Annotated in this window: 53 protein-coding genes and 1 pseudogene (1 of these 54 only partly in view); 36 read left to right on the plus strand and 18 right to left on the minus strand. The window is 44.1% G+C overall.

Annotation, left to right across the window (positions count from 1 at the left end; all coding sequences use genetic code 11):
* Nucleotides 1–29 precede the first annotated feature (29 nt).
* The 3 genes from QWZ13_RS09375 to QWZ13_RS09385 are packed head-to-tail and all read right to left on the minus strand — an operon-like array spanning nucleotide 30 to nucleotide 3,632.
* A complete protein-coding gene (locus QWZ13_RS09375; protein WP_215999241.1) occupies nucleotides 30–1,697 on the minus strand; it encodes an ATP-binding protein in 1,668 nt (555 codons plus the stop codon).
* 1 nt (nucleotide 1,698) lies between these two features.
* The gene (locus QWZ13_RS09380; RefSeq protein ID WP_290281545.1) at nucleotides 1,699–2,598 is read right to left on the minus strand and encodes a ketopantoate reductase family protein; all 900 of its coding nucleotides are present in this window, start codon (nucleotides 2,596–2,598) and stop codon (nucleotides 1,699–1,701) included.
* Nucleotides 2,599–2,657: 59 nt separating this feature from the next.
* Nucleotides 2,658–3,632, minus strand: coding sequence for a GGDEF domain-containing response regulator (locus tag QWZ13_RS09385; protein WP_290281546.1), 975 nt, complete (start codon nucleotides 3,630–3,632; stop codon nucleotides 2,658–2,660).
* 310 nt (nucleotides 3,633–3,942) lie between these two features.
* Between QWZ13_RS09385 and groES the strand changes: the two genes are divergently transcribed.
* The 7 genes from groES to adk all read left to right on the plus strand — a co-directional run bounded on the left by groES (nucleotide 3,943) and on the right by adk (nucleotide 13,441).
* Nucleotides 3,943–4,230: a co-chaperone GroES gene (gene groES, locus QWZ13_RS09390; protein ID WP_215999244.1), complete on the plus strand. Its 288-nt coding sequence runs from the start codon at nucleotides 3,943–3,945 to the stop codon at nucleotides 4,228–4,230.
* Nucleotides 4,231–4,271: 41 nt separating this feature from the next.
* On the plus strand, nucleotides 4,272–5,915 hold the full coding sequence (gene groL, locus QWZ13_RS09395; RefSeq protein ID WP_290281547.1) for a chaperonin GroEL: 1,644 nt from the start codon (nucleotides 4,272–4,274) through the stop codon (nucleotides 5,913–5,915).
* Nucleotides 5,916–6,144: 229 nt separating this feature from the next.
* Nucleotides 6,145–6,882 (plus strand): type II secretion system protein N, encoded by a 738-nt coding sequence (gene gspN, locus QWZ13_RS09400; protein WP_290281548.1) that lies wholly within the window; start codon nucleotides 6,145–6,147, stop codon nucleotides 6,880–6,882.
* Entirely contained in the window at nucleotides 6,882–7,799 is a 918-nt protein-coding gene (locus QWZ13_RS09405) for a type II secretion system protein N (RefSeq protein WP_290281549.1), read from the plus strand. The genes gspN and QWZ13_RS09405 overlap by 1 nt, the downstream gene beginning before the upstream one ends.
* 15 nt (nucleotides 7,800–7,814) lie before the next feature.
* Nucleotides 7,815–9,743, plus strand: a complete 1,929-nt coding sequence (gspD, locus tag QWZ13_RS09410; protein ID WP_290281550.1) for a type II secretion system secretin GspD — start codon at nucleotides 7,815–7,817, stop codon at nucleotides 9,741–9,743.
* A gap of 266 nt (nucleotides 9,744–10,009) precedes the next feature.
* A complete protein-coding gene (gene ppc / locus QWZ13_RS09415; protein ID WP_290281551.1) occupies nucleotides 10,010–12,622 on the plus strand; it encodes a phosphoenolpyruvate carboxylase in 2,613 nt (870 codons plus the stop codon).
* Between the two features lie 168 nt (nucleotides 12,623–12,790).
* Nucleotides 12,791–13,441: an adenylate kinase gene (gene adk, locus QWZ13_RS09420; RefSeq protein WP_290283325.1), complete on the plus strand. Its 651-nt coding sequence runs from the start codon at nucleotides 12,791–12,793 to the stop codon at nucleotides 13,439–13,441.
* An 84-nt stretch (nucleotides 13,442–13,525) separates the two neighbouring features.
* Here the strand turns inward: adk and QWZ13_RS09425 are convergent, their stop codons facing one another.
* A complete protein-coding gene (locus tag QWZ13_RS09425) occupies nucleotides 13,526–15,352 on the minus strand; it encodes a methyl-accepting chemotaxis protein (protein WP_290281553.1) in 1,827 nt (608 codons plus the stop codon).
* Between the two features lie 166 nt (nucleotides 15,353–15,518).
* Here QWZ13_RS09425 and QWZ13_RS09430 point away from each other — a divergent pair, with 166 nt between their 5' ends.
* From QWZ13_RS09430 to QWZ13_RS09445, 4 genes are all read left to right on the plus strand, one after another.
* A complete protein-coding gene (locus tag QWZ13_RS09430; protein ID WP_215999251.1) occupies nucleotides 15,519–15,836 on the plus strand; it encodes a DUF3301 domain-containing protein in 318 nt (105 codons plus the stop codon).
* 63 nt (nucleotides 15,837–15,899) lie between these two features.
* Entirely contained in the window at nucleotides 15,900–16,670 is a 771-nt protein-coding gene (locus tag QWZ13_RS09435) for a phosphatase (protein ID WP_290283326.1), read from the plus strand.
* 64 nt (nucleotides 16,671–16,734) lie between these two features.
* Complete coding sequence (locus tag QWZ13_RS09440; protein WP_290281554.1) at nucleotides 16,735–17,880, plus strand: exonuclease SbcCD subunit D; 1,146 nt, start codon at nucleotides 16,735–16,737, stop codon at nucleotides 17,878–17,880.
* Nucleotides 17,877–20,972, plus strand: coding sequence for an AAA family ATPase (locus QWZ13_RS09445; protein ID WP_290281555.1), 3,096 nt, complete (start codon nucleotides 17,877–17,879; stop codon nucleotides 20,970–20,972). The genes QWZ13_RS09440 and QWZ13_RS09445 overlap by 4 nt, the downstream gene beginning before the upstream one ends.
* A gap of 4 nt (nucleotides 20,973–20,976) precedes the next feature.
* Here QWZ13_RS09445 and trxC read toward each other — a convergent pair whose 3' ends face one another.
* Together trxC and QWZ13_RS09455 are read right to left on the minus strand one after the other, a co-directional pair.
* Complete coding sequence (gene trxC, locus QWZ13_RS09450) at nucleotides 20,977–21,411, minus strand: thioredoxin TrxC (RefSeq protein ID WP_290281556.1); 435 nt, start codon at nucleotides 21,409–21,411, stop codon at nucleotides 20,977–20,979.
* An 83-nt stretch (nucleotides 21,412–21,494) separates the two neighbouring features.
* A complete protein-coding gene (locus QWZ13_RS09455; protein ID WP_215999255.1) occupies nucleotides 21,495–23,126 on the minus strand; it encodes a M28 family metallopeptidase in 1,632 nt (543 codons plus the stop codon).
* Nucleotides 23,127–23,548: 422 nt separating this feature from the next.
* Between QWZ13_RS09455 and QWZ13_RS09460 the strand changes: the two genes are divergently transcribed.
* Nucleotides 23,549–24,934, plus strand: coding sequence for a TldD/PmbA family protein (locus tag QWZ13_RS09460; RefSeq protein WP_290281557.1), 1,386 nt, complete (start codon nucleotides 23,549–23,551; stop codon nucleotides 24,932–24,934).
* A complete protein-coding gene (locus QWZ13_RS09465; RefSeq protein WP_290281558.1) occupies nucleotides 24,934–26,262 on the plus strand; it encodes a TldD/PmbA family protein in 1,329 nt (442 codons plus the stop codon). Before QWZ13_RS09460 ends, QWZ13_RS09465 begins: the two co-directional genes overlap by 1 nt.
* 46 nt (nucleotides 26,263–26,308) lie before the next feature.
* On the opposite strand, the gene QWZ13_RS09470 is transcribed toward QWZ13_RS09465, so the two are convergent.
* Both QWZ13_RS09470 and QWZ13_RS09475 read right to left on the minus strand, forming a co-directional pair.
* The gene (locus tag QWZ13_RS09470; RefSeq protein WP_215999258.1) at nucleotides 26,309–27,346 is read right to left on the minus strand and encodes a T6SS phospholipase effector Tle1-like catalytic domain-containing protein; all 1,038 of its coding nucleotides are present in this window, start codon (nucleotides 27,344–27,346) and stop codon (nucleotides 26,309–26,311) included.
* Nucleotides 27,347–27,440: 94 nt separating this feature from the next.
* Complete coding sequence (locus QWZ13_RS09475) at nucleotides 27,441–27,860, minus strand: DUF3147 family protein (RefSeq protein ID WP_290281559.1); 420 nt, start codon at nucleotides 27,858–27,860, stop codon at nucleotides 27,441–27,443.
* 156 nt (nucleotides 27,861–28,016) lie between these two features.
* Here QWZ13_RS09475 and QWZ13_RS09480 point away from each other — a divergent pair, with 156 nt between their 5' ends.
* The 3 genes from QWZ13_RS09480 to QWZ13_RS09490 all read left to right on the plus strand — a co-directional run bounded on the left by QWZ13_RS09480 (nucleotide 28,017) and on the right by QWZ13_RS09490 (nucleotide 33,319).
* Nucleotides 28,017–30,584 (plus strand): FG-GAP repeat domain-containing protein, encoded by a 2,568-nt coding sequence (locus tag QWZ13_RS09480; protein WP_290281560.1) that lies wholly within the window; start codon nucleotides 28,017–28,019, stop codon nucleotides 30,582–30,584.
* A gap of 29 nt (nucleotides 30,585–30,613) precedes the next feature.
* Nucleotides 30,614–32,536, plus strand: a complete 1,923-nt coding sequence (locus QWZ13_RS09485) for a PKD domain-containing protein (protein WP_290281561.1) — start codon at nucleotides 30,614–30,616, stop codon at nucleotides 32,534–32,536.
* A 105-nt stretch (nucleotides 32,537–32,641) separates the two neighbouring features.
* A complete protein-coding gene (locus QWZ13_RS09490) occupies nucleotides 32,642–33,319 on the plus strand; it encodes a Crp/Fnr family transcriptional regulator (RefSeq protein WP_290281562.1) in 678 nt (225 codons plus the stop codon).
* Nucleotides 33,320–33,333: 14 nt separating this feature from the next.
* Here the strand turns inward: QWZ13_RS09490 and QWZ13_RS09495 are convergent, their stop codons facing one another.
* From QWZ13_RS09495 to QWZ13_RS09505, 3 genes are read right to left on the minus strand one after another with little or no spacing between them, the layout of a single operon-like run.
* A complete protein-coding gene (locus QWZ13_RS09495; RefSeq protein WP_290281563.1) occupies nucleotides 33,334–34,125 on the minus strand; it encodes an adenylate/guanylate cyclase domain-containing protein in 792 nt (263 codons plus the stop codon).
* 25 nt (nucleotides 34,126–34,150) lie between these two features.
* Nucleotides 34,151–35,224 (minus strand): hypothetical protein, encoded by a 1,074-nt coding sequence (locus tag QWZ13_RS09500; protein WP_290281564.1) that lies wholly within the window; start codon nucleotides 35,222–35,224, stop codon nucleotides 34,151–34,153.
* A gap of 16 nt (nucleotides 35,225–35,240) precedes the next feature.
* Entirely contained in the window at nucleotides 35,241–37,469 is a 2,229-nt protein-coding gene (locus QWZ13_RS09505) for a pyridoxal phosphate-dependent decarboxylase family protein (protein ID WP_290281565.1), read from the minus strand.
* Between QWZ13_RS09505 and QWZ13_RS09510 the strand changes: the two genes are divergently transcribed.
* The 5 genes from QWZ13_RS09510 to QWZ13_RS09530 all read left to right on the plus strand — a co-directional run bounded on the left by QWZ13_RS09510 (nucleotide 37,444) and on the right by QWZ13_RS09530 (nucleotide 43,719).
* On the plus strand, nucleotides 37,444–37,587 hold the full coding sequence (locus QWZ13_RS09510) for a hypothetical protein (RefSeq protein WP_290281566.1): 144 nt from the start codon (nucleotides 37,444–37,446) through the stop codon (nucleotides 37,585–37,587). The two genes, QWZ13_RS09505 and QWZ13_RS09510, sit on opposite strands and share 26 nt — an antisense overlap.
* Nucleotides 37,588–37,645: 58 nt before the next feature.
* A complete protein-coding gene (locus QWZ13_RS09515; RefSeq protein ID WP_290281567.1) occupies nucleotides 37,646–41,239 on the plus strand; it encodes an RHS repeat-associated core domain-containing protein in 3,594 nt (1,197 codons plus the stop codon).
* A 282-nt stretch (nucleotides 41,240–41,521) separates the two neighbouring features.
* The gene (locus QWZ13_RS09520; RefSeq protein ID WP_290281568.1) at nucleotides 41,522–41,731 is read left to right on the plus strand and encodes a hypothetical protein; all 210 of its coding nucleotides are present in this window, start codon (nucleotides 41,522–41,524) and stop codon (nucleotides 41,729–41,731) included.
* Between the two features lie 138 nt (nucleotides 41,732–41,869).
* Nucleotides 41,870–43,261, plus strand: a complete 1,392-nt coding sequence (locus QWZ13_RS09525; RefSeq protein ID WP_290281569.1) for an RHS repeat-associated core domain-containing protein — start codon at nucleotides 41,870–41,872, stop codon at nucleotides 43,259–43,261.
* Between the two features lie 47 nt (nucleotides 43,262–43,308).
* Nucleotides 43,309–43,719, plus strand: a complete 411-nt coding sequence (locus QWZ13_RS09530; protein WP_290283327.1) for an immunity 26/phosphotriesterase HocA family protein — start codon at nucleotides 43,309–43,311, stop codon at nucleotides 43,717–43,719.
* A gap of 27 nt (nucleotides 43,720–43,746) precedes the next feature.
* Here the strand turns inward: QWZ13_RS09530 and QWZ13_RS09535 are convergent, their stop codons facing one another.
* Together QWZ13_RS09535 and QWZ13_RS09540 are read right to left on the minus strand one after the other, a co-directional pair.
* A complete protein-coding gene (locus QWZ13_RS09535) occupies nucleotides 43,747–44,028 on the minus strand; it encodes a helix-turn-helix domain-containing protein (protein ID WP_290281570.1) in 282 nt (93 codons plus the stop codon).
* A gap of 11 nt (nucleotides 44,029–44,039) precedes the next feature.
* Nucleotides 44,040–44,189, minus strand: coding sequence for a hypothetical protein (locus QWZ13_RS09540; RefSeq protein ID WP_290281571.1), 150 nt, complete (start codon nucleotides 44,187–44,189; stop codon nucleotides 44,040–44,042).
* A gap of 37 nt (nucleotides 44,190–44,226) precedes the next feature.
* Between QWZ13_RS09540 and QWZ13_RS09545 the strand changes: the two genes are divergently transcribed.
* Nucleotides 44,227–44,403, plus strand: a complete 177-nt coding sequence (locus tag QWZ13_RS09545) for a CHC2 zinc finger domain-containing protein (protein WP_290281572.1) — start codon at nucleotides 44,227–44,229, stop codon at nucleotides 44,401–44,403.
* Between the two features lie 87 nt (nucleotides 44,404–44,490).
* Here QWZ13_RS09545 and QWZ13_RS09550 read toward each other — a convergent pair whose 3' ends face one another.
* Complete coding sequence (locus QWZ13_RS09550; protein WP_290281573.1) at nucleotides 44,491–44,625, minus strand: hypothetical protein; 135 nt, start codon at nucleotides 44,623–44,625, stop codon at nucleotides 44,491–44,493.
* Between QWZ13_RS09550 and QWZ13_RS19915 the strand changes: the two are divergent.
* From QWZ13_RS19915 to QWZ13_RS09575, 6 genes and pseudogenes are all read left to right on the plus strand, one after another.
* Nucleotides 44,585–44,737 (plus strand): annotated as a pseudogene (locus QWZ13_RS19915) (hypothetical protein); the annotation flags it as partial. The gene QWZ13_RS09550 and the pseudogene QWZ13_RS19915 sit on opposite strands and share 41 nt — an antisense overlap.
* A 22-nt stretch (nucleotides 44,738–44,759) precedes the next feature.
* Nucleotides 44,760–44,954 carry a hypothetical protein gene (locus QWZ13_RS09555; RefSeq protein ID WP_290281574.1) on the plus strand — a complete coding sequence of 65 codons (195 nt, stop codon included), beginning with the start codon at nucleotides 44,760–44,762 and terminating at the stop codon, nucleotides 44,952–44,954.
* A gap of 41 nt (nucleotides 44,955–44,995) precedes the next feature.
* Nucleotides 44,996–45,373: a hypothetical protein gene (locus QWZ13_RS09560; RefSeq protein ID WP_290281575.1), complete on the plus strand. Its 378-nt coding sequence runs from the start codon at nucleotides 44,996–44,998 to the stop codon at nucleotides 45,371–45,373.
* A complete protein-coding gene (locus QWZ13_RS09565; RefSeq protein ID WP_215999267.1) occupies nucleotides 45,364–46,095 on the plus strand; it encodes a hypothetical protein in 732 nt (243 codons plus the stop codon). The genes QWZ13_RS09560 and QWZ13_RS09565 overlap by 10 nt, the downstream gene beginning before the upstream one ends.
* A 241-nt stretch (nucleotides 46,096–46,336) precedes the next feature.
* The gene (locus QWZ13_RS09570) at nucleotides 46,337–47,605 is read left to right on the plus strand and encodes an RHS repeat-associated core domain-containing protein (RefSeq protein WP_290281576.1); all 1,269 of its coding nucleotides are present in this window, start codon (nucleotides 46,337–46,339) and stop codon (nucleotides 47,603–47,605) included.
* On the plus strand, nucleotides 47,589–48,221 hold the full coding sequence (locus QWZ13_RS09575) for a hypothetical protein (protein ID WP_290281577.1): 633 nt from the start codon (nucleotides 47,589–47,591) through the stop codon (nucleotides 48,219–48,221). Before QWZ13_RS09570 ends, QWZ13_RS09575 begins: the two co-directional genes overlap by 17 nt.
* A gap of 79 nt (nucleotides 48,222–48,300) precedes the next feature.
* Here QWZ13_RS09575 and QWZ13_RS09580 read toward each other — a convergent pair whose 3' ends face one another.
* Nucleotides 48,301–48,477 (minus strand): hypothetical protein, encoded by a 177-nt coding sequence (locus tag QWZ13_RS09580; RefSeq protein ID WP_290281578.1) that lies wholly within the window; start codon nucleotides 48,475–48,477, stop codon nucleotides 48,301–48,303.
* A gap of 102 nt (nucleotides 48,478–48,579) precedes the next feature.
* Between QWZ13_RS09580 and QWZ13_RS09585 the strand changes: the two genes are divergently transcribed.
* From QWZ13_RS09585 to QWZ13_RS09610, 6 genes are all read left to right on the plus strand, one after another.
* Nucleotides 48,580–50,343, plus strand: coding sequence for an RHS repeat-associated core domain-containing protein (locus tag QWZ13_RS09585; RefSeq protein WP_290281579.1), 1,764 nt, complete (start codon nucleotides 48,580–48,582; stop codon nucleotides 50,341–50,343).
* A 369-nt stretch (nucleotides 50,344–50,712) separates the two neighbouring features.
* The gene (locus tag QWZ13_RS09590; protein ID WP_290281580.1) at nucleotides 50,713–50,886 is read left to right on the plus strand and encodes a hypothetical protein; all 174 of its coding nucleotides are present in this window, start codon (nucleotides 50,713–50,715) and stop codon (nucleotides 50,884–50,886) included.
* Between the two features lie 145 nt (nucleotides 50,887–51,031).
* Nucleotides 51,032–52,306 (plus strand): RHS repeat-associated core domain-containing protein, encoded by a 1,275-nt coding sequence (locus QWZ13_RS09595; RefSeq protein ID WP_290281581.1) that lies wholly within the window; start codon nucleotides 51,032–51,034, stop codon nucleotides 52,304–52,306.
* 13 nt (nucleotides 52,307–52,319) lie between these two features.
* Entirely contained in the window at nucleotides 52,320–52,625 is a 306-nt protein-coding gene (locus QWZ13_RS09600; RefSeq protein WP_290281582.1) for a hypothetical protein, read from the plus strand.
* A gap of 105 nt (nucleotides 52,626–52,730) precedes the next feature.
* The gene (locus tag QWZ13_RS09605) at nucleotides 52,731–53,261 is read left to right on the plus strand and encodes an RHS repeat-associated core domain-containing protein (protein WP_290281583.1); all 531 of its coding nucleotides are present in this window, start codon (nucleotides 52,731–52,733) and stop codon (nucleotides 53,259–53,261) included.
* Between the two features lie 40 nt (nucleotides 53,262–53,301).
* The gene (locus QWZ13_RS09610) at nucleotides 53,302–54,237 is read left to right on the plus strand and encodes an RHS repeat-associated core domain-containing protein (protein WP_290281584.1); all 936 of its coding nucleotides are present in this window, start codon (nucleotides 53,302–53,304) and stop codon (nucleotides 54,235–54,237) included.
* A gap of 495 nt (nucleotides 54,238–54,732) precedes the next feature.
* Here the strand turns inward: QWZ13_RS09610 and QWZ13_RS09615 are convergent, their stop codons facing one another.
* From QWZ13_RS09615 to QWZ13_RS09625, 3 genes are all read right to left on the minus strand, one after another.
* Nucleotides 54,733–54,951 carry a hypothetical protein gene (locus tag QWZ13_RS09615; protein ID WP_290281585.1) on the minus strand — a complete coding sequence of 73 codons (219 nt, stop codon included), beginning with the start codon at nucleotides 54,949–54,951 and terminating at the stop codon, nucleotides 54,733–54,735.
* Nucleotides 54,942–55,064 carry a hypothetical protein gene (locus QWZ13_RS09620; protein WP_290281586.1) on the minus strand — a complete coding sequence of 41 codons (123 nt, stop codon included), beginning with the start codon at nucleotides 55,062–55,064 and terminating at the stop codon, nucleotides 54,942–54,944. Before QWZ13_RS09620 ends, QWZ13_RS09615 begins: the two co-directional genes overlap by 10 nt.
* Nucleotides 55,065–55,295: 231 nt before the next feature.
* The gene (locus tag QWZ13_RS09625; protein ID WP_290281587.1) at nucleotides 55,296–56,357 is read right to left on the minus strand and encodes a transposase; all 1,062 of its coding nucleotides are present in this window, start codon (nucleotides 56,355–56,357) and stop codon (nucleotides 55,296–55,298) included.
* A gap of 97 nt (nucleotides 56,358–56,454) precedes the next feature.
* Between QWZ13_RS09625 and QWZ13_RS09630 the strand changes: the two genes are divergently transcribed.
* Together QWZ13_RS09630 and QWZ13_RS09635 are read left to right on the plus strand one after the other, a co-directional pair.
* The gene (locus QWZ13_RS09630; protein WP_290281588.1) at nucleotides 56,455–57,084 is read left to right on the plus strand and encodes a hypothetical protein; all 630 of its coding nucleotides are present in this window, start codon (nucleotides 56,455–56,457) and stop codon (nucleotides 57,082–57,084) included.
* A gap of 375 nt (nucleotides 57,085–57,459) precedes the next feature.
* On the plus strand, nucleotides 57,460–57,671 hold the beginning of the coding sequence (locus QWZ13_RS09635; protein WP_215999273.1) for a hypothetical protein. 238 nt of this gene lie beyond the right edge of the window; only the first 212 of its 450 coding nucleotides appear in the window; it begins with the start codon at nucleotides 57,460–57,462; the stop codon falls past the right edge of the window.

The raw sequence follows: 57,671 nt of genomic DNA on the forward strand, positions 1-57,671 counted from the left end.
GTTAGGTTTGGTTTAATAAAAACCTGTGATCAAGCACCCAATTCCGTATTTTTTTCAGGTCGTTCATGGCAAATGGGTAGGCGAATCTCAAAAACACTGCCTAACCCAAATTCTGACTCAACGCTTAACTGTCCAGAATGGTGAGTACTGATGATGAAATAACACACCGATAAGCCTAAACCGGTACCCACGCCCACTTCTTTGGTGGTAAAGAAGGGTTCAAATACCTTTTTCCGGGTATTGGGCGTCATGCCGATGCCATTATCGCTAATGCTTATCAAGCAGTAGTCGTTCTCGATGCTTTGATGAATATTAATAACCCCTTCATCAATATCATTTAAGGTTTGTTTGCGCTCGGCAATGGCGTGAGAGGCATTTTTGATGAGATTTAAAATAACTTGTTCAAGTTCAGTGAAAACACCCGAAACCCAAACTTCAGGCGCTAAGAAATCTTGATCTATGTTCATTTCAAAATTGCCTTTAATGCTATATAGCTTGTCATCGGTAAGGGCGATGTTTATAGCATTCTCGAGAATGTCGATGATCATACAAGGAGACAGGCTAACATCATTGCTACGGCTAAACTGAAGCATATTAGTGACAAGTTTAGACGCACGTACACCCGACTCCGTAATGTTATTTAAAAAAGCGGTGACTTTTCGCTTTTTCAGATACTCATGCATTCGATTTAAGTCGAGATCATTTTCTTTGGCTTGTTTTTGATTGGCCTCCAAATTTGGGTCAATGCGTCGGGCAATATTTTGAGCGTTTTGTACGATCGCCGAAAGCGGATTGTTAATTTCATGAGCCATACCCGATGCCATTCCACCTAAAGACATCACCTTGTCGCTGTGGATCATGATTTCTTCCATGCGGAACTTCTCCGTCACGTCATCAATGCGTATTACCGCATCGTTGCTGTTTGATTGCTGAAGTGGGTAAACGACAATGTCGAGCAAATAAGTTTTATGGTTTTTCACATACTCCACATTGCGCAGCGTTTTGGTCCGTTTAGTGACAATAGATTCTTGCAACCAATCGATGTGGCTTTCCATATAGGGAAAGGCTGCGACTAAATGTTCGCCCTTTGCATCACTGCTAGAAGTTGCCGTTAAGTGAGTAGCCTCAACGTTCCATTGGGTCACGATCAACGATTGGTCGATGGCGATTATGGCTGAGGGCATGGAATTAATGATGCTGTTTAAAAATTGTTGAAACTCAGTTAGTTTGGTTTCGATACGTTTTCTAACTTGCACTTCGAGTTCCAGTTTTCGATTGCTGGATCTCATTTCTGCAGCGTAGGCATTGGCTTGCTGGTGGGCTAAAGCCGAACGGTCTCGTTCAGCAATAATTATTTCTTTTCGGCTTTGTATGCCATCGATTAAATCATTCAGTGCATTAACTAAATCACCCAGTTCGTCATCTTGTGTGCGTTTCGCTCGTACCGGTGAGCCAGTGGTTTGCGTGAGCTCTTTTGTCACGGCAATGAGGTGTCGAATGGGTTTTAAAACCAACCAACGAAAATAATAATGCAACCCAAATATCACACAAATAATCATGACCCATTGCAAGGTCACCTGAGCGGTAGGTGACATCCATTGGTTGGTGTGAATGAGCGCTGTTATCGTCGAAACCAATAGAATCACTATGACATAGCTAATCATTAACTTGTGGCTTAGCGAGCGAATAGGGCGCATGTTAGTCCTCCGAGCACTGCATTTGCAGTGCGTCTATTTTTTGGTACCAATACTCTATTGTTGGTATTTCTATAGCGTGCTTCTGGGCTCGGTTAAGTAAAAAGCCTAGTATAAATTCAAGTTCGGTGGTCCGTTTGTAGTGGAAATCACGGTTCATTGAAGAATAGTTTTGAGCCGTCAGCTCTATGACTTCATTCACAGTGTTTATCAAAGGAGTCGGTAAGCTTTGCCTCTCTTTTAGAGCGACTTGCTCAATTTCCTTACACATTTTGTTGATAGTAGATTGGTATTGACTTTTTAATAATTCGCCATTTTTAATTTGGTAAAAGGCGGTTAACGGATTGACGATGGCATTTATCGCGAGCTTTTTCCAAAGCGCAGATTCGATATTGGCTACTTTGTAAAACGAAAGGTTACCGGGCCAAGAGGTAATGGTTTCTAGCCAAGCTGCTGATTGAGGCGCAACCTGATGTGGATACCCTAAAAACGTTTGACCAAAAGCTGTCTGCTGGAACAAACCATTCGACGCTTTAAACGCTGCGTTGGTTGTCATGCCGTAAATGATTCGGCCCGGAAATTTCTTGTTCAAGGCTTGCTGAGGACCTAAACCGTTATGTAGCAAAATAGCCTGCGCATTGTTGTGTAAGGTTAAAAGTTTGGAGGCAGTTTGCTCGCTATGGTTAGCTTTACTGCACACCCAGATCAGGTCAATGGGTTGTTGGGGGTTGTCTAACAGTTGCCAATTTAGCGGAACGGACTCTTTTGATAAGACTTCATTGGCCAAAGACATCGCAGGTTTATGAGGGTGGACCCAAACCGTCGAGTGGGCTTGAATATGCGCGCACAATAGGCTGCCAATGGCGCCAGGCCCAACAATTAAACTGTGAATGGTTTGTTTCATAACGATGCAATGACAAATAATATCAGAGCATCGTACCGAAATTTACGCTCGTGCAATAGTTAGGCGTACGATATTTCGTCATCTTCCCAGAAAAATACCGAATGGCCTTCAACGAGATTGTTCAATCTATCGAGAGCTTGCGCTAAAAAGCTGCTGGCATCGGCCGGTGTCGCTGTAGATGAATCAACAATATCGTATTGTAGGGTGCCTTTTAGGTGATGAAAATCGCCACCAACCGGATAAGCCTTCACAAAAAGGCTGTCCTGTACTCTACGAACGAGTGCTTGGGTAATAAACGAAGGCTCATGACCATATAGCGCAATTGCAAAGGTAGATTCATTAATACGGGCGACATCATCTAGGGGTCTAGCCACATCTTGTAGGCGTTTACCAATCAGTTTTAGTAGATGGTTTGAATCTTTACGGTCTTTAAGCTTTCGAATCGACTCAAAGTTATCGATACGGCATAAAAGTAACCCTAAATGCCCGGAACGACCTTTGTGCTGCTTTAAATAGCGAGAAAGCTGATGTTCTAGGAACTTTAAGTTTCCGACGCCGGTTGTTGGGTCTGTTCTATTGAGTATCGATAACTTTTTATATTGTTCTTTAATTTTACGCTCGCGTTGCAGCAGGCTGTTTTGCACCTGCGAAATACGTTGAGCGGCATAAATTCTAGGTAAAAGCTGATTTTTAAGTGATGTTTTACCAATAAAATCATCGACGCCGCTGGCAAACGCTTCTTTTAAATCAGTCGTTTCTTCTTTGGCTGTCAGTAACATAATGTAGGTGAATTCGTTTTTACGGCGATTAAGCTCGCGTACTAGCTGGGTAAGGGCAAGCCCATCCATGCCAGGCATAAGCCAGTCGGCCAATAAAATATCGGCATTACGTTCTTTTAACATAGAAATGGCATCGATTGCGTTATCGGCAATACGAATGTCGGTGAAACCGGTTGCGTCGAGATACTTCTTAACTACTGCGCTGCTAAATTTAGTATCATCAACGATCATGATTGACGCTGTTAATGCTTGCATATCCTTTGCCCGCTATAAGAGTAGAATCGTTGAATGAGTATAAATTGATCGAGCGAATGTCACAATCTTATGGTCGCATTTAATAGGCTAGTGAGTCTATTTGAGAAATTACCTACACGATTTGATCAAAAAACAATCAATTATCGCCGCTTCGGGAAGTTTTTTTCATAATTTATAAAAAATTTTAACCGCAGGCGTTGAAATGATAACCCATACCCCCATTTATCGTTTGCATCTGATGTAACACTCATATTTAGAGTATTACTTTTAACAATAACACTCCCAACATTGTAATTTAGGAGATCTATAGATGAATATTCGTCCTTTGCATGATCGCGTCGTGGTACGTCGCAAGGAAGAAGAGCAACAAACTGCGGGCGGTATCCTTTTGCCAGGTTCTGCTAAAGAAAAGCCTTCTCAAGGCGAAGTATTGGCAGTAGGTAATGGTCGAGTTCTAGATAATGGCGACGTTCGCGCGTTAGACGTTAAAGTCGGCGATACAGTAGTTTTTGGCCAATATTCTGGCAATGCTGTAAAGGTTGATGGCGAAGAGCTATTGATCATGAACGAAAACGATATTTTCGGTGTTATCGAATAAGTCATTCATTCATCCAATTGATTTTTTAAAGGTAAGTTATTATGGCTGCTAAAGAAGTACAATTTGGCCTATCGGCTCGAGATAAAATGCAAAATGGCGTTAACCTATTGGCTGACGCTGTAAAAGTAACATTAGGCCCTAAAGGACGTAATGTTGTTCTAGATAAATCTTTTGGTGCACCGGTTGTGACCAAAGATGGTGTGTCTGTAGCGAAAGAGATCGAACTTGAAGATAAGTTCGAGAACATGGGCGCACAGATGGTTAAAGAAGTTGCCTCTAAAGCAAACGATGAAGCAGGTGACGGAACCACAACGGCTACTGTTCTTGCTCAAGCATTCGTAAACGAAGGCTTAAAGTCTGTTGCTGCGGGCATGAACCCAATGGATCTTAAACGCGGCATCGATAAAGCAGCTGCGGCAGTCGTGGAAGAGTTAGCTAAGCTTTCTATCCCATGCACCGATGCAAAATCTGTTGCTCAAGTAGGTACTATTTCTGCAAACTCAGATGCCACCATTGGTAAGTTAATTGCCGACGCTATGGAGCGAGTAGGCAAAGAAGGCGTGATTACTGTTGAAGAAGGCAGTGGTTTTGTCGATGAGTTAGAAGTGGTTGAAGGTATGCAGTTTGATCGCGGTTACCTATCTCCATACTTCGTAACAAACCAAGACACTATGACGGCAGAGCAAGAAAACCCATACATCTTGTTGGTCGACAAAAAAATCTCAAACATTCGTGATTTGATTCCAATTTTAGAAGCTGTTTCTAAGTCGGGTCGTCCATTGTTCATCATTGCTGAAGACATCGAAGGCGAAGCCTTAGCTACTTTGGTTGTGAACAATATGCGCGGTACGGTTAAAGTTGCCGGTGCTAAAGCGCCTGGTTTTGGCGATCGTCGTAAAGCGATGCTACAAGACTTAGCTATCTTAACGGGTGGTACGGTTATTTCTGAAGAAATCGGCCTAAGCCTAGAAACAACCACTCTTGAGCACCTTGGTTCTGCTAAGCGTGTTACTTCTACTAAAGAAGTGACCGTTGTTGTTGATGGTGCTGGAGAAGAAGCTGACATTCAAGCACGTGTTGATCAGATCCGTTCAGAAATCGAGCAATCTACTTCTGAGTACGACAAAGAAAAACTTCAAGAGCGTGTTGCTAAATTAGCAGGCGGGGTAGCTGTACTTAAAGTAGGTGCTGCTACTGAAGTTGAAATGAAAGAGAAGAAAGCTCGTGTAGACGACGCGCTTCATGCTACTCGCGCAGCGGTTGAAGAAGGTGTTGTAGCCGGTGGTGGTGTTGCTTTGGTTCGTGCATTAAGCAACATTGGAAACCTAACGGGCGACAACGAAGACCAAAACGTAGGTATCGCTCTAGCGCTACGTGCAATGGAAGCGCCGCTTCGTCAAATCGTTCGTAACGCCGGTGAAGAAGCTTCTGTTGTATTGAACGAAGTGAAAAAAGGTTCTGGTAACTTTGGTTACAACGCAGCAACAGGCGAGTACCTAGACATGATTGAAGCAGGTATTATCGACCCAACTAAAGTAACGCGTACAGCGCTACAAGCTGCGGCATCGGTTGCTGGCTTAATGATCACGACAGAAGCCATGATTGCTGATAAGCCATCTGACGGTGCAGGCGCACCAGCTATGCCTGATATGGGCGGCATGGGTGGTATGGGCGGCATGATGTAAGCGAAAAGTCGCTGACATTGTCTTCCTAGACAGACATAACCCGCAAACGTAAAGTTTGCGGGTTTTTTTATGCCATATTTTTAAGCGAACACCATTCCAATATAAAATCAAGTTTGTACTTTTAAGCTCAAATGCCCACGTATGCGGCATGTAAAACGTTTGTTTACAGAAAAGCGGTCGGTTAGACTGATGCTAATAACAATTAATATTAGGCGCTTACCGTCGGTTCATGAAATACCTTAATTTTAAATATATTCTACTTTTCGTTGTTGCTTATATTATTGCGCTGGCGGCTTTGTTTCCTGTCCGATGGGTCATCCCTTCTATTTCGCCTATGTTGGCTTCTGTTGGTTTAACGGTCAATCAGGTCGATGGCAGTATTTGGCAAGGAAAGGCGTTTGTTAAGCATAAGCAGTTAGGTGACATCAACGTGCAATGGCAAGCAAAGCCGTTGCATTTGTTCCGTTTGGCTTTGCCTATGCAGATTGAAACTACTGGGCGATATTTTGATGTGAAAGCGCTAGTTGCCCCTTCGGTGTTTGGTATAAGAGCCAGTGATGTTACCGGTTATGTTGATGAGCAAGCGGTGCAGCCATTTTTACAGCCTCATCGGGTAACGTTGCAAGGTCGTTTACAACTAGATGGCATCGCTGCCGAAAGTTCATGGAAATATGAGCTCGGAGAAGCTTCGGGCCAACTGACCTATTCGGGTGGGCCTATTCGTATTCCGGTTGGACGATCGATAGAAACCTACGAAGTACCGACCATGCTTGGCGAACTTAGCAGTAATGAAAAGCAATGGCAGTTGCAAATAAACAGTACCGATCAACAAACTTTTATTGAAGTAAATTTAGAGCGATCTGGCCTAGCCACATTATCGGTTAAGCGTACCTTGGCTGAAGTGATGGATATTCCTCTGCCTGCCGGTGGGCGATCGCTCTTTGATGTCTCTCAGCAGGTGTTTTAATGGATATCCTCAATCAAGCGCTCTCAATTTGGCTAAAGTTACAGCGATATGTCATTGCGCTTTTAGTTGTACTGAGTGCTGTATGGTCTGCCCAAATCACGTGGCTTTTACTAGAGCCAAATATTCAAATATCCGCCCCTAGAGTGCTGCCCGCAGTGAACGCTAATGATAATTCAAGTGGTGTTAATTGGGCGGAAATAGGGGATCAAGCCGCCAGTAGAGAGTTTTTCGGCGAAGTTGTTATCGAAGAGACCACAGAGGTAGAAGAACTAGACGCACCTGAAACGAGTTTAGACCTAACTTTGCACGCCGTGATGGCTCAAGGCGATGGTAAAGGGTTTGCGATTATAGGCCAGCGCAATGGTTCTGGCGAAGTGTTCAGCGTCGAAGAAGATATTTTTGGGCAGGCGAAACTGACTAAGGTTTTTGCCGATAGAGTAATTCTAGATCGAAACGGGCGCTTAGAAACCCTTCGCTACGAGCAAATAGCTTCCGAGGGCTTACTGCAACCTGTTTCGTCTATTGCGAAAAGCAGCGGAACGGCCGATAGTTTTCAAGAAGCTTTACAGCAAGCGAATCAAGCGGTAGCAACAGGTGGCGATTTGCAAAGCCAAGTTCAAGGAATGGTGGCTTATGTGGCTCAGCGTGCAAATACCGACCCAGAAGCGTTCATTAATGAAATGGGTTTACAGCCAACCGAAGGTGGATACCAAGTCACTCGGCAAGCCAGACAGTTGCAAATGGTTGGCTTGCGCCCAGGCGATATTGTAACCGCGGTGAACGATTCACCTGTTGGCAACATCCAAAACGATCAAGTGCTTCTGAATCAATTTTTACAGACTGGCGGTGAATTGAAAATTCAAATTCGTCGTGGTTCTCGTTCTTTTACCATTTACCAGTCGATACCGACTTTTTAATTAAGGAAACAACGGATGAATGTGTTGAATCAACTTCGTCATGTGATTGCGCTTTTAATGATAAGCGCAGCGGTGTTTGCCTACAGTGCAGATGACGCCAAATTTACCCTCAGTATGCAAGATGCTGAAATAAAAGAGGTGATTGATCTTGTTGCAAAGGTGACAGGAAAAGTCTTCATTATTGATCCGCGAGTTCGTGGCAAAGTAACGGTTATCTCTGAAAAACAGATGACAGAAGACCAAATTTACGAAGTATTCCTGGCGACATTAGAAGTGTATGGCTTTTCTGCTGTCGATACTGGTGATGTGATTAAAATTATCGGCCAAGCTGATATTAAATCGGCAGGAATAGAAGTAGTAACACAAGAGGGGGAAACCGGCGAAAAAATCATTACGCGAGTGTTCCCAATTCAAAATGCTTCTGCCATGGAATTGGTTCCAATTTTGCGCCCAATGGTGGCAAACTATGGTCATTTGGCCGGAGTGCCTTCTGCTAATGTTTTAATAGTAGCCGACCGAGCCACCAATATTGAGCGAATGGCTGAGATAGTTAAGCTGCTGGATAAAGCTGGAAGCGAAGAGATTGAAGTTGTCAATCTAGAGCATGCATGGGTGGGCGGTATGATCACCTTATTAGAACGCATTTCCCCGTCAGCCGTGGCCGGTGGAGCACAAGGCAGAGCCACTTCTTCACGAGAAGTGCAGCTTGTGGGGGATGAGCGCAGCAATCGAATAATAGTTAAAGGTGAAACCGAAGCGAGGGCACAAATTGTCGAGCTGATTAAAAAACTTGATACTCCCGCACAAGACAACGCCTCTTTCAAAGTAATCTTTTTAAATAATGCCGATGCAAAAAAAATGGCTGAAATTCTCAAAGGTGTTTCAGCGGCTTCGGCAACGGGCAGCAGTCCAGATGCGCCACCTTCTCAGCCTGTATCGATCTTGGCCGATGAAGAACAAAATGCCTTGATTGTTCGAGCTGAACCGTCAGAGTTAGTTGAATTAGAGCAATTAATTTCACAGTTGGATATTCCGCGCGAACAGGTATTAATTGAAGCTGCGATTGTTGAGATTACAGGAAACAATTCTGACGCATTGGGCGTTCAGTGGGCGACAAACCCAGAGCTAGCGGACGACGGCGTGCCCTTTATTTCGTCTTCGTTTTCAGAGGCGGGCGCAACATTAGGTCAGGTAGCTGGCAGTGTCGCAACTGGGGGGGTAGGAGCGGTCACAAACATACCTTCGGGGGCGTTTGTAGGCATTGCGGATCCATTTGGAGACCCAGCTTCGTTTGGTGCGATCATTCAAGCAATAGAGTCGCAAAGTAATACCAACTTGCTGTCAACACCCAGTGTTATGACCCTTGATAACAGTGAAGCCTTTATCACTGTAGGTAGTTCGGTGCCGTTTAAAACCGGTGGCGAATCGGCGGATAGTCCATTTTCAATAAACCGGCAAGATGTGGGTACCACACTCTCGGTGGTGCCTCACATACAGCAAAATGGTGCCATTCGTTTAGAGGTAGATCAAACGGTTGAGTCGGTGAATGAAGATAACAGTTTTGGTGCGGTAGATGTTGTAACCAATAAACGGCAGGTGCAAACCGAAGTGCTTGTTAATGATGGCTCAACCATTGTATTAGGAGGTTTAATTTCTGATCGTGTAACCGAATCTGAAAGCCGTGTTCCTATTTTGGGTAAAATACCGATATTAGGTGTGTTGTTTAAATCAAAATCAACGAAGAAAGAAAAAACAAACTTGCTCATTATTTTGCGTCCAACCATAGTATCAAACAATACCGACGCGCTACGGGAAAGCCGCTTAAATGGTATATGGGAGCTACGGATTCAAACTATGGACGGTCAAAAAGATCTTGTAGAGCCAAGTTTGGAGGACATTTTCGACGGCAACTACTTTGAAGGAGCGCCTCAAGAAAGTAATTAACGTAATTTAATGTTTACAAATATGTCGGTTTTGCGAAATAGAGTTTCTAGAGGAGTGATGTTTACACCTCTCCGAAAAAGACTATCATAGCGCCCGATTTTGACTCTCTTGCATTAAATTGCTTGGCTCCACACTGTTTTGGTTGTGGAGCTTTTTTTTGCCCAAAATAAATCAAACTTCGCAACAATCTCCTGCAAATATTATAGTTTCTACCGCTTCTAGGCTGTGGTACAACTATGTTCAGTGAATTCTAAAAGGGCGATTGAATGACTGTAATACCAGAATCTCTGCGAGAAAATGTTCGTTTACTGGGTGAGCTGCTAGGCAATACTCTACAAGCCTATAATGGTGATGATATTTATCAAAAGGTCGAAGAGATTCGGCAAAAAGGCAAGGAGCTCACGGAAGAATCTGGGGATGCAAGTGGATTAATCAAAGTGTTGTCTGAATTAAAAGACGAGGAGATTTTGCCCATAGTTCGGTCGTTTAATCAGTTTCTTAACCTGGCCAATATTGCCGAGCAGCAGTATTTTTCTTCTTCAGAAGCCGTTCGAAGCGATGTTTTAGAAGAAACAATCAATAATTTAACTTCAAAACAATCAAAAGCCTCCATTGTTGAAGCGCTAAAAGCGCTCGATATAGAGCTAGTTCTCACTGCTCATCCAACCGAAGTTACCCGCCGTACGCTTATACGAAAATATGAACGTATTTCTAAGGTACTGCGTGAGCGCAACCGAAATGATCTTTTTAATTACGAAAAAGATCAATTAAACAGTCAATTAAAGCGCACCATTGACGAAATTTGGCATACCAATGAGGTTCGAGACGAACGCCCCACCGCAGTAGATGAAGCGAAGTGGGGGTTTGCGGTGATTGAAAACTCTTTATGGAGTGCCGTACCCGATTTTCTGCGTGAATTGGATGCTATTACCCTTCGAGCAACGGGTGAGAGCATAGGCATTGATCATTGCCCTTTCCATTTTTTCTCTTGGATGGGTGGGGATCGCGATGGCAACCCTAACGTAACGCACTCAGTGACTCGTGAGGTAATTCTTTTAGGGCGATGGATGGCCGCCGATTTATACCTACGCGATATAACTGAGCTGCGAGCTCGTTTGAGTATGGAAGTGGCCAGCGAGCACTTCAATGAACATTGGGGTGAGCAAGCTAAAACGCCTTACCGTACTTGCATGAAGCGATTGCAAGATAATCTGCAAAGCACTCGAGACTGGGCCGAGCAGACATTAGCCGGCGAAATTGTTACTACAGTGCGCCCCTTAAGCACTAAGCAAGAGCTATTAGCGCCTCTCATGGCCTGTTATGAATCTCTATGTGCAGTAGGGCTGGAACGCATCGCTAATGGCGAGCTATTAGACACCATAAGGCGAGTGCATTGTTTTGGTATAAGTTTGGTACCGTTGGATGTTCGCCAAGACAGCGAACGCCATTTACTTGCGATAGACGAAATTACTCAATACATCGGTTTAGGGTCTTATGCACAATGGAGTGAGCCTGAAAAACAAACCTTTTTAGTGCAGCAACTCGACAGTAAGCGCCCGCTGGTTCCACGTAAGTGGCAACCTTCGGCGGATACCCGTGAGGTACTAGATACTTGTTTTGAAATTGCTCGCCAACCCAAAGAGACACTGTCTCACTACATAATTTCGATGGCAAAACAGCCCTCCGATGTATTGGCTGTTGCGCTGTTGCTCCGAGAGTGCGGTGTTGAATGGAATGTACCAATAGTTCCGCTTTTCGAAACGCTCGATGATCTAGACCGAGCGCCTAAAGTTATGTCGCAGCTTTGGCAAAACCAGTGGTATCGGCATTATATAAACCAACAACAAACCGTCATGATTGGTTATTCCGATTCTGCCAAAGACGCCGGAAAAATAACTGCAACGTGGGCTCAATATAAAGCCCAAGAAACATTGGTTCAGTTGGCACAAGATAATGACGTCACGCTTATGCTTTTCCACGGGCGAGGTGGCACCATCGGTCGAGGCGGTGGCCCGGTTGAAAAGGCCATGGCATCGCAGCCTCCAGGCTCTGTTCCTGGTCGCATTCGGGTGACCGAACAAGGTGAAATGATTCGTTATAAGTTCGGCCTACCGAGAGTAGCTATTCGGTCGCTGGCGGTCTACGTTGCTGCAACGTTAAGAGCAACACTAGACCCTCATGCAGCGCCAAAGCCAGAGTGGCGTGAGCTAATAGAACAAATGTCATCTGAAAGTTTGCAGCGCTACCGCGCCGTCGTGCGTGAAGACGAGCGATTTGTTCCATATTTTAGATCGCTCACACCCGAACAAGAGTTAGGAAAGCTAGCACTCGGAAGTCGGCCTGCGAAGCGCAAAGCTTCCGGTGGCATCGAAAGCCTGCGAGCCATTCCATGGGTATTTGCTTGGATGCAGGTTCGCTTAAACCTTCCGGCTTGGCTGGGCGCACCGCAAGCTTTAGAGTTCGCGTCGAAAGAACACCCAGCCGTTCTTAAGGAGATGGTTGAGCAGTGGCCATTTTTTACCAGCTATCTAGATTTATTAGAAATGGTCATTGGTAAAGCCGATACCGCAATAGCGGCCTATTACGAGCAACAATTGGTGAGTGAAGAAAATCGCAGCCTTGGAGAAGTATTAAGAGCCGACTTAAAGCGCTGTGAATCAATCCTAAACAGCATTAAAGGGCAGTCTTCCATATTAGAGTCGGATCCACTGTTAAAGCAGTCGATCGACGTAAGAAGCCCCTACACTGCGCCTTTAAATTATTTACAGGCCGAACTACTTAAGCGGGATAGAAACGCCACAAACCTTAGCCCAGAGTTAGAGCAAGCTTTAAAGGTAACTATGGCGGGCATATCAGCGGGAATGCGTAATACAGGCTAGCTACGACTAAAATATGCTGTAGTTATAGCCAGCTATTCACCAATTGATGGTTGTATATCGCTATATCCAAGGGTAGAGTAGCGGATCGAAATTTATAGTCAGTGTACATCCTATAATTAGGGCGTTTTTTGTACACTAAACATTAGTGATTATAGGAGTACGTGATTGATGCGTATTATTTTGCTCGGAGCACCGGGTGCCGGTAAGGGTACACAAGCTCAGTTTATTTGTGAAAAGTATGATATTCCACAAATTTCAACAGGCGACATGCTGCGTGCTGCGGTGAAAGCGGGTACACCTTTAGGCGTTCAAGCTAAAGAAATTATGGATCAAGGCGGCTTGGTATCTGACGATATCATCATCGGCCTGATCAAAGAGCGAATCAAAGATGCCGACTGCGCAAATGGTTGCTTGTTCGATGGCTTCCCACGTACGATTCCTCAAGCCGATGCTTTAAAAACGCAGGGTATCGATATCGATGCCGTCATTAACTTCGATGTTGCAGACGCTGAAATTATTGCTCGTTTAAGCGGTCGTCGAGTGCACCCTGCATCTGGCCGTGTATATCATGTAAAGCATAATCCGCCTGCTAAAGACGGTGTGGATGACGAAACCGGTGAAGCACTTGTTCAGCGTGAAGATGATAAAGAAGAAACGGTTAAGAAGCGCTTAGAGATATACCATGAGCAAACGAAACCACTAGTCGATTATTACAGCAAATGGGCACAAGAAAGCCCTGAATCAGCGCCTAAATATGTTTATATTGAAGGAGTTGGTAGCGTAGATGATATTAAAGCTAAGGTAATTGCTGCGCTTTAAGCTATTGCCAAGCTAAAATTGGAAGGCATTGAATATTGTATTCAATGCCTTTTTTTATGCGTTTAATTCAGCCTGAAAAACCCATTAAGATTTAAATTGTTGCGATTGGTCTTCTAAAGCCAAGGTAGATTGATTTAAGCGAACCATCGCCTCAGCCGTCAAGTTGGCCTTATCAGCAATATCGACTAATAACATGGAAATTTTTGAAACCGATGCATCAATTGCACTGGTTGCATCTGTTTGTTCTTGAGTGGATTGAGATATTTGTTCGTTCATTTGCTGAATATCAACCATAGAATGGTGCAAGCTATCGATAGATGAACGTGCAGAATCTGAAAACGATCTCGCAGCTTCAGCAGAGCTACTGGCATTATTGACGGCCTCGACAGTGGTTTGAACTTCTTTTGTGAACTCCTCAACCATGACCTTAATTTCAGCCGTACTTTGGTCGGTGCGTTGCGCCAGTGTTCTCACTTCATCGGCCACTACGGCAAAACCGCGACCTTGTTCACCAGCACGGGCCGCTTCAATCGCGGCGTTCAAAGCCAATAAATTGGTCTGTTCAGAAATGCCCTGAATTGCATCCACAACACTGTAAATTTGTTCCGTTTTAGTGGCTAACTCAGACAATCGGCGGCTGGCCTGTGTGAGTTGATCATTTAAAGCCATAACTTGTTCGCTGCTGTGTTGAACTTGTTGTTCACTGGACTCACACAGTGCGTTCCCTTCACTAGCGGCACTTGCGGCACTTGAGGTGATGCTATTAATACCGCTGACAGATGCCGTCATCTCGTTAATGGCGGTAGCAACGGAATCTACTTCAACATTGAGATTGGCTAAGGCATCTCGCACTTCTTGATTATTGTGCGTTTGCGTGTCGGTTTCGGAGGCAATGGAACTGGCGCTTGTACGAACACTATCGACCATGTCGCGGAAACTCTCTAGCATGCTATTGATGCTGTGAGATATTATGCCTATGTCGTCACGACGGCTTTCGTCCATCACTATGGTTAAATCGGCGTGTTGGCTAATGGCTTCAATTTTACCACGCAATTGATTAAGCGGGTTGATAATCGAGCGGCTCAGTAATACCCCAACCAAAATCGATAAAACAGTAATAACCAGCAGAATAATCATTACTTGGCTTTCCCGAGACTGAACTTCTGCAACGGTATCTCTATTGCTTTGTACCACTTGATTCACAGAGTCGGCAATGTCACGGCCAGATTGCTCAACAGCCGCGACAGAGGTTTCTAAAGCACCTAAACTCTCATTGACCACGGCCTGTGCTTCTTCTACAACTTCATTGGCAATGTAAATAGACACCTCCAATACCGATGTCATCGTAATGACCTGGTTTTGGCTTGCAGAAACAATGCTGCGCCCGTATCTATTCTCCTCATTCCTAAACGCTTCAATGGCTCTGGTCACGCTGTCATTGAAATCGCTTAAATCGAGTAAAAATAAATCAATAGATTCACCCAGCTCTTCATCCACTTCTTGAATTACTTTTACGGCCTCAATAAGTTCTTTTTCAGCGGCATCACCATTTTTAATATCATCATTGGAAAGCGATGACGTCGAGGCTAAGCGCCAAAATAGGAATTTCGGGTATACTTGATAGACTTGCAACACGGCGCTTTGAAGGTCAAGCGCGGCCTGTTGGGTTTTAATGGCATTTTGCTGGTTGGTTAATTCTACTCGTTGCTCTTGGAAGCGTTGATTTTGTTCAGATAGGGTAACTTGCTGTTGGTCGACAATCGTTTTTTGGTTATCCATTAAATCTGAAATGTAACTTAACCCTGAAAGCAGTGCGGCAAAACCAAGCAGGGTAAGCCCTACCTGAAACAGCACCATAAATTGAGTACGCCAGCGAACGGACCAGTGTTTCATATTTAACGATTGCAACATGTATAATTACTCCAAAGTTACTGCGAGTGAAGGTTGGCTATTGGGTGAATGCCCAGTTATCATATCGGCACAGAAACATTAAACTGAATCAAAAATTTAAAAAGGTGCAATACGACAAGTGTAGGTCGCATTGCTGATTTACGCGAATGAACACTAAGGTTGTTTTTTGATCACAATTACCGATATTTTATGGTTGAGTATTTTAATAACCGTTGTGGCTGTTTGGTGGCAAGGCCAGGGTGTTAAATCATTTGCGTTACGTCAGGTAAAAAAGTATTGCGATGAAAACAATATTCAGTTGTTAGACGAATCACTCATCATTAAACGGTTGTGGCTTGCCCGAGGGGCTACCGGTTCGGTGCAGCTCAAGCGCACCTTTCAGTTTGAATTCACCTCAACCGGTGAACATCGGTATTTGGGCTTTATAGTGCTTATTGGTTGGAAGGTAGTACAGTTGGAAAGTCAGCCGCATCATATTTCTTGATCCAGCAAAAGCTGTGTTTAATAACACGATCCTTACATCAGAGGAGTATTTGTCATTAATTTCATCGCTTGCGACACGCACTCACACACGGTAGCCAGTACTCACGCCTACAGCACTTTGCATGATTATATTGCCAGCGCTAAAGACGTAGGGCTGTCGCTTTTATCCATTACCGATCATGGCCCAGAAATGCCCGACTCTCCCCACATGTGGCATTTTGGAAACATGAAGGTTTGGCCGCGATTAGTCGATAATATTGGTATTCTTCGAGGGATAGAGGCCAATATTTTATCTCAACCCTTTCAAGGCTCGGGGCATCGTTATGTCGATCTGCCCGATGGCATGCTGCCATTTCTAGATTTCGCTATTGCGAGTTTTCATGAGCCCGTTTTTACGCCGGGCAGTATAAAAGACAATACCGCTGCGATGATAAGAGCCATAAAAAGTGGTGTAGTTCAGATAATAGGCCACCCAGGCAACCCCAATTACCCGATCAACCAAGATGAAGTTGTTCGAGCGGCTAAAGACAATAATGTTCTATTGGAAATCAACAACAGTTCATTTTTGCTTTCGAGGAAGGGTTCCGAGCCTATATGTAAAAGGCTTCTTGAAACTGTCGCCAACCATGATTGGAAGATCAGTGTCAGCAGTGATGCTCATATCAGCTATGACGTGGGCAAGTTTGATCAAGCGGAAGCTATTATAGAAAAGGTGGGTTTTAACCCCGATAACATAGTGACCAAAACCCCCAAACGATTTTTATCGTTTTTGCAAGATCACGGTAAAAGCTTTGATGCCGAGCTTTTGGAGTGGGCGAATAAACTGGAAAGCTAGCATCACTGACCTTTTCAAATAACTTCGGTACAATGCCTGATTCAAAGTTTAGGCAAAGAATGACATGCGCATACTGCACACATCCGATTGGCATATTGGTCGACAATTCCATAACCATAATTTACTCGTCGAGCAACAAGAGTGTTTGGATCAGCTCATTGACATTCTTGTCCGTGAGTCTATTGATGCAGTACTGATCGCTGGTGATATATACGACCGTTCGGTACCTCCAGCCGATGCCGTTGTGCTTTTGCACCGAACACTTAGCCATATTTGCTTAGAACTTAAAATACCGGTCGTGATCATCAGCGGAAACCACGATGGGCCAGAAAGGTTGGGATTTGGCGCTGACTTGTTAAAGTCTTCAGGGCTGCACATCCTTACCGACCTTTCTGCCATTGAAACACCTATACAAATTCACAAAAATGATCAAACTTTAAATGTTTACGGTATACCATACTGCCAGCCAGAGCATGTGCGAAATACATTCGAATGCGAGGTAAAAACATTTGATGAAGCACACAGCTTCTTAGTTGAAAAAATCACCAAAACAATGAACCCCCATGAAACGAATCTGCTAATGAGTCATTGTTTTGTAGGCGGTGGTGAAGAAAGCGATTCTGAGCGACCCTTGTCAATCGGTGGAGCCGATACCGTTAGCTGGCGACCAATGGTAGCTTTTGATTACGTTGCCTTAGGGCACTTACACACACCGCAATATCGAGGCAAAGAAACGATTCGTTATTCTGGCTCGTTAATGAAGTACAGCTTTTCTGAGATTCATCAAAACAAAGGCGTAAACCTAATAACGCTCAGCAAGACTGAACCTTTGCATGTAGAACACCTACCTTTATCTCCAGTACGAGACTTACGTATTTTAGAAGGTAAGTTCGATGACCTTTTGAAGGAAGGATTCAACGATGAGCGCAAAGAAGATTATCTGCTTATACGCATTACCGACAAAGAATCGATAATCGATGCCATAGGCAAGCTGCGTTCAATTTATCCGAATATCCTTCATCTAGAGAAAACAGGACTTGTGACACTAGAAGAAACCAAGCAGCTTTCTAAATCTCAGCTTCAGCGCTCAGAAATTGAATTGTTTGAAGATTTCTACCAGGCCACCTTAGATGAGCCATTGACAAAAGCCCAACGAAACCTGTTAACGGGTTTGATAGATGACTTGCACTCGCAGAAGGAACTGTCATGAAGCCGATTTCCATAGCGATTCAAGCGTTTGGACCGTTTGCTGATCGCCAAGTAGTGAACTTTACAGCATTAGGGGAGAACCCGTTATTTTTAATTAATGGCCCAACTGGCGCAGGCAAAAGCACGCTATTAGATGCCATTTGCTTTGCGTTGTACGGTGAAAGTACCGGCAAAGAACGCGAACCCGCTGCGATGCGTTGCGATTTAGCCCCACTCGATTTACCTACGGAAGTTACCTTCGATTTTATATTATCCGAACATGCCTATCGAGTGATCAGAACGCCAGCTCAAGAATTAACCAAGAAAAAAGGTACGGGTACTACCGTAAAGGGACCAACGGCTTTAGTGTATCGGTACAAAAATGCCAGTAGCTTTGAATCGGTTTCATTTAGCGAAAGCGATCAAAACGTAGAGCTTTTGCCGCTGAAAGGGGTGAAAGAAGTTAATGAATGGGTCAGTGACTTAACAGGGCTATCGAGTGAACAGTTCCGGCAAGTCATGGTGTTACCTCAAGGTCAGTTTCGCAAACTTCTATTAGCCGATTCAGACCAACGTGAAACGATTTTCAGCCAGCTGTTTCAGACCCATATATTTAAACAAATAGAAGAACGGCTGAAACTAAAGTCGGCTGATTTACGAAATAACCGAAAGGCACTGAATGACAAGGTTTTTGGTTTATTAGATTCGGTTAACCTTGATGATAGCAGTGCTCTAAATGAGCAGCTTCTAGCGGTAGAGCCAGAGTTTAAACAAGCAAAGAGTAACCTTGCGAGCACACAAAACAAACTTAAGAAAGCTGAACAAGAGTTTCAAGTCGCGCAAGAAATAGAGAAAAAAATTCAAAAGAAAGCAAGCTTAGCAGCAACGCTCCAGACTCTCGAAAAAGATCAGGTGACAATAGATACCCAGATAAAGTCGCTGGAGTTAGTAGAACGTGCAAATAAAATTAAACCAATGCAGGTTCAAATGCAGCACTCAGTCGTGCGTTTAAAGCAAGAAACGGCGCAACAAGAAAATATTCAGCAAAAGGTTGAGAAGCTCAAAGCTCAGCGCGAAAATAATTTAGAACAATTAAAAGCGTTAGAGCCTTTATGGAAAAGCATAGACGATAAGAAACACAACCTTAAAGAATGGCAACGCAAGAAGCAGTTGTTAGCTGGGCTCATTGAAAATAAAACTCAGCTTAAACAGCTTGAAGAAAAGTCGGCAAACTTTGAACAATCTATGTTCAGCGTGCAAGCTAAACTAACGCAAACAGAAGCATCAATTAAAGCCAACGCCACAGCTTTAAACGACAACACGAAGAAACTGTTCGAGAAGCCAGCATTAGAAGTTGAGTTTAACCGTTTCGAATACCTAGGGCGTATAAAAGCCAAAGTAGAGGAGGCGGCACAAAATATAGTTTCGCTTGATGAAACTATTAGCAAAAGCAAAGAGAGTTTTGCCCTGAAAGACCAACAACAGAAACAGCTCCTAATAGCGCTTCAACAGGCTGAGCTTAGTTGGCATCAAGGTCAAGCGGCAGAACTGGCAAGGCAATTGAATATGGGTGAACCCTGTATGGTGTGTGGCAGTCTAGAACATCCTAACCCTGCTAATCAGGGTGCCGATGACTATGCGAGCAAAGAACAGGTCGATTCTGCGCGGAGTGTTTTGAATAGCAGCCAAAAACAAGTCAGCGATTTGCAGGCTCAAATAACGACACTTGAGTTTCAGCGTGGTGAACTCATCAATCGAATCAATGAATTAAATCAGGAGCTCGGAGAACAAAGTGGGGAGTCTATCGAATGGTTTAGAGCGCAGTGGCAACGTTGTAAAGCTGCGTTAAAAGAATTAGAACAGTTGGAAAAAAATCAAATTGAACTGGAAAAACAACAACAAGCGCTCAGTCAAAAAGTTGAGCAATTCTCACAGCAAATTACAGAGCTAACGGCCACTCGCGATCAAAACAAGGTTGAGTGCTCTACGCTAGCCGCCAGAATTCAAGAAAAAGAAAGTGAAATTCCAGCCGAATATAGACAAGCCAAAGCGGTTGACCAAAAAATAGACCATCTGCAAGAAGAAATAGACTCCATAGCGCAGCAGCATCAGCAAGCCACTGAGCAACAGCAGGAAATTGCTCAACAGTTGTCGGCACAACAATCTTTGTTGTCCGATATAACTAACCGATTAAGCGAATTAACTAAGCTCGCAGAAAAAGAGCGTTTAGCATGGCAGCAAGCAATCCAAAGCAGTGGATTTGCCAGCGAAGCACAGTTTGAAGAGTTTTGTTGGAGTGAACAAAAAATTCAGCAACAGCAGAATATAGTTGACCAACATAAAGCCAAAGTGGCCGATACCAAAGCCCAGCTCAGCTATATTGAAACAGAATTAAAAGAATCGCCAGAGGCCAATGTAGAGCAATTCAAACATCAAGTTGACGAGCAAAAGCAAGCTTATGATAAAGCCAGTGAATTGTATAATCAGTTGGCGAATCAATATGAGTCTCTCAAACGCGTCGCTGATAAACTCAAGGCCATTCAAAGCGAAGTAGATGCTATAGAAGCCCAATATAAAGTTGTGGGCACCTTAGCCGATGTTGCTAGTGGGCAAACAGGCAACCGAGTGAGCTTACAGCGTTACGTATTAGGGGTGTTATTAGATGATGTGCTTGCCGAGGCCAGTCAACGATTATTGTTAATGAGCAAAGGGCGGTACAGGCTAACCCGTAAGCTAGATCGCAGTAAGGGCAATAAAACATCGGGGTTAGAGCTTGAAATAGAAGACGCCTATTCAGGAGCGCGCCGCCCAGCGAATACTCTTTCAGGTGGCGAGTCTTTTATGGCGGCTTTGTCGCTCGCATTGGGGCTTTCAGATGTGGTGCAAAGTTATTCTGGTGGCATAAAGCTTGAGACATTGTTTATAGATGAAGGATTCGGATCGCTCGATATGGAATCGCTCGATTTAGCCATCCAAACACTAGTCGACTTACGTAAGAGCGGCCGCACTATTGGTATTATTTCGCACGTCAGTGAATTAAAAGAGCAGATGTCACAGCGAATAGATGTGACACCTTCAGATCAAGGCAGTACGGTGAGCATAGTGGCCGCCTAGCGCGTTAAACACCTTGTTGAGTTAACCAGCTTTTGAGTTGGTTTAATGGCAGTGCGCCACTCAATCGAGCAACTTCTTTGCCTTGCCTAAATAAAATTAAGGTGGGAATCGATTGGATTTTCCAGCGAGCAGCCGTGGTTTGGTTGCGCTCGGTGTCTAACTTAGCGAATCTAAGTTTAGGTTCGAGTTCTTTAGTAGCCTGCTCAAATATCGGCGCAAAGTTTTTGCACGGTCCGCACCAAGATGCCCAGCAATCTACTAAAACAGGTTGGTCGTTGTGGTTTAAGACAGCGGCTAAGTTCGTGCTGGTTAAGGTGATTGGCTTTGCGTTGAAAACCGGTGCTTTGCATTTGCCACACTTAGGGTTATCGGATAATCGATTCTCTGGCAGGCGGTTGGTTGCATTGCATTTGGCGCAAGTAGCGTTCATGGTCGACATAGCATTTCATACTCTTTAAAGCGGTGATGCTATGTTAGTCAAATTAGGCCGCTCAATAAAGAGCGGCCTTTCATAAGGTGCGACTATTTAATCCAATATTTACCCCAGTGAGTAATATCGTATTGTTGGTTTTGCTGAACCGAACGTAGCATTTGGATGGTAGGCGCAGGTGCTTCGGCTGCAGCTATTTCATCATCAATGGCTTTCGTTGTGTTGGCGAAAACGCTGGTCACATAAGCTATGGCATCGGCATTCACTTCCAGTGCCCGCTCATTGACATTGTTAATATCATCGCAGTCGGCATGGTAGCATTCATCAAAGGCAACATCGGCAAAGCCGCCGTAAAGTGCGGCTTGTTCTGCTGATTTTATGCCCTCGGCACCAGTGAATAATCCACCAAAAGCAACACCTTGTAAGAAGAACTCAGCGTAATCTGATCGGAATGATATCTCACTGCCTTCGAATGGCTCAGCTCGTAAGTTGAAATAACGCTCGAACATACCTTCAGTAGCTGCTGATCCCGGCGGACCTTGTAGATCAAATTCTGAGCCGTCACCATCGTATAAACCATAGAAGTAGTTTGGTGAGCCGATCATGTCGAAGTTTAGGTAAACTTTAATTTTAGCTAATTCTTCAGGGCTTAAGCGTTGAACGTAATCGGTAGAGCCCACTAAACCGGCTTCTTCTGCTCCCCACCATGCAAAGCGTACTTTGTTCTTAATGCGAGCACGTTTTAGCAGGTTAGCCATTTCTAAAACGGCGGCACTGCCTGTTCCGTTGTCATTAATGCCTGCACCTTCGAAAACAGAGTCTAGGTGTGCGCCTAGCATCACGATGTTATCTGGATCGCCCCAGCGCGTTTCCGCAATAACGTTGTCTACTGATCGAACTTCACGTAAAACATCGGCCATCATAGAAAGCGTTTGTGTTGGTTCACTGGCCCATGCAACGCCATTGTCATAGGTTGCGAAAAATACTGGGATACCGCCAGCATATTCTGACCCTAAGGTACCGCGAATTAATCCAGTACGGTCTTCAGAGTTACCTTGGTTAAAGACTATCGCTCCAACGGCACCGGCGGCGGCAGCGTTTTCGGCTTTAACACTGAAGGCACATGCGCCACGTTGAACTAGGGCGATATTTCCCGCGGTAAACCCAGCGAAATCTTCGGGTTCACAGCCACTGGTAGAAGCATTGCCCAGCCCGAGATCTAAGTCTACGGCTTCGACCATCGCGGTGACATTACCGGCTTCAGTTTGTGACATATAGGTAAAATCGACATCCCATTCATAGCTAGTGGGTACTGGCGCTAAAGACGACAATTGGCCGTCTCCCAGCTCATAAAAAGCGTTAAAATCAAAAGAGTCGTAGGTGACTTTGTAGCCCATTTTTCTGAGTTTATGTGCAACGTAATCTACCGATTCAGTATACCCATCTAACCCTGCGGCACGCGTGCCAAGGTTATTATCTGCAATTTCTTGTAAATCTTCTAAATACTCCATTACGTTGGAGGCTTGCATGCACCGTGGCATATAAAATGGTGATGCGCCAAATGTAAATCGGCATTCAAACGGGTGGAGGCTGTTATCGCTCCAAAAATCATCTAAGAAAGTGGATACATTCGGTGGCACATTATTAGCAAATGCACCTGAACTTAAAGCTACTGCGCAGGTTACGCCAGCGAGAATTGTGGTCTTTTTTATTATTTTTTGCATAATTTTCTCTACTATTCGTTTGAAAAATTATGCTTGTAACGACGGCCAATAAAATTGAAAGCTACTGACCTACAAGCGTTTACCTTGTTTGAACAGCACAATCAAAAAGGATCTAAAATGTAGCCTGTTTTTAAGGTGAGGCTCTAACTTTTTGAAAAATATTTATTATTGCCTTTGTAACCCTAAGTTAACAAAATCGACATAATTTGCCTGTTTTGGCTTAAATTCGTGACCTGCGTCTAAAAAAATTATGGTATGTGTTGTACACATTTCTTAAATGAAAGATTGAAACATTCAATTTAATTCAAATCACACTAAACAGATATTTAGTTAGTAAAAAACAAAAGGACTTTCGTCAGCTTGTGTTTTAGTAGTAGCGGCCTTATGTTAATGCTTTAGAATAAGTATAAGGATACGGCTAAATGTTTAACCCCTCACATGCTCAATCGGTTATTGATCACGCGCTGGCCATGGGCGCTGATTTTGCCGAGTTATTTATAGAGCGCCAAATTAGAAGCACCGTAGAAACGCTTACCGGTAAGGTAAAAGACATTAATTCCGGCATCGACTTCGGCATTGGTGTTCGGTTGGTTTTTGGTTTTAAAGTGCTTTATGGGTACACCAACAAAGCCGATGTAAACGAATTAAAGCGTATTGTAAGTGACTTAGCGGCCAAAGATCGCCGAGACCCAACCGTTACTTTAAAAGCCTTCAAATACGCTCAATACGCAAACATTCACCCAGCCACAAAAGTACTCTCACACGATCACCAAGTGGCCAGCAAAATAGAGTACTTGTTAGCCGCTGATGATGCAGCTCGGAAAGCAAACAGCGCCATTGAGCAAGTGTCAGGCTCGGTAGGGCAACGCGAACAGGCCATTGAAATTTTTAACAGCGAAGGTCTACACGCACAAGATACTCGCCACTACATTCGCGCAAGAACGACGGCCGTAGCGACTAACGGTGACGAACAAGCCACTGGCTACGACGACGATGGCGGTTTATTGGGCTGGGAACTCGAAAACCGATTAAATGCTAAAGCCATGGGCGAAGAAGCCGCTCGTATGGCCATGGTTAACTTAGGTGCAAAAGCCTGCCCTTCAGGGCGCATGCCCGTTGTGATTGGTAATGGTTTTGGCGGCGTAATTTTTCATGAAGCCTGTGGACATTTATTAGAAACCACGTCGGTTGCGAAAAAGGCATCTGTTTTTCATGATCAGTTAGGTGAAATGATCGCGAATCCCGTCGTAAACGCAGTAGACGATGGCACCATGGCCAATGAATGGGGCAGCATTAATATTGATGACGAAGGCATGGCTACGCAAAAGACACAGCTGATCAAAGATGGGCAGCTGGTAAACTTTTTAGCCGATCGTCAAGGCAGCTTAAAAACAGGGCTTGCACGCTCTGGCTCTGGGCGTCGCGAATCTTATAAATTTGCACCCACTTCACGCATGCGTAACACGTTTATTGAGCCGGGTACCGATTCTTTCGATGACATGATTAGCAGTATCGAAAAGGGTATTTACGCAAAACGCATGGGCGGTGGTTCTGTTCAACCGGGCACAGGGGAGTTTAATTTTGCAGTAACCGAAGGTTACTACGTAGAAGATGGAAAAATTCAGTACCCTGTAAAAGCGGCCACATTAATTAGTACTGGACCACAGGTATTAAAAGAGATTTCGATGGTATCGGATGATTTTAAGCTGGCTTGTGGCATGTGTGGATCAATAAGTGGTGCTGTACCAACTACCGTAGGGCAACCGGCATTAAAAGTGGATGATATTTTGGTAGGGGGGAACGCCTAATGCAACATTCAGATATTCAAAAAGTGCTCGATCAAGTGAGTGCAGCCGGTGCATCGGGTGATCTTATTGTTGATGGTGGAGAATCGGTGTCGTTAAAAGCAAATGCCGGTGCACTAGAAGAACATGCCGTTCGCTCTAGCCAAATATTAGGCTTAAGAGTGATAAAAGATCAAAAGGTGGGCATTGCCTACAGTGAAGCCACCGATGAAGAGGCTATAACTCAGCTAGTTAACCAGGCATTGACGAATGCCAGCTACAGCGAAATTAATGCCGATGAATCTTTGTTAGGTAATCAAGCGCAATTGGTTACCGACGATGCCGTATTAGCGCCAAAAGATACCACCAGTATTGAAGAAAAAATTGAATTTGCTTTAGCCTTAGAAGCTCAGCTATTGAAAAAAGATAAAATTCAAAGCGTGCCATACAATGGCGTAACGCACAGCACCAGTACACGTTCAGTTTATTCAACCGCGGGTTTAAGCGCACAAAGTAAAGCCAGTTCAGCCGTTGCTTACGCCTATGCACTAGCGGCTGACGGTGACAAAAACGCCATGTCGGGTATTGGGCAAGCAAGCAGGCAGTTTACTGAGCTCAATGTTGAAAGCATTGTTGAGCCAACCTGGGAAGACTGCATGGCGCTGTTGAAAGGAACCCCTGTACCGACAAAGCACTACGATGTGATCTTTGACCCTAACCAACAGGCCGATATTTTTGACGTGTTTACGATGGCGCTGTCTGGTAAATCGGCTAAAGATGGCTTGAACCCTTGGCGAGAGAAATTGGGCAAAACGGTGGCCGATGAACGGTTAAGTTTAATAGACAGTCCAACCAACACTGACGGGTTTGGATACCAGTTATTTGATGTTGAAGGGGTCGCTTGCCGAGATGTTTCCATTATTTCCCAAGGGTCTTTATCGACACTACTGCACAACAGTGCTACGGCACATTATTTTGGAATAGAAAGCACTGGTCATGCTAGCCGGAACCCTAAATCGGCCTTATCGGTGGGTGCGCACCAGTTGGTGGTTGGCGCGGGTGATGCCAACAAAAGCGAGCTTGAGCAAGGTGAATACCTATATATCACCGAGCTCTCGGGTACTCACAGTGGTGCGAATGCCATTTCTGGTGATTTTAGTTTTGGTGCGTCGGGTTATCTTTGCAAAGACGGTGAACGATTACAGCCTGTAAGAGGGATCACCATTGCGGGTAACTTCTATGACATGCTGAAACGCATTACCTGCATAGGAGACACTCAACATTGGAACTGGCAGAGATCCAGCCTAATGGCCAGCATCCGCTTTGCAGATTTAGCCGTTTCAGGCTCGTAAGTTTTACAATGTCAACGCCCGCATGTTGCGGGCTTTTTTTTACCCTTTAATAAGGCTCAACCGGTAATGGCTTTTCACTATTCGCCGAAAATGCCTTTAAAGGTTTGGCATGGTATTTCGACTTTGCCATTCTATCGAGCACACTTTGATGTACAAAAGTAGGGATCTCTTTAGGGTCGGGTATGTCCCTAACTTTTTTCCCCAGCATGACAATTAACCCTTTAAAAGAGTTATTAAGTTTAGTGGTAACATTGAGGGATTTCTTAGGCACTTTTATATGTGGCTTTACCGTTAAACCAAATTTTTCAGCTTCGCTTACCATCCACATCAGTGCGAAATCAGACTGCAAACTCCCCTTGCTGGGTGGATTACCGCCGCCAATATCAGAATGTGAACCGCAAAACCAAACTTGTTTTAAATCGACACTAGGGCGGGGTTGCCAAAGCGTTGGGGCAAAATCATCGCGCTGCTCATCTAATGCCAATGCATGGCGTGCCACCTTTATATTGCTGCCCATTTTATTATCGTAAAAAACATGCTTCTTTTTAAGTAAGCCAAACAAAGTGAAAGGAATGCCCATAGCGCCGACGGTATCCCATGCGCCAATAAAATCTATTTTAGGTTTACCCGCAACGGCAAAGCTTGAGCGAAATTTTTTAGCTTTAGCGCTGTTTGGAGAGTGCTTAGGGTTTTTATAAAGATCAAACGCCGCATTGACTTGGTTACCGTGCTCGCTTTTTAGAATATGGCAGGTATTGATAAGCCCGCACAGGCTACGCACCGTGTATGCACCACGGCTAAACCCAAACAGAAAAATTTTATCGTTTTTCTCATAGTTTTGAACAATAAAGCGATAGCAATCCATCACGTTCTTTTCTAAGCCCGCACCAAAAGCACCGCCGCTGGCTTTATCGTGGTAGGTGCCTATACCCCAATCGTAAAAGACGACTTGCTTCTCATTGTTTTTATTTTTGGGGGCAATAGCCCGAGACAGTTTTAATACGTTGGTTGGAATATCTTTTTCGAGGTCTTCCTCTGGTTTATTCCAGGTACCGTCTGAGCAAATAACAATAGTTTTAGACATGGAACACCCCTGAGTTGTTATTGTGAAGCCTTAGAATAGGCGTATTAATAAGCCCTGAGCAAATATTGCCGCCGTTTATGTGATTAACGCCGCATTAAAATAATTTAATGCCAAAATAACTAACCAATTTTGACCATAGCGCAACCAACACCACAGTTAATATACATACGAAGACTAAACTTAACCAAAACCCAAACTTGCGATACGCCAACGGAAACACCAAAAACATAGGCAAGGTTGGGATAACGTACCAAAAGGTATAAAACGCATGCTTAGTAATTTTGTCGGCCGCTGCACCTTCCACATGCAACCAAATAAGCACAAGTAAAGTAACAATCGGCAACGATGCAATCAACGCGCCCAAATTAGCACTGCGTTTTGCAACTTCAGAAATAAGAACCACCAGTGCCGCGGTAATGAGGTATTTGTATAAAATAAACATAGTTTGGCTTTTATTGTTTTTTAATACTGTAACAGTATCTGCTTGTGCATCGTACTCAAAAATACCATTCAAATGGTTAAATATGTACTTTTTTAACGCCTAAGTGACGATCGTCACTGCGTCACCGCAGCTTGTTCTTGATGATGTCTATTAAACCTAGATCAAGCGCAATGCTTTGCGGCTGTATTGATCCCACTGTAAACCAACAACAAACACAGGGGACTTATCATGCCTATTTATCCGAGCAATCGTTATATTTCATTTCTATTGTTGGCCATTTTGGTCTTTATTATGGTGGCTTGTGCAGAGCCGCCTAGCGATCAAGAAGCGGCCGTTGAAGACAGCGTTGACCAAACGTTAACAAATTTAGGCGTAGATACCACGGTAACGGACAGGCAAGACGATGAAGGTAACCCGCTCCCTGAAAATTACCTTCCTTTAGGCGCGAACGAATCCCTAGAGAAGTTTGATGAACTTGTATTAATTGGCTGGCCACTTGCTGCAAGCAGTGGGTTTGATAGTCAGTTAACTTTGATGGAGTTTGATCGCAACAACGATGCAAGCTTTACCACTGATGTTTTATTTGCCCCTTCACAAGCACAAACCCCTTGGGCATCTTCAGTAGGAGACACGCCCGAATCTAAACGCCATTCCGTTGCCGCCGATATCGATGCCGACGGTTTACAAGAGCTTATTGTTGTACACCAGCAAGAAAATCAAGCAGTGCAATTAATGGTTTATGAAGATAAACCTTCAGGCTTTATTCAAAACCAAACGGTAACGGTCAGTGCCCAAACGCACAGCTATTTATCGGCAGGTGCTTCGGATATTAACGGCGATGGCTACAGTGAAGTTTGGGTCGCTTTGATCAGTGGATCACAAGTTAAACTGCAATTGTTAGACAATACTCAAGGTCTGCTTTCGTTATCGACCACGCAATTAGACATAGAGGCAGACTTTCCAGGTAGCGAAATTCAAGTTACGTTATCAAGCGGCAATATAGACTACGATGCCTCAATTGAACTGGGGGTTATTGTGAATGAGTCTTTTCAGCTCTCTGGTGATAGTGGCATCAGTAACTTCTATTTGTTTGATGACCAGCAACATAACTTTGAAATAGTAAACAGCGGATTACTGCATTCAACAACACTCAACCGAACGGCGGTGGTGGGTAATATAGTTTTAGCCGATATCGACAACGATAATATTGATGAGATTGTATTGGCCGGTCTCACGCATTTTGACCCCGATAATTCCTGTGAATACTCCACATTACTGTTGGCATACGATGATGCAGCAAATGATTTTTCAGAGTTAGGCGCACTAGAAGAAACCGAAACCATTCACGGTGGTTGTAATAAAAGCGTTAAAGGCAATTTGAGGTATGTGCATTTAAATGCGGGCGATATTGACGGTGACGGAATATCAGAAATTCAAGCCAATGAATATTTATATGATGATTTTTCCAACGCGCCAGCGTTCAGTTATTTAAGAGACGTTAGTAGCGACATTGCCAAACTGCCTTTAGCGCAATTGTATGGTAATAACGAAGGCTTTACGGGGGAGTTTGCCTACGAAACGAGTGATATTATTGTAGCCGACATGACCGCCAATAAACGCCAAGACGTTGTGTTTATTTCACACAGTACTAATGAAATGCAAATTTGGGGCATGGGTGATCCAAAACCAAATATTGGAGCCATAGACGGCGAGTGGCGATTGCTTAAAAATATTCCAATCACACCCGTAACCGACGAAACCCCCTACCGACCCGATTTACTTGCGATTAATGTAAACCATGACGGGCTTTCAATTGCATTCGATGCCGGTGAACATAAGGTTGTCTTTACCGAGCCTGTTATTTTAGCAGCACTTGCAGCCGCTCCCTGCTATTCAAGCCAAGGGCAAAACCTAGATGCCTGTAGAACCAGCTATGGATCAACCCAAAGCCAGCAAGTGGAATTTGAAGATTCACTGTCGATCAGTGCAGGGGTGTTTATAGGGGTAAATGTTGAATTCAGTGACCCCATTACCGCATTACGATTATCAGAAGTTGAATCCAAAGTTAAGGTAACTGCAACCGCCAGTCTTAAGCATTCTTCATCATACACTTACAGCGAAACGGTGGAGTACACCACCGGTAGCATTGAAGATACGGTCGTGTTTTCTACGATTCCATTCGATATTTATACCTACACCATTACCTCGCACCCAGATGAAAACCTAATGGGTGAAAAGATTGTAGTGTCTATGCCACGAGCACCCGTGACCTTACAAGTATCACGCGATTTTTATAATGCCAATGTTGAACATGGCGGTCCTAAGATTGGCACCGATGTGTTTAATCATAAAGCAGGTGACCCGAGCAGTTATCCCACGGCATCTCTCAAAGACAGCCTGCTCAACCGTTACAGCTTAATCAAAAGCGATGAACAAGAAATAACTCGCTGGGCATACGCAACTGGTCCGGCCGCCGTAGGTGAAGGCGGAGGTAGCACCAGTTTAGAAATAAACATCGTCGAAGAAAATGGAACCGGCACGAGTGTCGGAGCACAAGTGGAATTTGAAGCACAAGCCACATTTGGTGTGGTATTGGCAGGCTTCTCAGTAGGCTCCTCTGTTGAATCATCATTGCAAGTAACTCATGGCGAAGAATCTAGTTATGTTGGCGCGGTTGCCAACCTACCCAGTGAAGGATTTGCCGATAAGGATTATCGATGGGGGTTAATGACGTATTTAGTCGATGACCACATTTCGGGTCAACAATTTGAAGTCATTAATTATTGGGTCGAATAGTTATTAATAATAAAAATAGGAGAACTGACATGAAAAAAACACATGTAAAAATAATGGCCATTCCCATTTGGCTGACCCTACTAGCGGGTTGTAATCCAGATGAAAAAGTGGAGCCGCCCGTAGTTAAAAATTCGCCACCGATTGCAGTAGTGCAAGCGCCTGAAGTTGTAAACGCTAATTTTAAGGTGACGTTAAATGCAGAGGAAAGCCACGATGCGGATGAAGATGAGTTAACTTATCGTTGGGAACAAGTAAGCGGGCCAGACGTCACTAATGGGGCGGGTTTTCTCACCGGTGAAACAGTTAGCTTTTCGGCACCTAGTGAAGTGAGTACCTTAAAGCTGAACTTAATTGTTAACGATGGGGAAGATGATAGCCAGCCTGAAAGCATCGCCGTCAATGTACTGGAAAACACGGCCGCCGCTTACTATGTGGACGGTGATTTAGGTTCCGATACAGAAGGCGTAGGTACGCGCGAAGCGCCTTTTGCATCCATCACCAAAGCGCTTTGTTCCGTTACCAAAGCGCAGCAAGATATCTACGTAAAAAATAAAGCCAACAACGGCATTTATTCTGAAAAAAGTGACACTTGCTCCCCAGTTGATGAGCGATCACAAACAGAATGGCTAACAGTGCCAACAGGCACCAGCCTTTACGGTGGCTACGATGAATATTGGCATCGGGATGTAACAAATTCCACGTTGGTTGATACCGTAGAGGATGGCTTTACTTTTACCGACGTTGATCAACCTGCTTGGTTTAGTGGCTTTAATGTACTTGCACAAGATGCAAAAGAACCAGGAGTTGCGGTGTCGGTTATCAGTGTGACAGGAGGCAACTCGATGCTAACTATTGCCGATAACCAGTTAATTGCCGGCGATGTTGCAGCGAAAATCACAAGCAACCCACAATCCAGTTATGGCGTTCGTGTGGGTTACTTAAGCAAGTTACGGCTGGAGCGTAATGAAATTTCTTCGGGTGCGGGCGGTAATGCACTTTCATACGAGGTTGTATTTTCTTCACCGGCACCAGACGGTGCAAATGGTAAGAATGCCAGCGGAACGAGTGGTGGCTCTGGCGGAGATGGGCGCGGGACTTTAGATTACGACGGTGGAAAAGGTGGTGACAACAATAGCTCAGGCAAATCAGGCGAAGGACGAACCAATAAGAATGCGGGCAAAAGCGGTGCTCCTGGTAGGAGCGGAAACGGATCCGGCTATATTGCTGAATTAATTACCCCCTTGAGTACGCGACCAGCGGTAGTATTTAGATGTGGTAATGGGTTTTGGGGGAGTTATGGTTATGATGGTTACGGCGGTAATGGGGGGGACGGTGGAGACAATGCTTGGCCTAATAATGGTGGCGGTGGCGGCGGTGGCGGCGGCGGCGGCCAAGGAGGCGCGGGTGGTCGTTGGGGCGTAGGTGGATGTGCTTCTATCGGGGTTTTACTCAATAGAATTGAAGACGTACAGCTGACCGACAACACCATTATTAGTTCGAATGGTGGTTACGGTGGTTCTGGCTCTAGAGGGCAGTTAGGCGGAGACGGTGGCAAAGGCGGTGCCGGTGCAAAAGGTAACTGTACAGGTTGGTGTGCCAAAAATGGAAAGAATGGCGGTGCTGGTCAAGCAGGCGGTAATGGTGGGCGCGGCGGTGCCGGCGGCGGTGGTCCTTCTTATGGTGTGCTCGTCGGCTCACAAATGTCGCCATTATTGACAGGGAATGATATCCGTAGTGGCAATGGCGGCAATGGCGGCTTTGGAGGGGTAAACGGCCATGGCGGCGAAGGGGGTTACAGCTATGCCATTTATGACACTAATCTGAACGATGGTATTGTGCCTGTTCTCTCTGATAATACATTATCGTTCGGGGAGCCTGGGTTAGGTGGCAACAGCACCGGCACGGTAGGTGAACCAGGCAATAAAGGTAAAGCCGCTGCAACAAATTGGTAATTTAGTGCAAGCCGAGTGCAGCAATTGAGCTTCACTCGGCGACCACTTGGAAAAAAAAGTTGCTTAAGCCATACTTTAACCGGTATTTAAAGTTGGGAAAGCAGCATGTCAATTCTTAGACAGCACGATCTATTTAAGCCTCTATCTGAAGAGCTGCATCTGGCAATGGAACAAGCTAGCCAACAACGAAAATACAAAGCCGGGTCGTTGATATTTCAACGCGGCGATCCGGGCGACCGCTTATTGATTATCGAAGCAGGGATCATCGAAATAAGTTTAATGTCTCAAACCGGCCGAAAATCTATTTTAAATCACCTCACCCAAGGAGACGTGCTTGGTGAAATAGCCGTGTTTGATGGTGAGCCTAGAAGTGCCGATGCTTATGCAAAAACCGATGTGGTGTCTTTAGAAATATCAAGGTCGCGCATACACCAAGTGTTTTCAGATTCTCCTGAAGCACTGTGGCAGCTAGTAAAAGTATTGTGTGGCCGAGTACGCAATGCATCGACCATGTTTGAAACACGGGCTTTAACTAGCGCGGATACCCGTATAGCGCGTTGTTTATTAAAAATGGCCGATTTATGGGGTAAAAATGAAGGCGATACCGTCGTTATTCAACAGCACCTTACTCAAGGAGATTTAGGCGATTTATCAGGTCTCGCGCGAGAAAATGTGAACCGCCATCTGCGTAAGCTTATTCAAGAAGACTATGTTCATTACAACAAAGGGCAGTTTTCGTTGCTAAACATCGACAGGCTAACGCGCATAGCGAATCAAGAATAAAAGCAATTCAACGTTTAAGTACCTATCCGAAACGTTTGAATCGGTGCATCGAACCCCTTCAAAGTTAAAGCGCCATTGTTTTCGGCAATATGGTGTTGATTACTTCGTTGTAAACAAGTTTCACTGATGAGAGCTTGATAGGCGTTTGCCTCCGCCGCTAACCTTGCAGCAAGTATAACTTCAGAACCAAAAATAGAGACATCTCTAAACAAGCCCTTTGCCGCTTGAACTGTTGCCATAAATACGCTTCCGGTATGTACGCCTACACCCACGGGAATATCATGGTGCTTTGAAAAGTGTTTAGTAAGTTCGGCCGCGCACTCTACAGCCTTAGCTGCATGATTCTGGCCGCAAAACCCGGGCGGCCAAACCGCCACAATGCAATCACCATAAAAGGCCATAATGAAACCATCGTGATCGGTTATGGCCTGTGTTGCTTGATCTAAAAATGCGTTGACGCGATTATTGACTTCAGCGGGACTGGCGTGAGTGGCAAATTCGGTTGAATGACGAATGTCAATAAACAAAAGCGATAAATCAACATCAGCGCCGCCGGGAAACTTATTTAAAAATTCATCGCAGGCTGCACAATAATTTGGATTACGACTGCTAGGGGCACGGTGCCGAAAGGTTTTTTGCCACCACCCCCCAAAGCCTGCAAATGGGGAAAAACATAATCGGCATCTGGGTTTAGTGGGCATTAAACGATGGATCCACTGCTGTTTAGTTAAATCTGGGTGACCATCTTGGAATATCGTTCGCCAGAGTTCTTCGTTGCCGTTGTCTTGCAAAAAGGAATCGCTCATCTTTAGACTCTTTTTTATAGTTGTTTTAGTTTACCCAGTAGCGTTGTGGCATGACTGTCCATATATTGCGCTCAAGAGGGTACGGGTTGCAGCCAGGGCTGTTACAAACCACCGATACCGATAAATACAAATGCCTCGGCTGTACTTCGAAGGCCGGACCAATACCACGATACATAACCGTAATAGGCTCGGGCTTTTGCCAGCAATCTGGGGCAGGGTAGCAAGGAGATTTGTCGGTTGTTGGCGTATGTTCTAACGGCAAACAGGGTACCGAAACCACAATGCCGGCTTTCAAAAGCGCAGACCCTATCACAGGGACATAATCTCCTCCTTCTAGTCGTTTTGGGGCTTCTTTAAGTTCAATGACATCGTCGTAATCTGGGCCATATCGTTTAGGCTCGAATGGGCTAGTGCTCACCTGCGCCGTTTGCAAGTGCGTCATAAACGCTTCATTGCCTTCACCAAACAAATAATACAGAGCGTATCGCGGTAAAACGTTGACGTGATCAAAAGGACGGTAGAGAACAACGCGTTCGCAAACAACGCGAATATTTTTTATCACCGGTTTACAACGTTGAGCCTCCCATGGAAAAAAGTGTGGCTTTTCTTCCTCTTCTTTCGTGAATGGAACGCGAATACCAAAAAATAAATGGCCATGAAATTCTTGAACCGTTTGGCTACCTAACTGAGGTATAGAAAACTCTTTGACAAGTTGACTCAATGCATCTTTATCTTCATGGTCATTAGCATTGCACAAAAAAAATGTAGCATTTTTATGCTTCTTTCTAAGTTGAGCGTAAGCATCAATGGGTACCTCTTGTGATCTGATGTCTGAAAGGTCTAATTGTTCACCATCGCATGTGGCTTCGCTAAAATCGAACTGAAATTTCATAATGACTTGATACTTGTGCAGCTCGCAATGATATTGTGTCATGTGGATGCCAAAGGCAAAATCTAGCTTGGGTTCGTCTTCTTTTGAATAGGCACCCATCATTTTCTGTAGCCCATTGCCTACCAGAGTGAATGCATGTTGGTGAGTTACATTGTCTATTAGTCGATCTGTTTCTAATTCACTCTCTAATGCATTTAAAGTAACCATGTTTTCTCCTTAACGTTTATTGATTCGAAAGTGAATGATGATGGATAAGGTTTTCTCGTTCTTCACAGGCCGTAGTTTTCAATACGTTCATCAGTGTTGGAATAAAATTCCCTTCCGAAGTTTGGCTAAGCCAAGGGTTTTGAGTGGTTGAAATTAAAAACTTTAGCCGCTGTTCGTGTGTGACTAAAACGCCACAACGCTGAGCGTAATGAGCGATTAGTTCATTCGAATAAGTTTCTGTTGAAAATTCTGATGCCGTAATGAACATTGGCGTACTAGGCACCGATTCAGTGTTTATATCAGTTAGACGCAAACTGAGGCGATTAAAGATTCGGTTATTCAATTCATTAAACAATTCAACATTGCGATTCACCACCCCATTAATTTTAAAATTGAACGAGTAATTTATAATGCTTAAGTCACCGCCAATTTGAGTGAATAATTCGCATCGCCGTTTCTCTTCTGAAGTTTTATTGGGTTTAGCTAACAATTGTGCCATTTCGTCGCAATTAATTTCGTTAAAGGTAGTGATGGCATATTGCTTTTCGGCTTCGATATCGGCTTCAGTCGCCGCAGGGCTCTTTTCGCTTGGTAAGCGTTGGAATGTTGTGAGTGTTAATTCATCTTCGTCGGAAAATAAGGCAATTAAACCTAAGTAAAACAGTTTATTGTTGTAGACACATTGGTTTAACAACAGGCCATAACCTTGATTGTGCAAGCCGATAACATCGTGAGCCAAAAAAACACTGCAAGCTGAAGCGCCTGGTTTAGATCCTTCTATCCCGTACAGGCCAACATTGGCATCTTCGCTGTCGTGAAACACAACCGGTGCCTTTAAAGCGTTTAGCGTTCGCACGCGACCATTGCGGTAACATAAGCTACCCGCAGCATATGGAACAAAGCCCGACTTATGAGGGTCTAGCGTTACGCTGTCGCAATGTTGAATCGTGTTTAACTGTCGCTGGGTGTAGGGCGAGGCAAAGCACACAAAATCTTTGGCATTTTCTTGCCCTGGATCAACGCTAGGGTTGCGAAGCATGGTTGTGAAATACCCACCCCAAGCGGCATCGGCATGTACGTAAATGCTTAAGCCCAAAGCTTGCATTTCAGTTCGAAGCGCAAAGATTTTGTCTAATGGGTCTACGGCACTTTCTTCGGTAGAGCCCAGCACAGCTACCACAGCAATAATTGGGTGCTGTTGTTCTCGTGCTTCATTAAGTTTTTGGCGCAAGGCCACCATGCACATGCGGCCATCGGCATCTACATTAATTGGTTGTATTGCGTTTAACCCTAAACCCAGCAACGAGGCACCTTTTTGCCATGAGTAGTGGGCGGTTTGGGGTACCAATAACCAAGGTTGGCGATGGTGGGTATCATTTAACAGTTGTTCGTTAAATTCTAATAGACCCAGCTGCCTTAAACTGCATGCACTTAAGGCCGCATCTATGCATGGCTTGGGTAGGCCAAATTCATCGGTCATTCGTTGTGGCAAAGCGATGGCGTTGTCTACCGGAATGTTCAGTAATGCCCAATCTGATAAGGTGCATAAAATTTTTAGACAACCATCACTGGTTTGTACGGTTAGGTTTTGAGCCGAGGCTAACGATGGGTCATTCAAAAGGGCATGCTTTACCATGAGCGGTAAATAACGCAGTTGCTGCGCCGCCCACAGGCTTTCCATATTCGCCACACTGCCATCACAGGTTATGTGACCCCAGGGCTCAATACCTTCACTTAATTGCTGCCCAAAACCGAGAACATTGCAAAGATCTTGCCCGACCAACATCTCAATGGCCGAGGTGACTGGAGAAGCTTCAACTGCAACATTGTTTTGGTTATAGAGCATTCCGGCAAAATAACCCGCCATGGCCGGCGTACTAATATCCCAGTACATATGCGATTGGTTACGATAACTGGCTAAGGGGATAGAGGCCGTGAGTACCGAACACAAGTGCTTTATTTTCCCCTGAAGGTGATCGGCTGCGCCATCGTTAAATGCACTGCTATTGCGGGGCAAGGGCGGGTCTTCCGGGAAATAATCGGCACGAGCCTGGCAATGCGACTCTAACGCCGTATTAATGGCCAGCTCTAACGGCTTAAAAGCCGAGGCTTTAGGCCCTAAAAACCAATCTTGCGGAGCAAAAGGAAGGTTGGATTGTTTTAAAACGTTTTTATCTGAAGCAGAAAAACTATCACGTAAGTGCGCTTTTAAGTCAGCAATGGCGCGCAAATCAGCCGCTGTCATGCCCATAAGATCAGCCTTAATCGTCAGACCGAGACAGCACAACTTCGGAATAGTTATTGTTATTAGTAAGGCTAATATCGTCTTTTTTTTAAAGGTTGTAAATGGTTTGGTTGGCTAGGTAGCTATGGGGTGGTTGCTATTTAGTCACCAACTACGAATATAACCACGTAGGATATTTGATCAAATCCATCAATCCAGGCGGGCAAGTCACCCAGTACCAAGCGCTAGATGCATTAGGCCGTGCGCAACGTTTAGTGATGCCTGATAACCGAGTGCAAAGCTACGATTACAACTTCCGGGGTCAAACCACCGCCGTCACCTTGCCCGATGGCTTTAGCCAAACGCGCATCGGCTACAACAGCCGAGGTGAAAAAGAACACACCGTAGACCCAACCGGGTTGGAACAAGCTTGGAGTTATTCTGGTGAAGGGCGGCTGGTACGTACTCAAAACCTAGGCAATCCATTGCAAGGCATTCCGGGCTTAAATGCTACCGAATACCAATATACGCCACTGGGAGCATTGGCAGCAGTCACCAATGCCGAGTTTGAAACAACGGAATACCTTTTTAATGCCAACGGCACCGCCGATGGCTATTACGATGCGGCCAATACCTTTTTTGATATCAACACCGACAGTTTAGGCCGTACTACATTGCAGGCCGATGCCTACAACCAAGCCACCACCACAGAATACGAACAAGGTGGGCGCGTGGTTAAAATGACCGATGCATTAGGCAACGTTACTACAGTGCAATACAACGCCTTTGGTGAACTGATATCGGTCATCGATGCCGAAAACAATGAACGGCATTTTGCCTACAACGAACGCGGCGAGCAGATTGCCCAGTGGGATGACGTGCATGGATGCACTAATGTCGCAAGTGCAGGATGCACAGGAGCGACCCAACTCAACAACCCACAATACTTTGCTTACAACACACGCGGCCAAATAACGACCATTGTTGATGCGCACAACCGTACCACCCGCATGGACTACAGCGCCGCAGGCAACTTAGCGGAAATTACTCAGCCCAATGCCAGTACCACCTATTACGATTACGATGCCGCAAACCGCTTAACCGGTGTTACCAGTGCAAATGGCTTTGCCGCCAACGACCCGCGCTTTACCCAAAACTATACCTTTGATGCCAACGGCTATTTAGATACCGCCACCAATGAGCTTGGGCTAACGACCGATTACGATATCGACCCCGCAGGGCGATTGAATGCCATCACTCAACCAAGCTACGACCGCATTGATTACCAATACAACGCACTCGGGCAAATGACCCAACGCATAGCCAATGGCGATGCAACCACGCAAGAATCCTGGGCGTTTGATCAAGTCGGCCGACTCAGCCAAATAACCAATGCGCATTACAAAGAAAGCTACCAATACACCAAGCGAGGCACACTGGATAAGGTAACAAACCACACCTTAAACCAAACCATCGATTACACCGATGACCTCAACGGCCGTCGCATAGGGTTAGCCACCGATCTCACCCAAGTGAGTTACGAACGCGATGCCTCGGGCCGCATACACACCCTAACCACACAAGAAGACCGCTTCGAGTTTGGCTACGACAACCTGAACCGCATGGTGACCAAAACCAGCACCAACGGCACCCGCGATGTAAAACTGTACAACGAACGCGGTGACATCATTGCCATTGCTTTCCAACGCCCGCAAACCAGCAAAGAGCTGAAAAAGGGCCAACAATACGGTTTTGATACCCAACTGTTCGATGACTACCAACGCGAACGCAAAGCACCTAACTATGCCGATCTATACAGTTTTGAAAACCACCTATACCAAGTAGAACAACAACTAAAAACCGCCTACCCAGAAAACGGCTATGTGTTAACCGACCTCATCGTGTACCAATGGAACGAAGTCGGTAATTTAATGGCCAAATATGACGCCAGTGAAAAAACACAGAACAGCTACTTCTACGATTACGACGCCGCCGACCGTTTAACGCAGGCGTTTGAAGGTAAATACACCACCGTGTATAACTGGGATGCAAATGGCAACTTAGAAAGTAAAACCCAGCAAGGCAAAACGTTCGTCTACACCTACAACGAAGCCAACCAACTGACTCATGCCCGTGAGTGGGAACGTGATGATGAAGATGACGACGACCATGACGATGACGAAGATGAGTATGAATGGGACGACCGCGTCGACACCCAGTACCAATACAGCCGCAACGGTGAACTCACACAAACCACTGCAACAGATGACGATAACGACCAGCACACCACGCAATACAACAGCGATGCCTATGGCCGCCTAATTGCCATCATTGGTGACAATCAAGACACCTTAACGTTTGCCTACGACAGCCGTGACCGCCGCATCCTCAGCGCCTTCCAAGGTTGGGTAAGAGAAGATGACGACGATGATGACCACAATGAAGATTGGGAAGATGACGATCGCGATGATGAAGACAATGACAACAAAAAAGGAAAAAACAACACCAAGCTGCCCACAGGCCACAACGCCAAGAACAGCAACTATGTGTTAACAAGCCTGTTTGATGGCCGCCAAGAGCTAGCGCAATACGCAACCAGCGCCATCAACCAAGCCGATTACCAAGCGTACCGTCAGCTCACCTACTTGCCGAACCAAGTAGCCGGTTTATACGGCCAGTTGTTGTCGCAAAACCTATACCAAGCAGGTAATAAAGAAACCAAAGTCAGCGGGCACCTAAAAGGCTTACAAGCAAAACTGTACTTCCACAGTGATTACCAAAACAGCACACTGCGAGTGAGCGGCATTGATAGCCAAAACAACTACGGGTTCCGTTACAACGCCTTTGGCGTAGTAACAAGCCAATACCGGAACGACGACGATAACTGGGATGATGACGACCACAGCGCCAGCAGCATACACACCCGAACCAATAATTTAATACCGTACCAATACACCGGTAAATACCGTGAAAGCATCAGCGGGCTTAACCAAATGGACGCGCGTTGGTACAACCCTAAAGTAGGGCGGTTCATTCAACCCGATCAATACAATCACGTGAATTTAATGCTGCCAAAAGGCGCACAAAGTGAATTGATGCGGTATATTGGGCGCACGCAAAGTGATTTGTTAAAAGACCCAGCTCAGCAGATGCGTTATGGGTATGTGAGTGGGAATGCGTTGCGTTGGGTTGATCCGTTGGGGCTGTGTGAACCTGAAGATGCTGGGTATGTAGGAGCTGCTGATCCAAAAAACCAAGAAGAAAGATATAGAGCACTTTTAAAAGAGAATTATGATATTTACAATCTAGCTAAAGCAGATTGGAAACAAGGAGTTCAAGACCACCAAGACCCTTATGTGAAAATGATTGATAGTTTTAGCAAAGGCGATGTAGGGCAAGGATTGTGGCAGGCGACAAAGAATATTGCAGTTGAAGGAGCTAAAGGTGGCGGAGCCTACATTGGTTTACGAGGATCAAATATACAAACTGATTTCGTCGAGGATGTAATTTCAAGTGGTCTAAGACCATCGAGGATTGGCTCGAAAGACTCACGATCTTTACAGTCACTTAAGAAAAAGATCGATCGGAATAATACAGCATATAGTCAAGTCGATAAGACTCAAGGTAATGCAGATGCCATAATTGAAAAAGTATTAAAATCTGAAAATAAAATAGTTAGAACGAAAAAGCAAAATGGAGCAGATATTGTGGATATTTTAGAAGTACATTCTGGACAAGGTGTACGCCTAAAAGATTTCGAATTTGATACTTTTATTAACTTAAACAACTAACTATCGAGTCTTAAAATGCTGTCGATTAGTGAATTTTTAATCAAAAATAGTCAATTAGAAATATCTCCAATTGAAAAAATTGAGCGTCAGATATTTATTAATGACGGGTCCTATGGAAACCCCGAAATAGAATGTGATGGCCCCATAAAGATTTTCTTTTACAATGGTGATATTTTAAGTATTGAGGCAGATACAGAGAAATATAGTATTTGTATTTCAATTGGCGAACATGAAGAATATGGTCCGTCCTATAAAAAAATAGATATATCTAAAAATAAATTTATGAAAGGTGTAGTCGGATCTTCTATAGCAAGTTGGAACGGCTATAGGTTGCTAGGGTCCACCTGTGAGTATCCTTCTGAATTTGCATTGAAGATAACGATGTCTTCAGGTAAAGAGTTTTATATATTATACGATGATTCAGATAACTACCCTGATTCTATTAGAATTAGTTCTGAATTAGGTTTGAACAACTTTGAAGAGATTTACTGAAGCTATAAACTTACGTCTACTTAACACGGACATGCACTTTAGACTTTAACAAGCCTGTTTGATGACTAATATGGACATGCAACCAAGCAGGGTCTGAGTGCTACCTTATTAGGACCGGCACCTTAAAACACCAACTATGTGTTAACCAGCCTGTTCGATGGCCGCCAAGAGCTCGCGCAATACGCAACCAGCGCTATCAACCAAGCCGATTACCAAGCGTACCGTCAGCTAACCTATTTGCCGAACCAAGTAGCCGGTTTGTATGGCCAGCTATTGGCGCAAAACCTCTACCAAGCCGGCAATAAAGAAACCAAAGTCAGCGGGCACCTAAAAGGCTTACAAGAGAAGCTTTATTTCCACAGCGACTACCAAAACAGCACACTGCGTGTAAGCGGCGTTGATAGCCAAAACAACTACGGGTTCCGCTACAACGCCTTTGGCGTAGTCTCAAGCCAATATCAGAACGACGACGATGACTGGGATGATGATAAAAACGAAGGTTACAGCGCCAACAGCATACACACAAGAACCAACAACTTAATACCGTACCAATACACCGGTAAATACCGAGAAAGCATCAGTGGGTTCAACCACATGGATGCTCGTTGGTACAACCCTAAAGTAGGGCGGTTCATCCAACCCGATCAATACAACCACGTGAATTTAATGCTGCCAAAAGGCGCACAAAGTGAATTGATGCGGTATATTGGGCGCACGCAAAGTGACTTACTGAAAGACCCTTCTCAGCAGATGAGGTATGGGTATGTGAGTGGGAATGCGTTGCGTTGGGTGGATCCGTTGGGGTTGTGTGATACTGGGATCAGCCAAGACCAGTGGTTAGCAATGCAATCAGATGCTAACGCTCAATCACAATATGTTCAGGGCTGGGTCAGTAGCATGCAAGAAACAGGGGCTATAAATTCAGCAGATGAATTGACCTACTGGGCAGAGCAAACGTCCACTGCACCTAGCCCAGAAATGGCCGCACCTGTCACTGGGTCGGTGTTAGCTGAAAAGCTCGTTTATTCTGATGACGCTTGGGAAACGTTAGTCATAGGTGCAGCTGCAGGAGGCCGAAGAGTACCTGTAAATAGCCATTTATCAGCAAACCCAACAACAAGAATGACTGCGAGGCAAAACCTTGCTAAGTTAGGTGAAGGTAGAGGCAATGAAATTGTTCGGCAGAGTGTTACAAAGAATGGAAAGTCCTATCAGACCTATACCAAGACAAATCCTAAAACAGGCGAAGTTTATACAGGTCGAACTAGTGGAGCTGGTACCCCAGAACAAAATCTTGCTCGACGTGATGCAAATCACCATATTAATGAGAAAGGTTTTGGTCCTGCAGTTTTAGATCAGTCCTCCACAAATCGTCATGCAGTGAGGGGACGGGAGCAACAACTTATTCAAGCTAATGGCGGCGCTCAGTCTATGGGAGGTTCATCAGGTAATGCTATTAATGGTGTTTCACCTCTGAATCCAAAAGGACCGAAGTATCGTCTAGAAGCATACAGAGAGTTTGGTGAATAATGACAAAATCAAAGAAAGTAAAACGCGCAGTTGGAGATGTGTTCGCTCTGAAGTTAGAGGATGGGAGTCTCTCGTTTGGTAGAGTTTTAAATGAGCCATTGATGGCATTTTATGATTGTAAGTCTGAGAATGTTTTGGACGTTAACGATGTTATTTCTAGACCTATTCTTTTTAGGATTTGGGTTATGAATAACGCAATTGAATCAGGTCGATGGCAAGTTTTGGGCAATATCCCTTTAGACTTGGAACTTGAAGAAACGCCAAGATTTTTTAAGCAGAACTCGTTAAGTAAAAAGCTTTCTATTTATTTTGAAGGTGAGGAAACTCCAGCAACCAAAGAGGAGTGTCAGGGACTAGAGCGGGCTGCCGTATGGGACCCAGAGCATGTTGAAGATAGGCTTCGGGATTACTTTGCTGGTGTTCCTAACCAGTGGGTAGAATCACTTAAAGTTAAATAGATTAAGCCCGCGAATGCGGGCTTTTCTTTATCGGGTACCAGTCGATAACCGATTGGCGGTGTGTTTTAAAATCAAGCAGTCCAATAACTCCTTAGCTACTTTTTTCTCGTCTTCGGTAAATTGCCCCACCGCTTCAAACTGCATGAGAAGATCACCCGTAGGTTGTCGTTCTGCCTCATCAAAAAGGAGCATATCTGCGCTAATGTTCAGCGCTAGTACGATTTTCCGCAGCACCTCCAATGAGGGTTGCGTGTCTCCAGACTCATAGCGTTTTATCTGCGAAACATGAATGCCTATTGTCTCAGCCATTTGTTGCTGAGTCAGTTTTTATCTTTGCGTATCTTTGCCAGTCGTCGGGAAAAGCTCATGGTTAATAGCCAAGTGAGTTGTCTATGTTGGTGCATAAGCATAACCCCGAAAAAATAAGCGCTACCGAAAAGGTAGCTAAGTAGGAACCAATATAATATCAATAGCTGCGACTTGACAAGGTTTAGGTGAAAAAGAGCAATGACACGATTAGCAGATGAGGTGATTAACCGGATTAAACAAGATGTGTCTTTACTGCGTCTGGTCGAAAGCCAAGGCCATAAGGTGACCAAGCAGGGCAAAGACTACGTGGTGTGCTGCCCGTTCCATGAAGAGAAAACCCCGTTTTGTAGATTATATGTCCTGTTAAGTTTTTAGCCAAAACAACTACGGGTTCCGCTACAACGCCTTTGGCGTAGTCTCAAGCCAATACCAGAACGACGATGATGATTGGGATGATGACGACTATAGCGCCAGCAGCATCCACACCCGAACCAACAACTTAATACCGTACCAATACACCGGTAAATACCGTGAAATCATCAGTGGCTTTAACCACATGGACGCGCGTTGGTACAACCCTAAAGTAGGGCGGTTCATCCAACCCGATCAATACAATCACGTTAATTTAATGCTGCCAAAAGGCGCACAAAGTGAATTGATGCGGTATATTGGGCGAAGCCAAAGTGACTTGTTGAAAGACCCCTCACAGCAGATGCGTTATGGGTATGTGAGTGGGAATGCGTTGCGTTGGGTGGATCCGTTGGGGTTGGAAGTTGAAAAAGCAGACACTGATGGTTGGGTTAAACCTTGGATTCTTGGAACACATGCACATACATTCGTCGGTGAGCATTTTAAAAATCAAGGTTATGATGCGAATACATCAGCGGGAGGACTTTTTGGTCTTGGTGATAAAGAAGGTGTTCTAAAAGCAGATGTATACGACAACGAGAACAAAAAGATCTGGGAAATGAAACCTGAATCTTGGAAGGAGGGTAATAAGTCACTAAAAGCGCAAGAGCAAGTAAATAATTATGTTAAAAATGCAAACGAGAATGACCCAGAAGGAAATTGGCAAGCAGGTAAAAGTAGTGAGCTTGTTCCAAATAAAGAGCTTGAATTGCCAGAAGTAATGGAATCTCAAGGTAGTAAATATAAAATTACACTTTCCTCCGATCCAAATGATAGCTCCGGAGTATTCTATTATAGCGCTGTTGAGTTGGATAAAGATGATGATAGTTTAGTAGAAGAATTAGAAGCCGCGGCAAAAGCAGTTGTAGAAAATCCGTTTTATGGTAATTTACCAATCCTGTTGCCAATATCAGGTGGGAAACTAATTTGTCCATAATATATAGGGATACAATCAAGCAGTATATCGATATTATCCAAGCATCAGAGATTCAATCTGATCCTTGGTTTAAATTAAAAACACTACTTGAAAGTGATACAATAGGCATATCTACAGAGCAGTATATAACCTATTTTTTTGCACCTCGGATAGTTCCTTTTTTAAACCGAATTTTTGGTGGGAAAGCTGCAGGGGAATTTGATCCCGATTGGCAGGAGCAAGTTAATAGTAAAGAGGTAATTGAAAAGTTAGGAAACTCAAATTTAGTACAACCAAATAAAGTTGTTAACCTTGATATTCAAAGTGAAATCAAACTTTTTAGTTTAAAATCAATGATTGAAACATATGTAACTGAGAAGGGATATCAAATCGGTCTTAAAAAAGGGCATTATATGTCTATAATGATTTCAATAGACCTGATTGTGGTAATTTCTCTTGAAGGCCTTAGCACGATAAAAAACGGGATTTCGACATTTGATGTATATTTATTAAATGAACCTCTTCATAAGGGTTTAGTTAATATTCGTAGAAATTACCCTCTAGCAGTCCACCTGAATTCAGTGACACCATTTAAGTTACATAGAAGCCCAAGTATCTTATTTAGCTTTAATAATGTTGATCAATTTAAAGATAGAATCACCAGTATTTTCGAATATGTTATTCCTAGTTTGGCTAGCCTTTCTTGGTATAGTCGATTTTTAGCGTTATCCAAACTAAATTAAATTGCGCTAATACTTAATTGGATAGTCATTAACAGAAACGCGAATCGGCTACAATGCTAAGAGCTCGCGCAATACGCATCCAGCGCCATCAACCAAACCGATTCGCAACTTAACAGGATAGGCACTTTAAAACTGTAACCATATATTAACCAGCCTATTCGATGGCCGCCAAGAGCTTGCGCAATACGCTACTAGCACCATCAACCAAGCCGATTACCAAGCGTACCGTCAGCTAACCTACTTGCCGAACCAAGTAGCCGGTTTATATGGCCAACTGTTGGCTCAAAACCTATACCAAGCAGGTAATAAAGAAACCAAAGTCAGCGGGCACCTAAAAGGCTTACAAGCAAAACTGTACTTCCACAGCGATTATCAAAACAGCACGCTTAGGGTGAGTGGTGTTGATAGCCAAAACAACTACGGGTTCCGTTACAACGCCTATGGCGTAGTCTCAAGCCAATATCAGAACGACGATGATGATTGGGATGATGATAAAAACGAAGGTTACAGCGCCAGCAGCATACACACAAGAACCAACAATTTAATACCGTACCAATACACCGGTAAATACCGTGAAAGCATCAGTGGGTTCAACCACATGGACGCGCGTTGGTACAACCCAACAGTAGGGCGGTTCATCCAACCCGATCAATACAATCACTTGAATTTAATGCTGCCAAAAGGCGCACAAAGTGAATTGATGCGGTATATTGGACGCACGCAAAGTGATTTATTAAAAGACCCAGCTCAGCAGATGCGTTATGGGTATGTGAGTGGGAATGCGTTGCGTTGGGTGGATCCGTTGGGGTTGATTGAAAATAATGAGAAATTAGAAGTAAATATTAGTGTGGATAGAGGAGCTATATCGAGTGGAGATATTCAATATTTGTTACCATTTATAAATTCTAAGCCTGAGTACCAAGCAAGTTTTTTAGGAAGCTTAGATGAAAATCACGATAATATTACTGGTAATGAAAATCCATTTACTGAGAGCGTAAATGATTTGTACGATCCAACTAACCTTTCAGTAAGTAACTTAAGTTTGTTACAGAGTTTATTTGGAGACCAGTCGCCAGAACAAAAATATGGTGAATACGACACTAGAAAAAATGATTGGACTGGAACGCTAACGACGTGGGAGCAATCTACAGGAGATTTCAAAGTATTTGATCGAAATGGGAATACAGTTGCTTCAGGAAGCTCTTTTTCTGGCTACCAAGGATTTCATAATAGTAGTGCTTTTGAACATCGAGATAACCTAGGTGCAGCTCCTAGGGGTTTGTATATGCAGGGACCTATTGTGGACTTACCAGGGACTACTGTTGAAGGAATGCAGCTATTCCCTTCACCATATAATGATATGCATGCAGATGGAGATGGGTATAGAGACAGCTTATATTTTCATGGGGCAAACAGTACTGCCACCCAAACCCGTTCAAGGGGCTGCCCGATATTGAATTTAACTGATAGGAATAAAACAGAGGAGAATGGTCTTGTTGTCATATACTAGATTTACAATTGCTATTATTGTTGCCATATTTAACGGTTGCTCATATGGTGCGGCGGCGCCTTTGAATATAGAGGGCATAAAAGTTGTAGGTCCAAATATAATAATATTTAAATCAACTGTAGAAGAAATATTTGGTGTGAAATCTCAGGCTAATGAATTGAATTGCGTATCTACAAAAAGTGGCATTCTGGGATTCGTTAAAGTATTTCCAGAGATGGAAAGAAATGTTATTAAATCAATTGAATTCAGGAATGACCTTGAAAAGGCGTATTGCACTAGGACGATTAACTTTGAAGGGGCTGGGATTCATGATTTATTAGGAAAAAAGTATAGCAATGCAATTGAAAAAGTATTAACAGAGTTGGCTCCAAGTGAACTTAGTTTTAGAAAGCGAAGTTATTTTAATGAGTCTAACCAAGTTGTACATAAGTTCACTTATTCTGAATACATATCGCCTAGCACTAAGGTCAAAAAATACAATATTGAATATTCAAAAATTATAGAGGGCTTTGTGGGTATTGATCTCCCTTTTAATGATGTAATTTCTGTAGAATTGACATTGCTTAGTAACAATGAAATAGACAGTGTTTTAATAATTAGAGGCTTCTCTTGGTAAATTTTCGAACTAATATGGACGCGCACTCTAGCAGGGTTTTAGTGCCAATCTAAATGTTATTGAACTCTTTAGCAATAACTTAATAAGACAGGCACTTTAAACTCCCAAAACCAGCACCAACGGCACCCGCGATGTAAAACTGTACAACGAACGCGGTGACATCATTGCCATTGCTTTCCAACGCCCGCAAACCAGCAAAGAGCTGAAAAAGGGCCAACAATACGGTTTTGATACCCAACTGTTCGATGACTACCAACGCGAACGCAAAGCACCTAACTATGCCGATCTATACAGTTTTGAAAACCACCTATACCAAGTAGAACAACAACTAAAAACCGCCTACCCAGAAAACGGCTATGTGTTAACCGACCTCATCGTGTACCAATGGAACGAAGTCGGTAACTTAATGGCCAAATATGACGCCAGTGAAAAAACACAGAACAGCTACTTCTACGATTACGACGCCGCCGACCGTTTAACTCAAGCGTTTGAAGGTAAATACACCACCGTGTACAACTGGGATGCCAGCGGCAACCTAGAAAGTAAAACCCAAAAAGGCAAAACGTTCGTCTACACCTACAACGAAGCCAACCAACTCACTCATGCACGTGAGTGGGAACGTGATGATGAAGATGACGACCATGACGAAGATGAGTTTGAATGGGACGACCGCGTCGACACCCAGTACCAATACAGCCGCAACGGAGAACTCACACAAACCACTGCAACAGATGACGATAACGACCAGCACACCACGCAATACAACAGCGATGCCTATGGCCGCTTAATTGCCATCATTGGTGACAATCAAGACACCTTAACGTTTGCCTACGACAGCCGTGACCGCCGCATCCTCAGCGCCTTCCAAGGTTGGGTAAGAGAAGATGACGACGATGATGATTGGGACGAAGACGATGATGACGATGACGACCACAATGAAGATTGGGGTGACGACGATCGCGATGATGATGACGATGACAACAAAAAAGGTAAAAACAACACCAAGCTGCCAACCGGCCACAACGCCAAGAACAGCAACTATGTGTTAACCAGCCTGTTCGATGGCCGCCAAGAGCTAGCGCAATACGCAACCAGCGCCATCAACCAAGCCGATTACCAAGCGTACCGTCAGCTAACGTTCTTGCCGAACCAAGTAGCGGGTTTGTATGGCCAACTGTTGGCGCAAAACCTCTACCAAGCCGGCAATAAAGAAACCAAAGTCAGCGGGCACCTAAAAGGCTTACAAGCAAAACTGTACTTCCACAGTGATTACCAAAACAGCACACTGCGAGTGAGCGGCATTGATAGCCAAAACAACTACGGGTTCCGTTACAACGCCTTTGGCGTAGTAACAAGCCAATACCAGAACGACGACGATGATTGGGATGATGACGACTTTAGCGCCAGCAGCATACACACAAGAACCAACAACCTAATACCGTATCAATACACCGGCAAATACCGTGAAAGCATCAGTGGGTTCAACCACATGGACGCGCGTTGGTACAACCCAAAAGTGGGTCGGTTCATCCAACCCGATCAATACAACCATGTGAATTTAATGCTGCCAAAAGGCGCACAAAGTGAATTGTTGCGGTATATTGGACGCACTCAAAGTGATTTATTGAAGGACCATGCTCAGCAGATGCGTTATGGGTATGTGAGTGGGAATGCGTTGCGTTGGGTGGATCCGTTGGGGTTGGTTCAGTTTAAAGGGTCTGCGATTGGAGTGCCTATAAAAACGGAAAGCATTGGTTTAGATACCTATGGGCAAAAAGGTGCACCAGTGCAAAAAATTGGAAGCTCTGCTCCTAGAAGTGGCTTTGAACGAATATTTAATATTGGGGCAAGTTACGGCATTGGCAAAATTTCTGGCGGAATTATGAAAATCAGGCCTAAAACAGGAGTGATTGTTCCAAATCCTATATCAGTAGCTATTCTTGCGTTTACCGGTGGCTCTGGACTTGCAGAGTGTCAAGAGTTAGATTGTTACGATGAATCTCATGATCTAAATGTCGAGCCAGATAGTATAATTGAATCTGAATTGATTTCTCCCAATATTACAAATATCTGCATGGATATTTCATGTTTGCTTCCAAAAAACCTTGATGATTGTAATTGAGTTTGAGCTTAGCTATGAATACTAGACATCTAAATAATAAATGGATAGCAGGTTTGCTATCTCTTCCTGCCTATCTACTGATTGCGCTGATTTCCATAAATTTTGAAAGTTATAACTGGGTAAAAATGGCAGCATTATTTATTGGGTTGAACTATTTTTACTGGTTGGTTTTTACTTATAATGAATATAGATCACTTACCGTAAGAGAACTGTCTTATGTCTATATGTACTTTTTTTCCCCAGTGATTCTAATAATACTGCTAGTATTAATTGGACCAAAATTTTAACACTTAAATAGATAGGAGCTTAAAAATTCACGAACAAGCCACAATGCCAAGAACAGCAACTATGTGTTAACCAGCCTGTTCGATGGCCGCCAAGAGCTTGCGCAATACGCAACTAGCACCATCAACCAAGCAAATTCCAAAGCGTATCTCTAGCTCACTTATTTACCGAACCAAGTTGCCGGTTTGTATGGCCAACTATTGGCGCAAAACCTCTATCAATCCGGCAATAAAGAAACCAAAGTCAGCGGGCACCTAAAAGGCTTACCAACTTTTTAGGACAGGCACTTTAAAACAGCAACTATGTATTAACCAGCCTGTTCGATGGCCGCCAAGAGCTTGCGCAATACGCTACTAGCACCATCAACCAAGCCGATTACCAAGCGTACCGTCAGCTAACGTACTTGCCGAACCAAGTAGCCGGTTTATATGGCCAACTGTTGGCTCAAAACCTATACCAAGCAGGTAATAAAGAAACCAAAGTCAGCGGGCACCTAAAAGGCTTACAAGCAAAACTGTACTTCCACAGCGATTATCAAAACAGCACGCTTAGGGTGAGTGGTGTTGATAGCCAAAACAACTACGGGTTCCGTTACAACGCCTATGGCGTAGTCTCAAGCCAATATCAGAGCGATGACGATGATTGGGATGATGACGACTATAGCGCCAGCAGCATCCACACCCGAACCAACAACTTAATACCGTACCAATACACCGGTAAATACCGTGAAAGCATCAGTGGCTTTAACCACATGGACGCACGTTGGTACAACCCTAAAGTAGGGCGGTTCATCCAATCCGATCAATACAATCACGCGAATTTAATGCTGCCAAAAGGCGCACAAAGTGAATTGATGCGGTATATTGGGCGAAGCCAAGGTGACTTGTTGAAAGACCCAGCACAGCAGATGCGTTATGGGTATGTGAGTGGGAATGCGTTGCGTTGGGTGGATCCGTTGGGGTTGTGTGATACCGGCATCAGCCAAGACCAGTGGGTAGCAATGCAATCAGATGCTGACGCTCAATCACAGTATGTGCAGGGCTGGGTAAGCAGCATGCAAGGTACAGGTGCTATAAATTCAGTTGATGAATTGAGCTATTGGGCAGAGCAAACGACCACAGCACCAACTCCAGAAATGGCCGCATCTGTCACTGGGTCGGTGTTAGCTGAAAAGCTCGTTTATTCTGATGACGCTTGGGAAACGTTAGTCATAGGTGCAGCTGCAGGAGGCCGAAGAGTACCTGTAAATAGCCATTTATCAGCAAACCCAACAACAAGAATGACTGCGAGGCAAAACCTTGCTAAGTTAGGTGAGGGTAGAGGCAATGAAATTGTTCGGCAGAGTATTGCAAAGGGCGCAGGAAAAGCATCTGATAAAGCTCCCGACTTCGTAGTCTCACCAGGAGGTACTGCGTTCCCTGTACCCAAAGATGCTACTGGTCCAACGCCTGTTGTGAATCCAGGGGGTAAAACCACGGGCAGCGCTTTCACCGGTGGTAAAGGTGGCGCGAATGGAAAAGTGGATACGATGCGTATCATGAACCCAACGCCTCCGCGTGGTAAAAGCCCTGGTTATCCGAACGGTAACATCAAGTACGAGAATAAGTCCGGCCAAGGGGTAGACCCATATACCGGGCGTACTCTTTCCAATAAAGATAGTCACTTTCCAATAGATTAAGGACTGAATATTTATGGCTGCCCTACAGATTTTGATTGGTCTTATTATCAGTGAGATTGAGGAAGTACATGACTATATTCAGATTGTATTTTCTGATGGTACGACACTGAGTATTTTCAATAACTATGTCTATGACGGTGGTTCAGTATTAGGTATTGAAGGTAAGGAAGTTAAATCTGTAGAGGAGTCTGGTGACGGCATTTTAATTGTTGTTGATGACGGTAGATCTATTTCAATCGGTTTAAAGGATGACGATTACAATGGGCCTGAAGCAATGGTGTTAAGGCAGGAGGGGAAGTCTCCTGTTGTTTGGAACTAATTTAATGTTCCAAAGAGTGGAAAAGGACTAGATACACGAGGTTACGCTAACTCTCTGGACAGGCACAACATAGTAGGGTTATAAGCCAATCGTAAGCTCACCTACTTGCCGAACCAAGTTGCCGGTTTATATGGCCAACTGTTGGCTCAAAACCTATACCAAGCCGGCAATAAAGAAACCAAAGTCAGCGGGCACCTAAAAGGCTTACAAGGCAAACTGTATTTCCACAGCGACTATCAAAACAGCACACTGAGAGTAAGTGGCGTTGATAGCCAAAACAACTACGGGTTCCGTTACAACGCCTTTGGAGTAGTTTCAAGCCAATATCAGAACGGGAATGATGATGGCTGCTACAGCGCCAGCTGCATACACACCCGAACCAACAACTTAATACCGTACCAATACACCGGTAAATACCGCGAAAGCATCAGCGGACTTAACCACATGGACGCTCGCTGGTACAACCCTAAAGTAGAGCGGTTCATCCAACCCGATCAATACAATCACGTGAATTTAATGCTGCCAAAAGGCGCACAAAGTAACTTAATAGGACAGGCACTTTATAGCTCAAAACCTATACCAATCAGGCAACAAAGAAACCAAAGTCAGTGGGCACCTAAAAGGCTTACAAGCTAAACTGTACTTCCAAAGCGATTATCAAAACAGCACACTGCGCGTGAGCGGCATTGATAGCCAAAACAACTACGGGTTCCGTTACAACGCCTTTGGCGTAGTCTCAAGCCAATATCAGAACGATGACGATGATTGGGATGATGACGACTATAGCGCCAGCAGCATACACACAAGAACCAACAATTTAATACCGTACCAATACACCGGTAAATACCGTGAAAGCATCAGTGGCTTTAACCACATGGACGCGCGTTGGTACAACCCTAAAGTAGGGCGGTTCATCCAACCCGATCAATACAATCACGCGAATTTAATGCTGCCGAAAGGCGCACAAAGTGAATTGATGCGGTATATTGGGCGCACGCAAAGTGATTTGTTAAAAGACCCTTCTCAGCAGATGCGTTATGGGTATGTGAGCGGGAATGCGTTGAGATGGGTGGATCCGTTGGGGTTGGCACCAGATAAAGAAATTGATGTTGTTGGGTTTGTAGTTATTGACTCTACATCTGAAGCAATTGATCATTATTACAACGGCTATGGTGTGCCAGCGGCCTTAGGTGAATACACTATAAATGCTGTAATTAATAATGATACCCACAAAGGAAAAGAAGACAAAATCATTGCTGGTAATTCAACTAGTTTAAGCGGGGATTATGGCATCAATTTGACTTGGAATTTAAATACTTACCACGTAGGAGATACTCCAATTGTGTATAAAACTATATGTGATAGCTATGAAACTTGTAAAACTACATTTACTGCTTTCTCAAATGATGGTTTCTGGGATGCCGATATTTTTGCAAATGACGATGATGGTCCTGGTCCCGAAGCAGAATATGAAGGTGGCGTAGTATATCCATACATTCCTTATGAGTGGACAATAGAGTACGATAATCCATATCCTACAGAAGCTATTCCATGGCAACCGTATGACCCATGCCGAAGTGATAAACCGAAAACTACAGGGGCGCAATCATGATAGTTATATATAGCCTTTGGTTCGGGGTTTTTATCTTAGCGATAACTTATTTCAGTAAGTTGGTAACTCATAATCGATTGCTCAAATCTTCTTTTCTTTTACTATTTTTTTTATTATTAAGCAGTATTTCGTATCTACTGGTTTTAGATTTCTATCTAGAATACAGACTTTGGCAATTTGATTTAGACCAAGACGGTTTCTTCTCCGCAAGAGAATCGACTTCTGAGCAACAAGTGATTTATAAAAAAGTTATGAATGATACTGGCCGGACTTTTGCACTAATACTGTTTCCAATAATAAATATTATAACTACTTTAATATTCTATATTGGAGGGTTAGGGGTATTGCTTTATTTAAAGAAAAAAAGAATATAGCCTTTGAGGGTAAAACCGAACCATCGATAACACCGATGACCTCAACGGCCGTCGCATAAGGTTAGCCACCGATCTCACCCAAGTGAATTACGAACGCGATGCGTCGGGCCGCATACATACCCTAACCACGCAAGAAGACCGCTTCGAGTTTGGCTACAACGCCCTTAACCGCGTGGTGACCAAAACAGCACTCTTCGAGTAAGCGGTATCGATAGCCAAAACAACTACGGGTTCCGCTACAACGCGTTTGGGGTGGTCTCAAGCCAATACCAGAACGGGAATGATGATGGCGGCTACAGCGCCAGCAGTATCCACACCCGAACCAACAATCTAGTTCCATACCAATACACCGGCAAATACCGTGAAAGCATCAGAATAATTTAACAGGACAGGCACTTTAAATTTATCATCAGCATGCCAACAGCAATCATCGTGACAAGTATGGACACGCAATCTAACAGGGTTGGAGTACTAATTTAAAAGAAATAATATGGACATATATGAACTTAATAGGACAGACACTTTAATATTAATAGTCAGCAAGTTAACTGTAATCACTAGTACTATGAAGTGATCCTGTATCTTTTGTTATTCTTGATTGACGCAGGCGTTAAAAGCGCGAAATTCAGGATGCACAAAGCCTTCAGCTCCCTGAATTATTGGGATCTGAATATGAAGTTGGTATTAGCTAAGAATAGGGCTAGTAGCAGGCACTCTCTGGTACCCCAGATGCGTACATTTAAACTTCACGGAACTTAATGAGCCTGCCATGACTTTAAAACTGGTTTCAAAATACTTCACATTCTGAAGCCAGTTTTTAGGGTCTATCTTTAACCGCTCAAGAATAGGCGGAAGTGATTGGTCAATAGCGCCGCGCTTGTCGTTTCTTAAAATTCGGCCAGTCCAATCTAATAACTCTAAATAGTCGGTGAGTTTAAAAGGAAGGCCGGTAGGCATGGGTTCACGCGGGTTCCCGATGAACATCAGTAAAACGTTAGGCTGGGTAAGATTTAAGGCGTCTGGTTTGGTACGTTTCGCTGCGTCGATCCGTTTTTTAGCTGAGGTGTGTTCAGAGGTTTCTGGGCTTTCAGCCATTTTCGCTCGCATAGGGTTAAGATCAACGTAAGCCAAACAGGCTGCTAGGGCTTTGTCGTCCAATAGCGCTTGCGATTTAAAGCCCTGGTCCGCATCCGGTTCCCAGAATTTGCCAGTACAAACATCTTCGCGGTTGGCCTCACGGGCAATGTGTTCATTGAGTACCTTCATGAACCAACTGATGTTACCCAGCCGTTCGCGCCATTGCTCGGCCATTTCATTGACCACATGTAATTCAGCCTCACACAGATCATCACCACGAACGTAGCGATTCACTAATAGATTGCCTCTAAACAAACCAGACCAACGTTCAAGCACTTCAAAATCGGTTAACTGCGCTTGTTTTGCGCTATTTATAAATAGCACCACATGATAATGGTTAGACATAACCGCATAAGCACACACATCAATGCAAAACACTTGGCCGAGCGCTAATATCTTCTGCTCAACCCAGCTTCGACGGTGCTCATAGCTTACTTGGGTATAAGGATCTAACCCACACAGAAAGGCTCGACGAACACAGCGAGACACGCAGTAATAATAGGGTGTAGCGTCAACGGCGATCTGACACTTCCTTGGTTTTGGCATAATCGAATCCTTGAGTATGCAACGTAGGCTGTATATATAACCAGTTGTTGGTGTAAACGTCAAGAGTTAGAGTGTGTGTCCTGTTAAGTTTTATGGGTATGTGAGTGGGAATGCGTTGCGTTGGGTGGATCCGTTGGGGTTGGATGGAAGGTCGACAACATTGGAAATTCTTTCAGCACCGGTTGCTGGAATTTCAGGACTAATTACATTGCTTGCGACTGGTGACATTGATGCCGCGGCTGGAGTTCAAAAAGGCGTAACAGAAAGCTTTGTAGATGGAACAGCTTTTAACAGAGCATCTAGTGCTGCTGTCGCTGAATTGGGCATTTTAGGTGCTTCTGGTCAACTTGCTATTGGGGTGATGGGGACTCCAGTAAATAAATTTGTGCGAGCTGGCACTCTTTCCCATGGGGTAGGGAACTATATGGGAAGTGTAACAAACCTAAGTAATGTAATTTATGGTACAAGTGAAGAAAATAATATCGTTAAAGAGGGATATAAAGCTGTTTCTGAAGCGATAACGGGTAATGAAAAAGCTGGAGAATTAACTTTTAACTTAGTTGACTTAGGGCTCGGACTAGCAGTAGCAAGTACTCAAGTACCTAAAAGTGGGAGTGCTGTTATAAAATCTGGTCCTAATCCTCTAAAATTGGAAGCGCATATTGAAAAAACCATGATAACAGATGCAGCCGGGTGGGTTATTGCAAATGATATTTATCAATTAGGATCAACTCTTGTTAACACAGTAAAGTCTGCTTTGAATAATAATGATGAGGAATGTCAAAAATGATTGTATATGTTTTTCTTCTGTTTATCTTAAGCTTAACTGGGCTGCGTTGGTTCATCATTCGGAAAACGAATAAGAAAAAGATTTTCTTAAATGTGGTTATTACCGTTGTTCAGTTTGTTCTCGCTGTTGCCTGTATGTTTTATCTTGATAATGAGCAGAGAATAGTTTGGGTAATCATAGCTATAACGATTGATAACTTTTACTTCAGGAAGCTAAGTGATCGCAATCAAAGGAATTAGAGTCATTGATGATCAAACCGCTCTGAACACTTAGGTCAATCTACCTCCTTATCTGCAACTCAATAATTAATATGGACACACACTCTATAGACACAGGAGCACAATGTTTGGACAGTAAGATATATAGGCAAAAAAGATGAACTCTATAATTATTTATGAAACTAGTAAATTCTGGCAGCATAGGTATTTAATTTGGTATCTACTCTTAACACTAGTTTTATTTGTTTCTGCAAGCTATTTTCGAGGACAAATAGATAGTTTGAGTTCGCTGGTTGGATATCTGGGATTATGTTTTGTCCTAGCTGTTTATTTCGTTGCTGCTTATTGGAGTGAACGAAATATAGTCAA

This window comes from Reinekea marina (assembly GCF_030409715.1).
In the GTDB taxonomy this organism is placed as follows: domain Bacteria; phylum Pseudomonadota; class Gammaproteobacteria; order Pseudomonadales; family Natronospirillaceae; genus Reinekea; species Reinekea marina.

What these genes read in the sequence shown, in the direction of transcription:
- QWZ13_RS09600 (WP_290281582.1), top strand. Translation starts at nt 52,320, where the DNA reads ATGGCTGCCCTACAGATTTTGATTGGTCTTATTATCAGTGAGATTGAG.
- QWZ13_RS09535 (WP_290281570.1), bottom strand. Translation starts at nt 44,028, where the DNA reads ATGGCTGAGACAATAGGCATTCATGTTTCGCAGATAAAACGCTATGAG.
- QWZ13_RS09480 (WP_290281560.1), top strand. Translation starts at nt 28,017, where the DNA reads ATGCCTATTTATCCGAGCAATCGTTATATTTCATTTCTATTGTTGGCC.
- QWZ13_RS09375 (WP_215999241.1), bottom strand. Translation starts at nt 1,697, where the DNA reads ATGCGCCCTATTCGCTCGCTAAGCCACAAGTTAATGATTAGCTATGTC.
- QWZ13_RS09560 (WP_290281575.1), top strand. Translation starts at nt 44,996, where the DNA reads ATGAAACCTGAATCTTGGAAGGAGGGTAATAAGTCACTAAAAGCGCAA.
- QWZ13_RS09445 (WP_290281555.1), top strand. Translation starts at nt 17,877, where the DNA reads ATGAAGCCGATTTCCATAGCGATTCAAGCGTTTGGACCGTTTGCTGAT.
- groES (WP_215999244.1), top strand. Translation starts at nt 3,943, where the DNA reads ATGAATATTCGTCCTTTGCATGATCGCGTCGTGGTACGTCGCAAGGAA.
- QWZ13_RS09470 (WP_215999258.1), bottom strand. Translation starts at nt 27,346, where the DNA reads ATGTCTAAAACTATTGTTATTTGCTCAGACGGTACCTGGAATAAACCA.
- QWZ13_RS09455 (WP_215999255.1), bottom strand. Translation starts at nt 23,126, where the DNA reads ATGCAAAAAATAATAAAAAAGACCACAATTCTCGCTGGCGTAACCTGC.
- QWZ13_RS09545 (WP_290281572.1), top strand. Translation starts at nt 44,227, where the DNA reads ATGACACGATTAGCAGATGAGGTGATTAACCGGATTAAACAAGATGTG.
- QWZ13_RS09490 (WP_290281562.1), top strand. Translation starts at nt 32,642, where the DNA reads ATGTCAATTCTTAGACAGCACGATCTATTTAAGCCTCTATCTGAAGAG.
- QWZ13_RS09405 (WP_290281549.1), top strand. Translation starts at nt 6,882, where the DNA reads ATGGATATCCTCAATCAAGCGCTCTCAATTTGGCTAAAGTTACAGCGA.
- QWZ13_RS09440 (WP_290281554.1), top strand. Translation starts at nt 16,735, where the DNA reads ATGCGCATACTGCACACATCCGATTGGCATATTGGTCGACAATTCCAT.
- QWZ13_RS09485 (WP_290281561.1), top strand. Translation starts at nt 30,614, where the DNA reads ATGAAAAAAACACATGTAAAAATAATGGCCATTCCCATTTGGCTGACC.
- ppc (WP_290281551.1), top strand. Translation starts at nt 10,010, where the DNA reads ATGACTGTAATACCAGAATCTCTGCGAGAAAATGTTCGTTTACTGGGT.
- QWZ13_RS09505 (WP_290281565.1), bottom strand. Translation starts at nt 37,469, where the DNA reads ATGACAGCGGCTGATTTGCGCGCCATTGCTGACTTAAAAGCGCACTTA.
- QWZ13_RS09615 (WP_290281585.1), bottom strand. Translation starts at nt 54,951, where the DNA reads ATGGAACTAGATTGTTGGTTCGGGTGTGGATACTGCTGGCGCTGTAGC.
- groL (WP_290281547.1), top strand. Translation starts at nt 4,272, where the DNA reads ATGGCTGCTAAAGAAGTACAATTTGGCCTATCGGCTCGAGATAAAATG.
- QWZ13_RS09465 (WP_290281558.1), top strand. Translation starts at nt 24,934, where the DNA reads ATGCAACATTCAGATATTCAAAAAGTGCTCGATCAAGTGAGTGCAGCC.
- gspD (WP_290281550.1), top strand. Translation starts at nt 7,815, where the DNA reads ATGAATGTGTTGAATCAACTTCGTCATGTGATTGCGCTTTTAATGATA.
- QWZ13_RS09510 (WP_290281566.1), top strand. Translation starts at nt 37,444, where the DNA reads ATGGCGCGCAAATCAGCCGCTGTCATGCCCATAAGATCAGCCTTAATC.
- QWZ13_RS09460 (WP_290281557.1), top strand. Translation starts at nt 23,549, where the DNA reads ATGTTTAACCCCTCACATGCTCAATCGGTTATTGATCACGCGCTGGCC.
- QWZ13_RS09380 (WP_290281545.1), bottom strand. Translation starts at nt 2,598, where the DNA reads ATGAAACAAACCATTCACAGTTTAATTGTTGGGCCTGGCGCCATTGGC.
- QWZ13_RS09495 (WP_290281563.1), bottom strand. Translation starts at nt 34,125, where the DNA reads ATGAGCGATTCCTTTTTGCAAGACAACGGCAACGAAGAACTCTGGCGA.
- QWZ13_RS09425 (WP_290281553.1), bottom strand. Translation starts at nt 15,352, where the DNA reads ATGTTGCAATCGTTAAATATGAAACACTGGTCCGTTCGCTGGCGTACT.
- QWZ13_RS09550 (WP_290281573.1), bottom strand. Translation starts at nt 44,625, where the DNA reads ATGAACCGCCCTACTTTAGGGTTGTACCAACGCGCGTCCATGTGGTTA.
- QWZ13_RS09385 (WP_290281546.1), bottom strand. Translation starts at nt 3,632, where the DNA reads ATGCAAGCATTAACAGCGTCAATCATGATCGTTGATGATACTAAATTT.
- QWZ13_RS09590 (WP_290281580.1), top strand. Translation starts at nt 50,713, where the DNA reads ATGGCCGCCAAGAGCTTGCGCAATACGCAACTAGCACCATCAACCAAG.
- gspN (WP_290281548.1), top strand. Translation starts at nt 6,145, where the DNA reads ATGAAATACCTTAATTTTAAATATATTCTACTTTTCGTTGTTGCTTAT.
- QWZ13_RS09520 (WP_290281568.1), top strand. Translation starts at nt 41,522, where the DNA reads ATGAAAGGTGTAGTCGGATCTTCTATAGCAAGTTGGAACGGCTATAGG.
- adk (WP_290283325.1), top strand. Translation starts at nt 12,791, where the DNA reads ATGCGTATTATTTTGCTCGGAGCACCGGGTGCCGGTAAGGGTACACAA.
- trxC (WP_290281556.1), bottom strand. Translation starts at nt 21,411, where the DNA reads ATGTCGACCATGAACGCTACTTGCGCCAAATGCAATGCAACCAACCGC.
- QWZ13_RS09500 (WP_290281564.1), bottom strand. Translation starts at nt 35,224, where the DNA reads ATGGTTACTTTAAATGCATTAGAGAGTGAATTAGAAACAGATCGACTA.